This is a genomic window from Pseudomonas sp. PME37.24/006 (genome assembly GCF_055556635.1).
On sequence record NZ_JBVHNL010000007.1, the window covers coordinates 1 to 50,916 of the forward strand.

The window sequence follows — 50,916 nt, forward strand, 5'->3', positions numbered from 1 at the left end:
ACCGGCATGCCGCTGACCCGTGTAGTGCGCGCGGTATCGCCGTGGCTGCTGGTGATGCTGTGCTTCCTGCTCCTGGTGACCTACGTGCCGTTCATTTCGCTGGGCTTGCCGAACTTCCTGGGCATGTAGGCCACGCTGAGCCAGTCATTGCTTTCCTCAACCCGGCCTTTGCGCCGGGTTCTTTTTTTGCGCTGGATCAGGAACGCTCAGGTGGGATTGCCAGTCTGCTGAACAAGGCTTCGGCAGGCATTGGCTTGGCGAACAGGTAGCCCTGCAGGAACTGTACGCCACGCTGGCTGAGGTACTCACTCTGTTCAGCGGTTTCCACCCCCTCGGCGACCAGGCCGAGCTCCAGGCGCACCGCTAGGTCGAGGATGTTGTCGAGGATATGCCGTGACAGGGCGTCCGAGCCGATCATGGAGACGAAGCTGCGGTCGATCTTCAGGTAGTCGACGCGAAACTCGCGCAGGTAGGCGAGGCTGGAGTGGCCGGTGCCGAAATCATCGATGGCGATGCGCACGCCCAGCTTGCGCAGTTCAGCGAACAGTTGTTCAGTCACCGCGGTGGACGTGATCATCTGGCGCTCAGTGAGCTCCAGTACCAGGTTGATGCGTCCGGCAGGAAAGGCCGCCAGAAAGTCGCGACACTCTTCCACCAGGTGCAGGGTCTGACAGTGCGCCGCGGTGATGTTGATGCCGACATGAAAGCCCGACGGCAAGTCCTCTGCTCGGCTAGTGAAATCTTCGCGTACCTGGCTCATCAGGGCGCTGGTCATGGGCACGATCAGGCCCACACGCTCGGCCAGGGGAATGAACTGATCCGGAGGCACCAGGCCTTCTCTGGGGTGCTGCCAGCGCATCAGCACTTCCACGCCATCCCAGCAGCCGTTGCGAGCGTCCACCAGCGGCTGGTAGTAGGGAATGAATTCGCCTGCCTCCAGGGCGCGCTGCAGTTCGCCGCTGGGTGAGGCTGAACGCAGGCTGAAACGGTAGGTCGCAGTGCCGGCCAGCGCCCCCAGCACCAGGAACAGCAGGAACTGTGGCAGATAGTGCGTTCGCATGTACTGCAGCGAGGCGCCGGTCGGGTAGCTGGCGAGTACCTCGAATGGATAGCGCGACGATGCGGTGCTGAAGGGATAGTCGGTGTACTGCGTCACTGCAGTCTGACTGACGATGCCATCGGCGGTCATCCAGTTGGCGCCGACTGTTAGCTGCAGGGGGACTTCCTGGCCATTGACCTGCAGCAGGTTGTTCAGATGTTGACCGTCGATGCCGATGAGCACGCCACCGTTATCGTTGCTCTGGCGGTAGACCAGCAGGGCACGTTCCGGTGTGACCGTGTTGCCGGACATCAGGCGCAAGCGGCCTTCGATGTAGGCGGCAGGCTCTTCGGCAATATCGTAAGGCCCCATCAGCGAGGTGCAATAGATGATGCCCTCATGTACCAGATTGACCGAGCGGGCAAAGGGGCTAGCGGTTACCTGGCGACGGAGTTGGGATTCCACTTCTGCACAGGGGCGAGCCGAGAGTTCGATCACCGCACTGGCAGCCTGCTCCGCATTGTCGAGTACGACTTCCAGCTGCACCCGGGCATCCATCGCGCTCTTCTCTGCACGATCCACCAATAGCGTCTCGACCTGCCAGTACATCAGCGGAATGCCGAGCAGCAGCGGTAGCGCCGCCACGCCCAGTGAGGTACTCAGGCGCCGAACGCGTCCGCGGGAGCGAAGGGTGGAGAAGGGCATGACGATCCTTGATCCGGGGTGCTTTCGCAAGCTTAGCGAAAGTTGTACGACAAGAATGTCCGCTGCGTCTCGAATTGTTTGCAGAGGTCTGTCATCTGATGTCTTGGTGTTCATTCGCCAGCTTGGTGTGCGAGCTGCGACCAAGGTCTAGCGGCGGTAAGACCATGGTCGAATGGTTGTGAAGGGGGGGGATGGTTACAAATGTGCTTATAGAAGAACAACATCAATAACCGAGGTGAATCAATGAGCGCTGCGTCCCTGTATCCCGTGAGCCCCGAGGTGGCGGCCAATTCGTTGACCGACGAAGCCACCTACAAAGCCATGTACCAGCAGTCCGTGATCAACCCGGATGGCTTCTGGCGTGAGCAGGCTCAGCGTCTCGACTGGATCAAGCCCTTCACCAAGGTCAAGCAGACCTCGTTCGACGACCACCATGTCGATATCAAGTGGTTCGCCGACGGCACCCTGAACGTTTCCTACAACTGCCTGGATCGCCATCTGGAAGAGCGCGGCGATACGATCGCGATCATCTGGGAAGGTGACGATCCGTCCGAGCACAAGGAAATTACCTACCGGCAGCTGCACGAACAAGTGTGCAAGTTCGCCAACGCCCTGCGTGGCCAGGACGTCCACCGTGGCGACGTGGTGACCATCTACATGCCGATGATCCCGGAAGCCGTGGTGGCCATGCTGGCGTGCGCCCGTATCGGCGCGATCCACTCCGTGGTGTTCGGTGGTTTCTCTCCGGATGCCCTGGCCGGTCGCATCATCGACTGCGCCTCCAAGGTGGTAATAACCGCGGATGAGGGCCTGCGCGGCGGCAAGAAAGTCCCGCTGAAGGCCAACGTCGACGATGCCCTGACCAACCCTGAGACACGCAGCATCCAGAAGGTCATCGTGGTCAAGCGCACGGGTTCCGAGATCAAGTGGAACCAGCACCGCGACATCTGGTTCGAGGATCTGATGAAGGTCGCAGGCAGTGTCTGCGCGCCGAAGGAAATGGGCGCCGAGGAAGCGCTGTTCATCCTCTATACCTCCGGTTCTACTGGCAAGCCCAAGGGCGTTTTGCACACCACCGGTGGTTACCTGTTGTACGCAGCGCTGACCCATGAGCGCGTGTTCGACTACAAACCGGGCGAGATTTACTGGTGCACTGCCGACGTGGGTTGGGTTACCGGCCACAGCTACATCGTCTATGGCCCGTTGGCCAACGGCGCGACCACGCTGCTGTTCGAAGGCATCCCCAACTACCCGGATGTGACCCGCGTGTCGAAGATCATCGACAAGCACAAGGTCAACATCCTCTACACCGCGCCGACCGCGATTCGCGCCATGATGGCCCAAGGCACCGCTGCCGTCGAAGGTGCCGATGGCTCCAGTCTGCGCCTGCTCGGTTCGGTGGGCGAGCCGATCAACCCGGAAGCCTGGAACTGGTACTACGAGAAGGTCGGCCAGTCGCGCTGCCCGATCGTCGACACCTGGTGGCAGACCGAGACCGGCGGTTTCATGATCACCCCGTTGCCTGGCGCCACCGCACTCAAGCCGGGTTCTGCGACGCGTCCGTTCTTTGGTGTTGTGCCGGCACTGGTGGACAACCTGGGCAACATCATCGAGGGCGCTGCCGAAGGCAATCTGGTGATTCTCGATTCCTGGCCGGGTCAGTCGCGCAGCCTGTACGGCGACCATGATCGTTTCGTCGATACCTACTTCAAGACCTTCAAGGGCATGTACTTCACCGGCGACGGCGCACGCCGTGACGAAGACGGCTACTGGTGGATTACCGGTCGTGTCGATGATGTGCTCAACGTTTCCGGGCACCGCATGGGCACGGCGGAAGTGGAAAGCGCCATGGTCGCCCACCCGAAAGTCGCTGAGGCAGCGGTGGTTGGTGTACCGCACGACATCAAGGGGCAGGGCATCTACGTTTACGTGACACTAAATCAGGGGCAGGAACCGTCCGAGCAGTTGCGTCAGGAGCTCAAGACCTGGGTTCGCAAGGAAATCGGGCCGATCGCCACGCCGGACGTGATTCAGTGGGCGCCTGGCCTGCCGAAGACTCGCTCGGGCAAGATCATGCGCCGCATCCTGCGCAAGATCGCCACGGCCGAGTACGACTCTCTTGGCGACATTTCCACCCTGGCCGATCCGGGCGTGGTGCAGCACCTGATCGACACCCACAAGTCGATGCAGACTGCCTGTGCCTGATCTGATCCAGCCCTGAATGCAAAACGCCCTGCGCCGGTACTGCCGCGTGGGGCGTTTTGCATTGGGCTAACGTTCACTGTCCTTGGTGATGCAACGAGAGCCAGCAACAGGATCGCAGAGCTGCTCTCGGGTTGGATGTCGGGCGAAATCTGATCTCGCCTATTTTTATTCTGTCAAGATGGTCGCGTCGGCGCTCACTTTCATCTGTAATTAGTTGTCGCATCTAGGAAATATCACCCGCCGCGCTATCGCTAGAATGCCGCACTTCCGTGCGACGCCTGCAGCCCTGCGCTACGCTTGCGACGTCACTTCTCCATGGCCCCGGCGATCCGCTTCGGGCCAGCGAAACCCCATCCATGTCAGGAGTTTTTCCTCATGAAAAAGATCGCACTGCTCGGCGCGTTGGCACTATCCCTGCTCTCGCCGCTGACCATGGCCCAGGAGGCCAAGGCGCTGCGTATCGGTATCGAAGCGGCTTACCCGCCGTTCGCCTACAAGACTCCCGACGGCAACATCACCGGCTTCGATTACGACATCGGTGTCGCCCTGTGTGAAGAAATGAAGGTCGAGTGTAAGTGGATCGAGCAGGAGTTCGACGGCCTGATCCCGGCACTGAAAGTCCGCAAGTTCGACGCCGTGCTGTCGTCGATGTCCATCACCGAAGAGCGCAAGCGCGCCGTGGACTTCACCGGCAAGTACTACGCCACTCCCGCCAAGCTGGCGATGAAGAGCGGTGCGGTGATGAACGACGTGGCCAACGACCTCAAGGGCAAGAAGATCGGCGTACAGCGTTCCTCCGTGTATGACCGCTACGCCACCGACGTTTTCGTCCCTGCTGGTGCCGAGATCGTACGTTACAGCTCGCAGAACGAAGTGTTCCTGGACCTCAGCGCTGGTCGCCTGGACGGCACCATCGCTGACTCGGTGAACATCGAAGACGGCTTTCTAAAGACCGACGCCGGCAAGGGCTTCGCCTTCGTAGGCCCGGATTTCACCGAAGAGAAATACTTCGGCGAAGGCCAGGGCATCGCTGTACGTAAGGGTGACAAGGCGCTGGCCGAGAAGATCAGCGCCGCGATCCTGGCCATCCGCGAAAACGGCAAGTACAAGGCCGTTCAGGACAAATACTTCAGCTTCGACGTCTACGGCAAGTAAGGCCTCGATCTGCCGTGCGTCGGCCATGCGGCGTTAAAAACACGCTTGCACGGCCTTAGCTCGCCAGATCGTGGTTCCTTGTCGAAGGGTGGCACACGCTGACTGTTCTTGGCGTGTGCCACTTTTGCGTTGCATTTCCGGCGCCCGATGGCGCACCCATGAGGTAAGCGGATGCTCAACGGCTACGGCTCGTCCATTCTCGATGGCGCCTGGCTCACCCTGATCCTGGCTCTGACGTCGATGGCGGTGGCCATCGTGCTCGGGCTGATTGGCGCCGCCTTTCGGCTGTCGCCAGTGCGTTGGCTGGCGGTGCTCGGTGAGACCTATTCGACGGTGATCCGCGGCATTCCCGATCTGGTGCTGATCCTGCTGATCTTCTACGGCGGCCAGGATCTGGTGAACCGGGTGATGCCGATGCTCGGCTATGACGAGTACATCGATATCAATCCCTTCGTCGCCGGCGTGTTCACCATGGGCTTCATTTTCGGCGCCTACCTGTCGGAAACCTTCCGCGGTGCCTTCATGGCCATTCCCAAGGGACAGGCGGAGGCGGGGGCGGCCTATGGCATGAGCGGCCTGCAGGTGTTCCTGCGCATTCTGGTGCCGCAGATGATCCGTTTCGCCATTCCCGGTTTCACCAACAACTGGCTGGTGCTCACCAAGGCCACGGCGCTGATCTCGGTGGTCGGTCTGCAGGATATGATGTTCAAGGCCAAGAGCGCCGCCGATGCCACGCGTGAGCCCTTCACCTTCTACCTGGCGGTGGCTGGTCTGTATCTTCTGATCACCAGTGTTTCGTTGCTGGCCCTGCGTTATCTGGAAAAACGCTACTCGGTCGGCACCAAGGCCGCCGAACTGTGAGGGGCGAACGATGATCTTCGATTACAACGTCATCTGGGACAGCCTGCCGCTGTATCTCGGCGGCGTGCTGGTCACCCTCAAGCTGCTGGCCATCGCGCTGTTCTTCGGCCTGCTGCTCGCCGTGCCTCTGGCGCTGATGCGCACCTCGCGCTCGCCGTGGGTCAACGGCCCGGCCTGGCTGTACACCTACGTGATTCGCGGCACGCCGATGCTGGTGCAACTGTTCCTGATCTACTACGGCCTGGCCCAGTTCGAGGCCGTGCGCGAAAGCGTGCTGTGGCCGTACTTGTCCAATGCGACCTTCTGCGCTTGTCTGGCTTTTGCCATCAATACCAGTGCGTACAGCGCCGAGATTCTCGCCGGTAGCCTCAAGACCACGCCCCATGGTGAGATCGAAGCAGCCAAGGCCATGGGTATGTCGCGGGCTAAATTGTACCGCCGCATTCTATTGCCCTCGGCACTGCGCCGGGCACTGCCGCAGTACAGCAATGAAGTCATCATGATGCTGCACACCACCAGCCTGGCGTCCATCGTCACGCTGATCGACATCACCGGTGCGGCGCGTACGGTCAGCTCCCAGTATTACCTGCCGTTCGAGGCGTTCATCACCGCCGGCCTGTTCTATCTGTGCCTGACCTTCATTCTGGTGCGCCTGTTCAAGCTGGCCGAGCGCCGCTGGCTGGCCTACCTGGCACCGCGGCGCAGCTGATCGACCATTTTACGAAGTAGCGGCTCAAGAGAGTGGAAAGCATGTACAAGCTCGAAGTGAAGGATCTGCACAAGCGCTACGGCAGCCACGAGGTGCTCAAGGGCGTGTCGCTGGCTGCCAAGGCCGGCGACGTGATCAGCATCATCGGCTCCAGTGGCTCCGGCAAGAGCACCTTCCTGCGTTGCATCAACTTGCTCGAGCAGCCTCACGCCGGGCAGATCCTGCTCAATGGCGAAGCGCTCAAACTGGTGCCCGGCAAGGACGGCGCCCTGCGCGCCGCCGACGACAAGCAGTTGCAGCGCCTGCGCTCGCGTTTGGCCATGGTGTTTCAGCACTTCAACTTGTGGTCGCACATGAACGTGTTGGAAAACGTCATGGAGGCGCCGGTACACGTGCTGGGCATGAGCAAGGCCGAAGCCCGCGAGAAGGCCGAGCACTACCTGCACAAGGTTGGCGTGGCGCATCGCAAGGAAGCCTATCCGGCGCACATGTCCGGTGGCGAGCAGCAGCGCGTGGCGATTGCCCGTGCGCTGGCGATGGAGCCGGAAGTCATGTTGTTCGACGAGCCCACCTCGGCGCTTGACCCGGAGCTGGTCGGCGATGTGTTGAAGGTGATGCGTGATCTGGCCAGCGAGGGGCGTACCATGGTGGTGGTCACCCACGAGATGGGCTTTGCCCGCGAAGTCTCCAACGGGTTGCTGTTCCTGCATCAGGGCGTGGTGGAAGAGCAGGGCGACCCGCGTGAGGTGCTGGCCAATCCGCAATCTCAACGTCTGCAACAGTTCCTCAGCGGTAGTCTCAAGTAGTTGGGGTTATCATCCCTGCACGCCTCAACCTTTCACTGCCTTCAGAGTCCGACCTGCCCATCATGACTGCCCACCGAATCGGCTTCCTGCTTTGGCCTTCCACCAAGCCTTTGACTCTGGCGCTGGCGGAAGAGGCCCTGAGCGTCGCTCAGCGCGTCCATCCGGAAGTGGTTTACGAGGTGTCGTTCCTGCAGGCCGAAGAGCCTGTCGAGGGCGCCTGGCGCCTGCCGGGCAGCCCTTGGGTCGGCAATTTGGACGGTTATCGCAAGTTGTTCCTGCTTGCCGATGAGCCGCCGGCTGCCGTAGCACCGGCGTTAGCTGCAGCCCTCAAGCAAGTGGCGCGCAATGGCTGCTGTATCGGCGCAGTGTCTGCGGGGGTTTATCCGCTTGCGCAACTCGGCTTGCTCGACGGTTATCGCGCGTCGGTGCACTGGCGTTGGCAGGACGACTTTGCCGAGCGCTTTCCCAAGGTGATTGCCACCAGCCACCTGTTCGATTGGGATCGTGATCGCCTCACCGCCTGCGGCGGCATGGCGGTGATGGACATGCTGCTGGCCCTGCTGGCCCGTGATCACGGTGCCGAGCTGGCCGGTGCGGTGTCTGAAGAGCTGGTGGTCGAGCGCATCCGTGAGGGCGGGGAGCGTCAGCGCATTCCGTTGCAGAATCGCCTTGGCTCCAGCCACCCCAAGCTCACCCAGGCGGTGCTGCTGATGGAGGCCAATATCGAGGAGCCGCTGACCACCGACGAAATTGCCCAGCATGTGTGCGTGTCGCGTCGGCAGCTCGAGCGCATCTTCAAGCAGTACCTCAATCGCGTACCCAGCCAGTATTACCTGGAGCTGCGCCTGAACAAGGCGCGGCAACTGCTGATGCAGACCAGCAAATCGATCATTCAGATTGGCTTGTCTTGCGGTTTCTCCTCGGGGCCGCATTTCTCCAGCGCCTACCGCAACTTCTTTGGCGCCACGCCGCGCGAAGATCGCAACCAGCGGCGCAGCAACAGCCCCTTCGAGCTGACCTCGGCGCCTACTGAGCGCGGCTGAGGCTCTGCCCTGGCTGTCAGTGGCTCCAGATCAGCCCAATCAGCAGATAGCAAAGCGTGGTCACAATGACCACGCTGAACAGGTTGATAACGAAACCGGTCTTGATCATCGACTGGATGCGTATCATCCCTGTGCCAAATACCAAGGCGTTGGGTGGTGTCGCGACGGGCATCATGAATGCGCAACTGGCCGCAATGGTGGCCGGTATAGCCAGCAGTTCCGGTGGTAACCCCTGAGAGACTGCCAGCGCAGCGACCAGTGGCAGGAATGCGGCAGCTGTGGCGGTATTGGAGGCTATTTCAGTCAGCAGGTTGATGATCAGCGTGACCACACCGATGATCAGCAGTAGATGCAGCGTGCCAATATTTTTCAGGCCTTCACCGATCCAGGTCGCCAGACCTGTCGAAGTGATTGCTGCGGCCAGCGACAAGCCGCCGCCGAACAGCAGCAGAATGCCCCAAGGCACCTTATTGGCTGTTTCCCAGTCCATCAGGAAAATACGCTTCGATCCTTCGCGCTGAGCGGGAATCAAAAATAGCGATACGGCCCCAATCATACCGATAAGGGTGTCGTCGATGACCTCGACATACTGCGAGAGCAGCGGCTGGGTGACCCAGGCGGCAGCCGTGCACGCGAATACCAGAGCCACGCGCTTCTCTCCCGCAGACCAGGCACCCAGCTCGCTCAGCTCCTTGTCCAGCACCGAGCGGCTGTCGCCTTCCAGGTTGAAGCCACCGCGGGTCAGCCACCACCAGGTGAAGAGCAGTACGCAGGTCGCTACGGGTACGCCGATCAGCATCCACTGGCCGAAGCCAATCTGCACGTCATGGTTCTCGCTCAGGAACGCCGCCAGCAGCGCATTGGGTGGTGTGCCGATCAGCGTGGAGATGCCGCCGATGCTGGCTGCGTAGGCAATCCCCAGGAGTAGCGCCGTGGCGAACCGCTCATGCTCGCGTTCGTCACCCTGCTGCGTGAGCATGGCGATGACGGACATGCCGATGGGCAGCATCATGATTGCCGTGGCGGTATTGCTGACCCACATGGCCACCAGTGCCGTGGCCAACATGAACCCGCCAACTTGGCGTGCCGGCTGGTTGCCCACCGCTGCCAGCGTACGCAGCGCCAAGCGTTTGTGCAGGTTCCAGCGCTGCATGCCTAGGCCCAGTAGAAAGCCGCCGAGAAACAGGAATATGGTCGGGTTGGCATATGGTGATGTGGCTTCTTGCGTGCTGCCAATGCCCAGTAACGGAATCAGCGGAATCGGTAGCAGAGCGGTGGCCGGGATGGGAATCGCCTCGGTGGCCCACCAGGTACCCATCAAGCCAACAAGGCCGACGGTCATCCAGGCTTCCTGGTTCAGGCCGGACGGTGGTCCGCTGAATAGGCAGGCCAACAGCAAAACGGGGCCGAGGAATAGGCCGATACGTGCGGCGATAACCGCACCGTGGGTTTGTTTGCTTTCACTCATTGTTTTGATCTCGTTCCATCTGCACGGTGTCCAGCTTGGAGGGCCCTGAGCGCTCGAGGGTCAGGTGCAGCTGTTTCAGCAAATTTCCCGAGCTGCTTTAGTGCAGTTTGTTATGCCGCTGGATACGTGGATATATAGTTATCCGGCCCGTCAGTTCGTGACCCTGTGATCGGCGCGGTGGCCCGGTAGGCGTGGTAAACTAGGCACCTTCTTGCAGCCTTAGATTTGCTGCGCACTGCCATTCCCGTGGCAGCCATGAATAACTGGCCCAAGGGCCGGGAGATGGGACGCATGAACACGACGCAGTTGGTCGATCCCTTCGGCCGGCGCATTACCTACCTGCGACTCTCGGTGACCGATCGCTGCGATTTTCGCTGCACCTACTGCATGAGCGAAGACATGGTCTTCGCGCCGCGTGCGCAGATCCTCACCCTGGAAGAGCTGTACACCGTGGCCGATGCGTTCATCGGTCTGGGTGTCAAACGCATCCGCATCACGGGCGGCGAACCGCTGGTGCGCAAGAATCTGTTGAGCCTGTTGCGGCGTCTTGGCGAGCGCCCGGAGCTCGAAGATCTGTCGATCACCACCAATGGCTCGCAGCTCTCGCACATGGCGGATGACTTGCGCGCGGCCGGCGTCACCCGCCTGAACGTCAGCCTCGACTCGCTGCAGCGCGAGCGATTCGCCAGCTTCACTCGGCGTGACATGCTCGATCAGGTACTGGCCGGGATCGACGCCGCAGTGGCCGCAGGTTTCAAACGCATCAAACTGAACAGTGTGGTGCAGACCGGCCGCAATGACGACGAGGTGCTTGAGCTGGTCGAGTACGCCATGGCGCGCGGCCTGGATATCAGTTTCATTGAAGAAATGCCGCTAGGCAGTGTGGTCAGCCACCAGCGTGAGCAGACCTTCTGCTCCAGCGAGGTGGTGCGCGAGCACATCGAGGCGCGTTACCCGCTGGTGCGCAGCAGCCATGTCACCGGCGGCCCGTCGCGTTACTGGCAGGTCAACGGCAGTGATACCCGGGTCGGCTTCATCTCGCCGCACAGCAACAATTTCTGTGGCGACTGCAACCGTGTGCGGGTTACCGCCGAGGGCAAGTTGGTGCTCTGCCTGGGGCACGACAATGCCCTTGATCTGCGCACATTGATGCGCGCTCATCCCGGCAACAGCGAGCGGCTGCGCGACGCGTTGCTCAAGGCCCTGCAGCTCAAGCCTGAACGCCACCATTTCGAGACCGACGAGCAAGTGCAGGTGATACGTTTCATGAGCATGACCGGCGGCTGAGAGGCTGCCCAACGTCTGCTGCGCGTCGGCCCTGCTGCGTTAAAAACATGCTCGAGCGGCCCATTGACAACCCCGCAGACTCTCCGTGCTCGCCTGTTTTTGCCTTGCAGTACTTTAGCTCGCAAGACCTTGAACAGGTTCTGAGGCAAAGCTCTCCAGACGAGCGGTTCGCGCCCAGGCCACGCGGGGCTTTGCCTGCAGCCACACGATGCCGGTCAATGCATCCCGCCGGAAATTGCCCTGAACCTCCGCAACGAGCGCTCACTCCACTTAAGGGAGCGGCCCATACAGGGCTAATTTCTGAAGCGACGAGGAGATTCAAAGTGGATAACAAAGACGTTATTTCGGTACTGAACGACCTGATCGAAACCAGCAAAGATGGCGAGAAGGGCTTCAGCGAGTGTGCCGAGGACGTGAAAGAGCCGCGTCTCAAAAGCTTCTTCACCCAACGTTCGCAAGACTGTGCAAGTGCTGCTGCCGAACTGCAGCAACTGGTTCGTGGCCTGGGCGGTGATCCGGAAACCAGTTCGAGCGTAGCCGGTGCCCTGCACCGTGGCTGGGTCGACCTGAAATCACTGGTCACCGGCAAGAGCGAAGAGGCCATCCTCAACGAGTGCGAGCGTGGCGAAGACGTGGCGCTGAAGAACTACCGCGAAGCGCTGGAGAAAGACCTGCCGGCCAATGTGCGCAGCGTTCTGGAAAAGCAGCTGCAAGGTGTGCAGCGCAACCACGATCAGGTCAAGTCGCTGCGTGATGCCGCACGCGCCAGTTGATCATAGCCGTTGAAAGAAGGGTGCCTGCGGGCATCCTTTTTTTTGTGTGTAATTCCTGGCAAGGCAATGCAAACGTTGTCGTTGCTTATCGTGGGGTGGCGCTCTTCATGCTCAGCGAGAATAGTTCTTAATGACGTTAGCTTGAGGCTTTGTTACGCTATATTTCCGTTTTCCGCTGCTGGCGTTCACCGCTTGCTTCATCGCGCAGTAAAAGGTTTCTCCCTCCATGAAAATCCCCGCGCCTCTCGTCCGTCTCACGGCCGCTCTCTGCCTGCTGCTCAGCACCGCCGCGCATGCCACCGACTATCCGCTCACCGTGACCGACCTGGCTGGCCGTCAGGTGACCATCGAGCACGAGCCCCAGCGCATCGTGCTGCAGGACGGCCGCGACCTGTTCAGCCTGGCATTGCTCGACCGTGAAGATCCCTTCAAGCGCATCGCGGTGTGGAACAACATCATCAAGCGATCCGATCCCAACACCTGGCAGGTTTTCCAGAAGCAATGGCCAAAGAGTTCCGGGAAAGCCGTGGACATGCAGTTCGGTGACGACGGTGACATGAACCTGGAAGCCGTGGTCGCCGGCAAGCCCGATCTGTTGGTGTTCCAGTTGCGCGCACGCAAATCCCTTGAAGGTGCGGGTGTCGAACGCAAACTCTCCGCGCTGAAAATTCCAGTGATCTACATCGACAGCGATCTCGATCCGGTCACCAATAGCCAGCGCAGCGTGGCGCTGCTCGGCAAGGTGCTCGACCGCGAGGCCCGCGCCACCGAGTATCTGGATTTCTACAAGGCGCGGCTGGCGCTGGTTGATCGCCTGATCACCGAGCAGGGCAAGCGCCCGCTGGTGTTCGTCGAAGCCAAGGCCGGGCAGGGCGGCGCCACCAGTTGCTGCTTCACCCATGGAGACGTGTACTGGGGCAAGCTGATACAGGCCGCTGGCGGTGACAACCTGGGTAGCCAGTTGCTGCCCGGCGCCAGCGGTGACGTGACCCTGGAAACGGTGATCAGCAAGAAGCCCGACATCTACGTGATGAGCGGCACCCAGTTCCCGGGCAACACCTCGATCTCGCCACCGTTCGGCTTCGGCCCCACGGTCGATCAGGCCGCCATCGACAGTTCCATGAAGCGTCTGCTGCAGCGTCCGGGCATGGCTCAGTTACAGGCCACCCAGCAAAACCGCGTGTATGGCGTTTATCACCAGTTCTATGCCAGCAGCTGGAACATCCTGGCTGTCGAGTACCTGGCCCAGGGGTTCTATCCAAAGGCTGCCGAACGGCTTGACCCGGCGGCAAGCACCCGCACCTTGCTGGGCATGACTGGCCTTGGCGAAGTGCCGGCGATCCTCTTCGGTCAGGCGCCTGCCGGTGAGTGATTCTGCCGTGGGCGCGCTGCCCGCCGACGGTTACCAACAGCGTTACGCCAGGGCAGTCTGGCAGCGCAGCCTTTTGCTCGTGGGCCTGTTGCTGGTGGCGCTGGTCGCCTTCATCGCCGATCTGGTGGTGGGTTCGGGCACGCTGAGTTTCGCAGATGCGGTGCAAGGCCTGTTCACTCCGGATCGAGTGGACGCCTCCACGCGGGTCATTCTCTGGGAACTGCGCATGCCAATGACGCTGATGGCGGTGCTGGCCGGCACCTGCCTGGCGCTGGCTGGGCTGATCATGCAGACGGTGCTCGACAACCCGCTGGCCGAGCCTTTCACCCTGGGCATTTCTTCGGCTGCCGGGTTCGGCGCAGCGCTGGCGCTGACTTTCAACCTGTCCCTGGCGCAATGGCTGCCGGGTTTCGGTGCCGAGATGGTGGTGACGGCCAACGCCTTCCTGTTCTCGTTGCTCACCGTTGGCGTGATCCTGCTACTGACCCGCGGGCAGATCGGCCTGCAAGCCATCACTCTGCTGGGTATTGCGGTGCATTTCGTGTTCAGCTCGCTGCTTGGTCTGGTGCAGTACGTATCCAGCGTCGATCAGTTGCAAAGCATCGTGTTCTGGCTGATGGGCTCTTTGCTGCACGTGACCTGGAGCAAGGTCGCGTTGTGCGCTGCCATCGCGCTGGTGGCGTTACCGCTGGTGCTGATGCAGGCGTGGGCACTGACTGCCTTGCGTAGCTTCGGCGAGCAGGCGGTGGTGTTCGGGATTCGCGTCAAGCGCGTGCGCACCTTGATGCTGGTGCTGGCGGCGCTGCTGGCCGGCGCGGTGACCTCGGTGGTCGGCATCATCGGTTTCGTCGGCCTGGTCGCTCCCCATGTGGCGCGCTTGCTGGTCGGCGAGGATCAGCGCTTCACCATCGGCGTGACGCTGGCCTGCGGGATCATCTTCGTCACCCTGGCGTCTCTGGCGAGCAAGCTGATCGTGCCGGGTGCCGTGCTGCCCATCGGTATGGTCACCTCGCTGATCGGCCTGCCGTTTTTCATCATTCTGATCTTGCGTGACCGGAGGCTGACGTCCCGATGAGTTTTGTCAGTCAGGATTACCGTGTTTCCCTTGGCGGCCGGCCGATCATCCACGACTTCGCCGTGCGTGCCGAAGCGGGCCGTACCCTGGCCCTGCTCGGGGCCAACGGTGCGGGCAAGTCGACGTTCATGAAAGGCCTGTGCGGTCTGCTGCGTGCCGAAGGCTCGGCGACCATCGATGGTACGCAACTGATCGGTCTGGAGCCGGCGCTGCGGGCGCGGCTGATCGGTTACGTGGCCCAGGATCTGACCCACCTCGACGTGCGCCTGTCGACCTACGAGCTGCTGCTTCTGGCTCAACACGGCGGTGCACGCGGCTGGGCCACCCAGCGGGACAGCCAGCGACGGGCCAGTGAAGTGCTCGAACTGCTGGGCCTGCAACGTTTCGCCGAGCAGCAACCGGGGCAGCTGTCGGGTGGCGAGCGGCAGATGATTTCGCTGGCTCTGGCCTTGGTGCGTAGCCCGCGCCTGCTGCTGCTCGACGAACCGACCTCGGCGCTGGATCTGGCCAACCAGCTGCACATGCTCGACGCGGTGAGCGCCTACACCCGCCGCGAAGGCATCGTCACCCTGGCGATCTTCCACGACATGAACCTGGCCAGCCGCTATGCCGACGATGCACTGATGATCCGCGACGGCCGCGTGCATGGCTGCGGCACGACCGAAGAGATGCTCACCCCGGCGCATTTGGCGGCCGTGTATGGCGTCGATTGCCGAACCCTGAGCGTGGACGACGGCGCCTTCACCGCCATCTACCCGGTATCGGTGATCGGCGCGTAGTCCTTCCCAGGATTACGTCACTGCCCCGTAGGAGCCGGCTTGCCGGCGATGCGACCGCAGGTGTTCAGCCAGCTTGGCAGCATGGCCGCCAATCGCCGGCAAGCGGGCTCCTACAGTGCCGAGGTGTTCGCGAGATGGCGGTTCGACGCCAATCTGGTAGGAGCGTCGACCCGGCGCGAATGCGGTTGTGGCTATTCAGAATATCTGCGGTGTGACCAGCATTCGCCGCGGGGTCGCGGCTCCTACAATGCGGTTGTGGCCATTGCGACGATTTGTGTCGTGCCCCGATTCGCCCGCAAGCAGGCTCCTGCAGGTCCTCGAGATCGGCGGCTATGTATCGCGGCTGTGCACGCTCTGCCCGGCGGCGAAGGTTTCCTTGATTACCCGGTCGTCACCCAGGGTGATCAGGGCGAACAACCGCTCGGCCAAGGTGTTGCTCTGCTTGAGGCGATAGTCGATCAGCGGCGTGGCCTGGTAATCGAGCACCACGAAATCCGCTTCCTTGCCTGTTGCGAAGTTGCCGATGCGCTCGTCCAGATACAGCGCCCGGGCGCTGCCCAGCGTCGCCAGGTACAGCGACTTGAACGGGTCGAGCTTCTGCCCCTGCAACTGCATGATTTTGTACGCCTCGCTCAGCGAACGCAGCTGCGAGAAGCTGGTGCCGGCGCCGATGTCGGTGCCCAGGCCGACGCGTACCTTGTGCTGTTCCATGCGCCGCAAGTCGAACAGGCCGCTGCCGAGAAACAGGTTGGAAGTCGGGCAGAAGGCGACAGCCGAGCCGGTTTGCGCCAGGCGCTCGCATTCCGCGTCGCACAGATGCACCGAGTGAGCGAATACCGAGCGCGGGCCGGTCAACTGGTGCTTGTCGTAGACATCCAGGTAGCCGCTGTTTTCCGGAAACAGCTCCTTGACCCACTCGATCTCCTGGCGATTCTCCGAGAGGTGGGTGTGCAGATACAGATCCGGGTATTCGCGCAGCAGGCGCCCGGCCATGGCCAGTTGTTCCGGCGTGCTGGTCGGCGCGAAGCGCGGCGTTACCGCATAGTGCAGGCGGCCCTTGCCGTGCCAGCGTTCGATCAGCTCACGGCTGTCGGCATAGCCGGACTCGACGGTATCGGTCAGCGCCTCGGGGGCGTTGCGATCCATCAGCACCTTGCCGGCGATCATGCGCAGGTTCAGCGCTTGTGCCGCTTCGAAGAGGGCATCCACCGATTGCTTGTGCACGCTGCCGAATACCAGTGCGGTAGTGGTGCCGTTGCGCAGCAGCTCTTTTAGGAACACGCCCGCCACCTCATCGGCGTGGGCCTTGTCGGCGAAGCGCATTTCCGTGGGAAAGGTGTAGGTGTTCAGCCAGTCGAGCAGTTGCTCACCATAGGCGCCGATCATTCCGGTCTGCGGATAGTGGATATGGGTATCGATAAAGCCGGGAGTAATCAGCGCGTTTTCATAATGGGTCAGTGCAACGCCACGCAGGCGTGGCAGCAGATCGGCAGCGTGGCCAACCTCGCGGATCTTGCCGTCTTCCACCAGCAGAATGCCGTCCTCGAAATAGGCGTAGGACGCCTCGATCCCGACTTCGGCCGGATCGGCCAGGCTGTGCAGAATGGCGCCGCGGTAGGCGTGGGTGACGTTGGACATGGGGCCTCGATTGCAATTCGGTGGAGCAGGGCTTGGCATCGCGCGCAGGCGAAAGCCTGCAGGGCCGAGCGCACTGAGCGGGGGCGCTCGCCGGGGTGAAAGGGGATTTTGCGGGACAACGCCCCCGCCGACAAGAATGTCGGCCCAAGGGCGAGCGGGCTCAGGACGCCGCGCGCGGGGGTAGATCCACCGATTGCGTCGCCGACTCGGCCGTACGCAGTGTTTCCGGCAGGAACATCAGCAGCAGTGCTGCACAGCCGGCAACCGCCGCAAGCACCAGAAACGCGCTGTCGTACCCTCCGGCTTCTGCCACGTAGCCAGCCAGGCCATTGCTCAGCGCCGCGCCGATGCCGAACACCAGGCTCACCGCGGCCAGGCTGATGTTGAAGTGCCCGCTGCCCTGGGTCAGATCGCGCACCATCAGCGGGATGAGCGCGCCGAACAGCCCTGCGCCGATGCCGTCGAGCAGTTGTACCGAGACCAGCCAGACTGGGTCATCGCTGAGCGTGTACAGCACACCGCGGATCGGCAGGATCAGAAAACCGGCCATTAGCAGCGGCTTGCGTCCCCAGCGATCGGCGCGGGCACCGACCAGCATGGCCGCAGGGATCATCACCAACTGGGCGGCGACGATGCACGCCGAGATCAGCGTGGTCGCCAAGTCCGGGTTGGCCAGGGCCAGCTTCTGACCGACCAGTGGCAGCATGGCGGCGTTCGCCAGATGAAACAGTGCGCAGCTCAGCGCCAGCAGCAGCACCAGCGGTGGCTGGCTCAGCAAGTGGCGCAAGGGGGTCAGCGCTGCGCCGGCTTGCCGTCCGCGTGCCTGGTCGGCATCGATGGCGCTTGAGGGAATGCTGAGGGCCGAAATCATGCTCAGCAGCGCCATGCCGGTCATCAGGTAAAACACCGCCGCCGGGCCCCAAAGGTAGGCGAAGGCACCAGCGAGCAGGGCCGCAGTGGCATTGCCGGCATGGTTGAAGGATTCGTTGCGGGCTATGCGCCGGGTAAACGCTTTCGGGCCGACGATACCGAGGGTGATGCCGGCCAGCGCGGGGGCAAAAACCGAGGAGGCCATGCCGGCTGCCACCTGGCTGATGACGATCCAGGTAAAACCCGGTTGCCACAGCGCTACCAGGCAGGACAGCGTCACCAATGCCGCCGCCATGACGATCAGCACGCGCTTGTCTTTGGCCCAGTCGACCAGCGCGCCAGCTGGTATCTGCGAGGCCAGTCCGGCCAGCCCGCCGAGCGCCATTACCAGGCCGATGTCGCCTGCCTTCCAGTCATGCACCGACAACAGGTAGATCGCCAGGTAAGGCCCCAGCCCGTCGCGTACATCAGCCAGGAAGAAATTCAAACGATCCAGTTTGGCTGCGCATGCGTATGTCGGCATGATGAATCTCGCGAGGAGGGGATGGAAAGCCAAGGCAAGGCGCCCGGACAATGTCACTGGTTTGGCGATTGGATCGCTGCCGGTGATGGGGCGTTCCGTATATGTATCGGCAAGCACACAGCCAACCTGCGCTGCTGTGCTAAACTCCCCGGCCCTTCTGGCGATTGGCCAGTTTTACGCACTCGAAAGCATTGCGCCTCAAGGACTTACATGACGCTGTGCGCCGCTGACTTGATCCTCTGTTTGGTTGCCGTGACGGCGGGCTTGCCAGCATGCGCCTGAAGTCCATCAAACTGGCGGGCTTCAAGTCCTTCGTCGACCCCACCACGGTGAATTTCCCGAGCAACATGGCGGCGGTCGTCGGCCCCAATGGCTGCGGTAAATCCAACATCATCGATGCCGTGCGCTGGGTGATGGGCGAGAGTTCGGCGAAGAACCTGCGTGGTGAGTCGATGACCGACGTCATCTTCAACGGCTCCAACACTCGTAAGCCGGTGACCCAGGCCAGCATCGAGCTGATCTTCGACAATTCCGATGGCACGCTGACCGGCGAGTACGCGGCCTTCGCGGAAATCTCCATTCGCCGTCGGGTAACCCGCGACAGCCAGAACACCTATTTCCTCAATGGCGTGAAGTGCCGACGTCGAGATATTACCGATATCTTCCTCGGTACCGGCCTGGGGCCGCGCAGTTATTCGATCATCGAGCAGGGTATGATCAGCAAGCTGATCGAGGCCAAGCCGGAAGAGTTGCGCAATTTCATCGAGGAAGCCGCGGGCATCTCCAAGTACAAGGAGCGCCGCCGCGAGACCGAGAACCGCATCCGCCGTACCCACGAAAACCTGGCGCGTCTGAGCGACCTGCGCGATGAGCTGGAGCGTCAGCTCGAGCGCTTGCATCGCCAGGCCCAGGCGGCAGAAAAGTACCAAGAATATAAAGCCGAAGAGCGCCAGCTCAGGGCCCAGCTCACCGCCTTGCGTTGGCAGGCGCTGAACGAGCAGGTTGGTCAGCGCGAGGCGGTGATCGGCAACCAGGAAGTGAGTTTCGAAGCCCTGGTGGCTGAACAGCGTAATGCTGACGCCAGCATCGAACGCCTGCGCGATGGTCATCACGAGTTGTCCGAAGGTTTCAACCTGGTGCAGGGGCGCTTCTATTCGGTGGGTGGTGATATCGCCCGCGTCGAGCAGAGCATCCAGCATGGCCAGCAGCGCCTGCGTCAGTTACAGGACGACCTGCGCGAAGCCGAACGCACGCGCCTGGAAACCGAATCGCACTTGGGTCATGACCGCACCTTGCTGGCGACCCTGGGTGAAGAACTGGCCATGCTCGAGCCGGAGCAGGAAATCACGGCCGCTGCTGCCGAAGAGTCCGCCGTCGCTCTGGAGGAAGCCGAAACCGGCATGCACGGCTGGCAGGAACAGTGGGACGGTTTCAACCAGCGCAGCGCCGAGCCCCGTCGCCAGGCGGAAGTGCAGCAGTCGCGTATCCAGCAGTTGGAACACAGCCTGGAACGCCTCAGCGAGCGTCAGCGCCGCCTGGTCGACGAGCTGCAACAGTTGACGGCTGACCCGGAAGATGCGGCGCTCATCGAGCTGAACGAGCAGATCGCTGCTGGCGAGCTGGATCTGCAACAGCTACAGGAACTGGAAGCCGAGCAGGCCGATAGTCTGCAACAGCTGCGCGAAGACCTTCAGCAGGCTGGCCAGGCCCAGCAGCAGGCTCAGGGTGAGCTGCAGCGTCTGAATGGCCGTCTGGCTTCTCTGGAGGCGCTGCAACAGGCTGCGCTGGATCCCGGCACCGGCGCGGCAGAGTGGTTGCGCGAACATGGGCTGGACAAGCGGCCACGCTTGGCCGAGGGTCTGCGTGTGGAAGCCGGCTGGGAACTGGCGGTGGAAACCGTGCTCGGCGCCGATTTGCAGGCCGTTCTGCAGGATGATTTCAATGGCCTGGACTTCTCCTCTCTGGATAAGGGTGAGCTGCGCCTGGTGTCGACCGGCAGCGATGGCGAGCGAATGCCCGGCAGCCTGCTGGACAAGATCGAATCACCGGTCGATCTGACCCCCTGGCTGGGGCGCGTGCGCCCGGTTGAGAACCTCGATCAGGCCTTGGCGGAGCGCGCGGGCCTCGCGCCCGGCGAAAGCCTGGTCAGCCGTGATGGTTACTGGGTCGGCCGGCATTTTCTGCGCGTTCGCCGTGCCAGCGAGGCGCAGAGCGGCGTGCTCGCGCGTGGCCAGGAGCTGGAAAGCCTGAGCCTGGAGCGCGAAGAGCGCGAGGCCGCATTGGCGCTGCTCGAAGAACGCTTGCAGGCGTTGCGCGAGCGTCAGCGCGATGCAGAAGAATTACGTGAACAGCAGCGTCGTCAGTTGCAGGATCACGCGCGTCGCCTGGGCGAGCTGAAAGCTCAGCTTTCTGCTGGTCAGGCCAAGGCCGAACAACTGCTGTTGCGTCGCCAGCGCATCGAGGCCGAGCAAAACGAGCTTGCCGAGCAGCGTGCTCTGGAGCATGAGCAACTCGGCGAATCGCGCCTGCACCTGCAGGATGCGCTGGACAGCATGGCCCTCGACAACGAGCAGCGCGAAAGCCTATTGGCCAGCCGCGACGCCTTGCGCGAACGGCTCGATCGGGTGCGCCAGGACGCCCGCCAGCACAAGGATCACGCTCACCAGTTGGCCGTGCGGCTGGGTTCGCTGCGCGCCCAGCACGACTCTACTCGCCAGGCGCTCGAACGCCTCGAACTGCAATCCGAGCGCCTGCATGAAAAGCGCGAACAGCTTGATCTGAATCTGGAAGAGGGTGCAGCTCCGCTGGAAGAGCTGCGCATGAAACTCGAGGAACTGCTCGAGCGACGCATGAGTGTCGAGGAAGAGCTGCGTTTGGCGCGGCTGGCCCTTGAAGATGCCGACCGCGAACTGCGTGATGCTGAAAAACGCCGTACCCAGGCCGAACAGCAGTCGCAATTGTTGCGTGGCCAACTGGAGCAGCAGCGCCTTGAGTGGCAGTCGCTGAACGTACGCCGCAAGGCCCTGCAGGATCAGTTGCTGGAAGACAGCTACGACCTGCATGGGGTGCTCGCCACGCTGCCCGAGGGCGCCAGCGAAAATGCCTGGGAGCAGACGCTGGAACAGATGGCGGCACGTATCCAGCGCTTGGGCGCGATCAACTTAGCGGCCATCGAGGAGTACCAGCAGCAGTCCGAGCGCAAGCGCTACCTGGACGCCCAGAACGCCGACCTGGTCGAAGCACTGGAGACCCTGGAAAACGTCATCCGCAAGATCGACCGGGAAACTCGCAACCGTTTCAAGGAAACCTTCGACCAGATCAACGCCGGGCTGCAGGCGCTTTTCCCGAAAGTTTTCGGTGGCGGCAGCGCATATTTGGAACTCACCGGCGAAGATCTACTCGATACCGGGGTGACCATCATGGCGCGTCCGCCGGGCAAGAAGAACAGCACCATCCATTTGCTGTCCGGCGGCGAGAAGGCATTGACGGCGCTGGCGCTGGTGTTTTCGATTTTTCAGCTCAATCCGGCTCCGTTCTGCATGCTCGACGAGGTGGATGCACCGCTGGACGATGCCAACGTTGGGAGGTACGCGCGGCTGGTCAAGGAGATGTCGGCAACCGTGCAGTTCATCTACATCACCCACAACAAGATCGCCATGGAAATGGCCGATCAATTGATGGGCGTGACCATGCACGAGCCCGGTTGCTCGCGACTGGTGGCGGTGGATGTCGAGGAAGCGTTGGCGATGGTGGATAGCTGAGGCGTCGCCCCACAGATTCTGTTGCGTAAAAACTGCCGAGAGCGGCGGTTTTACAGTGTTTGCCGGTGTAAAGTTGTCTTTCGTCGTGCTAGCTTAACGCCCACTTTTGTTGCACGTGGGAAAACGCCATTCAGAACATGGAGTTGGCGCCACGTTTCAAGGTCATCAAGACGGGCCAGGACGCCTTTTTTCATCAATTTTTGCTTTAGGGGTCAGGACATTTCATGGAATTCGGTCTACGCGAGTGGCTGATCATCATCGGTATCATCGTCATCACAGGCATCCTCTTCGATGGGTGGCGGCGGATGCGCGGTGGCAAGGGCAAGCTGAAGTTTCGGCTGGATCGCAGCGTATCCAACTTGCCTGATGAGGACGGTGATCCCGACCTGCTCAGCCCACCCCGGGTGATCGAGCGCAATAACGAGCCATCGCTGGACGAGGACGATCTGCCCTCGCTGAGTGCGCGCGACGTTAACAGCCGTCGCCGTGGCGAGCCGCGCCAGGGCGATCTGGATCTGGCCGCTGACGAGCCAGTGCCGATGTTGCTGACGCCAGTCGGCGACGAAGACAGCGGTCGCGACAGCCTGTCCGCCAAAACCGTGAGCAAGGATCAGGCGCCGGTTGACGAAGTGCTGGTTATCAACGTTATTTCCCGCGATGAGCAGGGCTTCAAAGGTCCTGCACTGCTGCAGAACATTTTGGAAAGTGGCCTGCGTTTTGGCGAGATGGACATCTTCCACCGCCACGAAAGCATGGCTGGCAATGGCGAAGTGCTGTTCTCCATGGCCAATGCGCTCAAGCCGGGCACGTTCGATCTGGACGACATCGAAGGTTTCAGCACCCGTGCGGTGAGCTTCTTCCTCGGCCTGCCAGGCCCGCGTCATCCCAAGCAGGCCTTCGACGTGATGGTCGCCGCGGCGCGCAAACTGGCTCACGAGCTCAACGGCGAGCTGAAAGACGATCAGCGCAGTGTGCTCACCGCACAAACCATCGAACACTACCGTCAGCGCATCGTCGAATACGAGCGCCGACTGTTGACGCAAAAACGCTAAACGGCAGCTTTTAGCTGCAAGCCCCAAGCTACAAGCCACGCGCTTGGCTTGGGGTTTTTCATTTCTGCGCTGCCGCCGTACCTTGTCGAGAACTACTGCATGAAAGACTCCGCCCAACGCATCCTCGAACTGCGCACCGAACTGGATGTGCACAACTACCGCTATTACGTGCTCGACGAGCCAAGCGTGCCGGATGCCGAGTACGATCGACTGTTCCGTGAGCTGCAAGCGCTCGAAACCGAGCACCCGGAGCTGGTGACGCCGGATTCGCCGACCCAGCGTGTGGGTGGCGAGGCGCTCAGCGCCTTTGGTGAGGTGCGGCATGAAGTGCCGATGCTCAGCCTCGGTAACGCCTTCGAGGAAGACGATCTGCGGGCTTTCGATCGCAGCGTGCAGAGCGGTCTTGGTCTGCAGGGCGGTGATCTGTTCGGTGGTGGCGTGGACGTCGAATACAGCTGCGAGCCCAAGCTCGACGGCCTGGCGGTGAGTCTGCTGTATCGCGATGGCAAGCTGGTGCGCGGCGCTACCCGAGGGGATGGCACCACCGGTGAAGACATCAGCGTCAACGTGCGCACCATCCGCAACGTGCCACTCAAGTTGCAGGGCAGCGGCTGGCCGGATGTGCTGGAGGTGCGTGGTGAGGTGTTCATTTCCCGCGCAGGCTTTGAGCGACTGAATGCCAGCCAGGCCGAGATTGGCGGCAAGACTTTCGCCAACCCGCGCAATGCCGCGGCTGGCAGCCTGCGCCAGCTGGACTCGAAGATCACCGCCAGCCGCCCGCTGGAGTTCTGCTGCTATGGCCTTGGCCAGCACAGCGCCGAGCCGGCCACGACTCAGGTCGGCATGCTGCAGCGCCTGAAGACCTGGGGCATTCCCATCAGCCCCGAGTTGAAGCTGGCCAAGGGGGTCGAAGACTGCCTGGCCTATTACCGCGATATCGGTGAGCGGCGCATGGGCCTTGCCTATGACATCGACGGCGTGGTGTTCAAGGTCAACAACATCGAAGATCAGCAACAGCTAGGCTTCCGCGCGCGTACCCCGCACTGGGCCATCGCCCACAAGTTTCCCGCCATGGAGGAGCTGACCGAGCTGCTCGACGTGGAATTCCAGGTCGGCCGCACCGGTGCCGTGACGCCCGTCGCGCGTCTCAAGCCGGTCAAGGTGGCTGGGGTGACGGTTTCCAACGCAACGCTGCACAATATGGACGAGGTTGCGCGCCTCGGTGTGATGATCGGCGATACGGTGATCATCCGCCGCGCGGGGGACGTGATCCCGCAGGTGATGCAGGTCGTCACCGAGCGCCGTCCTGAAAATGCCCGCCCGATCGCCGTGCCTGAACAATGCCCGGTGTGCGGCTCGGCGGTGGAGCGTACCCAGTTGATTAAGCGCAGCAAGGGCCGTGAAACGATCAGCGAGGGTGCGGTGTATCGCTGCGTTGGGCGCCTGGCCTGCGCGGCTCAGCTCAAGCAGGCGATCATCCATTTCGTCTCGCGTCGCGCCATGGACATCGAAGGCCTGGGTGAGAAAAGCGTCGAGCAACTGGTGGACGAAGGCCTGGTAGGCTCGCCAGCCGATCTCTACACCCTGCAGTTCGAACAGATCGTTGGTCTCGAAGGCTTCGCCGAGGTGTCCAGCCGCAAGCTGCTCGATGCCATCGCCGACAGCAAGCGACCGAGCCTGGCACGCTTCATCTATGCGCTGGGCATTCCCGATGTCGGCGAGGAAACCGCCAAGGTGCTAGCCCGCTCTCTGGGCTCGCTGGAACGCGTCACCCAGGCGCTGCCCGAGGTGCTGACCTACCTGCCGGATGTTGGCCTGGAGGTCGCCCACGAGATTCACAGCTTCTTCGAGGACGCGCACAACCAGACCGTCATCAAGCACCTTCTCGAGCGTGGCCTGGAACTTCAGGATCAGGGCGAACTGTCCGCTGAGTTCGCGGCCAGCACGACGCTGGGCGGGCTGCTCGACAAGCTGAATATTCCCTTCGTTGCAGTGACCGGCGCGAAGAACCTGGCCGAGCGCTTCAAGAGCCTCGACGGTGTGATCGCTGCTGACTGGCTCGACCTGAGTGCCATGAAGGGGCTCAACGAGAAGGCCAAGCAATCGGTGCGGGAGTTCTTCGCCAAGGCGGAAAATGCCGAGCGCGCACGCGCCATCGAAGCGCAATTGCGTGATTTCGGCATGCACTGGGAAAGCGAGAAAAAGGTGGTCGAAGGCCTGCCGCTGGCTGGCCAGACCTGGGTGCTCACCGGCAGTCTGGAAGTGATGAGCCGCGATATCGCCAAGGACAAGCTGGAAGCCCTGGGCGCCAAGGTCGCTGGCTCGGTATCGGCAAAGACCACCTGCGTGGTCGCCGGCCCCGGTGCCGGCTCGAAACTGGCCAAGGCTACCGAGCTGAACGTTGCCGTGCTCGATGAGCAGACCTTTATCGCCAGGCTGGCGGATTTTGGCATCGGCACCGAGTGATTTCGTAGCGACAGCTAATCCCCATCACCCTTATCCGTTGCTTCTCGTAGCCTGGGTAGAGCGCAGCGACACCTGGGAAGGCCCCTGGGTATCGCTTCGCTCAACGCCAGGCTACGGGCCAACGTGCGCGTGGCGTAACGGACTGTAGGAGCCGCGACCTCGCGGCGAATGGCTCGGGTAACCTCGCTACCGAGATATGCCCACAATTCGCCCCGGGGGCGGGGCTCCTACAAATACGATGCAGGGTGCCGCGACCGTGTAGGAGCCGGCTTGCCGGCGAATGGCGGTCATGCCTAGGTTCTGCGTGATGGCCGCAATCGTTCTCGCCCGCAAGCGGGGTCCTACGGTGTATGGCTTGTTTACGAGCCGGCTAGCCGGCGATCCCGGCATCAACCCTCAACCACCCGCAAACATCATCCAGAACGACGCACCAACACCGACGATGCTTTCCCCAGCCACCAGGCCGGCCGCTGCGGCGATGGTGAAGCGTTCGCCCAGGCTCCTCCAACGTGACTGAATCACCCAGGCGAGCAGGGCGCCCAGCGCCATCATCAGCGAGATGGAGGCGGGTATGATGAAGGCCAGGCCGAATGCCGCCGAGCTCGGCAGCAGGCGGGCAAAGGTCGATTGCACGGGCAGGCTGGCTTCCAATATGCCGAACAGCACGCCGCAGAGTGCGCCGACCAGCATCGCCCAACGGACGCTGCTGTCGATCGAGTCGAGGCCGTAGCCCAGCACTTCGGCCACCGCTTTCCAGGTGGCCACAGCCGGAGCGGGCCATTGCTCGGTAATCAGCATGGCCTGCGGGTCGGGAATCAGAATCTGATAGACCAGCACGCCGACGATGCTGCCGACGAAGATGCCCAGGCACTGGGCGATCAGCTGGTTGTAGGGTTTGGCACCGATGGCATGGCCAACCCGGAAGTCATTGAGCAGATCGGTGCATTGCCCGGCAGCACCTCCAGCGGTATTGGCGGCCATCAGATTAACCCCGACCTGCCCGGGAGCGATGAGGCCAAAGGTCAGCTGGGACAATTGGCCCGTGGCGCCAATTGGTGGAATACCCGTGGCACCCACCACCCGCGCCGCCATGCAGGCGAGGGCGACCGCCAGCGGTACGCTGAGCAGCGCCATCAGCGGGTCGATATCGAACAGCAGTACCTGCAAAGTGACCACCAGCAGCGATGCCAGCCCGAGCATGGTCAACGGCAGCTTTTCCGGTGCCTGCCTGCTGTTGTTGTCGGGCGCCGCTTTGGCCAAGCGCCGGCTGATGCGGTAACGCACCGCCAGGGAGGTGAGCGTGGCGCACACCAGCAATGTCACGCCGGGCCACAACAGCCACTCCACCAAGGGGCCGAATTGCGGGCCGCTGGCGTCTTCTGCGATGGGCGCCAGGCCGCTGCCGAGCAACCAGGGCGCCAGGCCACCCCAGGCGATCAACGCACCGAGCAGCAGGGAAAGACCGACGCGAATACCGATGATGCCGCCAAAACCGATCAGCAGTGGTGAGGGATCGAGGCTGAAGGTAAGCCGTTCCAGGCTCGCCGAGGGCGACCAGCGCGGCAGCGCCAGTAGCGTATCGACCCACTTGACCAGGCCGCCGAGCAAGGCCGCCGCGCCCAGCACGTAGAGACGCTGCAGCGCGTCACGGCCATGGTTGTAGACCTGCTGCATGGTTTCCAGGGTGGCGACCGCTTCGGGAAAGCGCAGCCGCGTGTCCTCGACCATGCTGCGGCGCAGGTACCAGGCCACCCAGATACCCAGAAAACTCACCGAGAACACCCAGGCCACCAGTGGCAGCGTGGGTAGTTGCTGGCCGGTCAGCAGGGTATAGGCCGGTATCGGTGCGACCAGACCGCCGGAGATGATCGAGGCGGCAGCCGATGCCGTGGTCTGGTTGATGTTGCTCTCGCGCATGCTCCAGGCGGTGCCCAGGCGCCAGCGCACCAAGCTCTGCCAGATCCCGTAACTGACCAGCAGGGCGATGATCGACATGTTGAACGACCAGCCGATCTTCAGGCCGGAATAGATATTCGAAGGCGTCAGCAAGGCGCCAAGCAGAACACCTGAAAACAGTGCGCGGAAGGTGAGTTCGCGGTCGGCGGGCATGGCGAACCTGCGTCTGACGGATGTCGTCGTTTGAGGCGACAGGTCGGCGTGGGTTCAGTCTTATCGAGAGGGGCGTGTTGCGGGGATGCAGCGGGGCGCCTGGTGACGCCCCGCCGATAGATCAGTTGACCGCGTCGGTCAGGGCCTTAGCCGGTACAAACTTCACTACTTTCTTGGCAGCGATTTCGATGGCTTTGCCTGTCTGCGGGTTGCGGCCGGTGCGTGCAGGGCGCTCGCTGACCTTCAGTTTGCCGATACCAGGCAGGGTGATTTCACCACCATTTTCCAAGGCGTCGCTGACGATCTCGCTGAGTTGATCGAGCGCCGCACGGACGGTGGTCTTCGGCGTGTCGATGGCTTCTGCGATGTCACCGATCAATTGGTCTTTGGTAATGGCCATGTGGTTGCTCCTTGGGGATGAAAAAGTGTGGCATTGATTAATGCCCGCGCATCATAGGCGATCGACTGGGCGGTTTTCCCGGTCAATCAGGCTTCATTGTGACCTACCTGCTCACGGTAAATTCCCGTGGCAGTGCTCAATTACGGGCATCCGCCACAGTTTTTGGTTTTGATCGTCATTTTTTGTGTGGCCAAAGCGGATAGGGGCGTCTGCGCGGCGATAAGGATTGCGGCTATGCTGCTGAAAACGACGTACCAGAACCAGTCCATAGCTGTTCGGGGGTTGCCATGCTGCGCTTGCTCGCTGATCTCGGGTTTCGTTCGAAGATCGCTCTGCCGATCATCTTTCTAGCCCTGTTACTGCTGCTGATGGGCGCGCTGGGCATGTGGGGCATCGGCCAGGTCGTCGACTCCAGTAATCGCCTGACCCACCGTTATCTGCCGGGCGTCAGTCTGCTCCTCAATGCTGATCGTGACCTTTACCAGGCATTGGTCGCTGAGCGCAGCCTGTTGGGCGAGGTCGCTGAGAATCATGTAGCTGACCTTCGCAAGTCACAGGTGGACAACGTCAAGCAGGCCGCCGACCGGGTCAAGGCTTATGCGCAGATGCAGCCAGGCGACGAGGCGCTGCGATTGGTCGCGGACTTCGAACGTGCCTTTACCAGTTGGGAGCGCACGGCCGCGCAGGTCGTGCAGTTGGCTGCTACCGATCCCGCTGCCGCGTCGCGCCTCAGCTTTGGTGACAGCGAGGCGCAGTTCGATGCCATGCGTGATGTGATCGACAAGCTCGGTGAGCTGGAGGATCAGGCCGCCAATGGGCTGGGCGTTGCCGCCATTGCCCATGGCGAACGCCTGGCCTGGCAGCAGGGAGCGGTGGTGATCTGTGGATTGCTGGTTTGCTTGTTGCTGATCATCGGTTTCCCTGCGCTCATCACCCGGCCGCTGCACCGATTGCTCACCCGCATCGAGCAGTTGGCCGATGGCGATGGGGATCTGCGGGTGCGCCTGGAGGTGACCTCACGCGATGAGCTGGGGCGCCTGAGTCAGGCGTTCAACCGCTTTCTCGACAAGCTGCAGCCGCTGATCAGCGAAGTAGGTCGCGTGACTGGGGAAGTCGCAAGCTCTGCGCAGAGCCTGGCTGGCATGGCGAGTGCGAATGATCGCCTGATCAACAGTGAGCATGCGGCGGTGGATCAGGTCAGTACAGCGGCTACCGAGATGAGTGCCGCGGTGCATGAAGTGGCGCGCAGTGCTCAAGGCGCGGCGGATGCGGTACGCAACGCAGAAACCCAGTCCCGCGACGGCGCGCGGGTGGTCGGGGCGACCATCCAGTCGATTCGGCAACTGGCGCACGAGGTGGAAAGCGCCTCGGACAGCATCCAGGCCCTCGAGCAGGAAGCAGGCAAGATCGGTGAGGTGTTGGCGGTGATCCGTGGCATCGCCGAACAGACCAACCTGCTGGCCCTCAATGCCGCCATCGAAGCGGCCCGTGCCGGCGAACAGGGTCGCGGTTTTGCGGTGGTCGCTGATGAAGTTCGGGCGCTGGCCGCTCGTACCCAGGAGTCCACCAAAGACATTCAGGAGATGATTCAGCGTTTACAGGGCGGCGTGCAGAATGCCGTCAAAGCCACCCACGCGGGCAGCGTCAAGGCGCGCGAAAGCGTCGAACAGGCTGCCGGTGTCGATCAGGCATTGAGCGATACCGGCGACTCGCTGCAGCGCATCAACGACATGGCCGCGCAGATCGCCACCGCCTGTGAGGAGCAGAGCAGCGTTACCGAGGAGATCGCCCGTAATATCAGCGATATCCGTGAATTGTCCAATGAGGCCGCGCAAACATCGCAACAAAGTACTGCGGCCAGCCAGCGTTTGTCCGAGCTATCCAGTGATCTTGCGCGCTTGGTGGGGCGTTTCCGGGTTTAGTCTGTGAATGATGCTAAGTGCTTGAAGCAGTTGTAAGTTCGGCGCAAGCCGGTACAATGGCGCCGGCTCACTGCAAGGTGAGCAGCGTTATGGTGGCCCTGCCGGTCCCCCCGCAACGATTACCCGTGAACCTGGTCAGATCCGGAAGGAAGCAGCCACAGCGGGAACATTGTGTGCCGGGGTGTGGCTGGTAGGGTTGCCTCCATTTCAAGACCTGCTCAGGTCGTCTATCTTTTGAATATTCTCTTCGACGCTCGGTACATGCCGCAGTGGCGTTTTCGTGTGTCCGTCGCCTTTGTTTCCTTTGCAGGAACAGTCGAGCAGTGACTGCTGACGCCGTGCGCGCCTGCGCATAAAAAAGCCCGTCACGAGGACGGGCCAAATATGCCATGACACTGGAGTAAAGCGATGCGGTGTAAGCCTTACAGGATCGACAGCGGGTAGTTGAAGATCAGGCGGTTTTCGTGGAGATCCTGGCCAACGTCACGACGGACGTCGGAGTTACGCCAGCGCACGCTGAGGTTCTTCAGGGTGCCGTCCTGGACGGTGTAGGCCAGTTCGGATTCGCGGCCCCACTCTTCGCCATCCTTGCGGCCATCGGCTGCGTGGATGCTGTCGCCGCTGACATAGCGGTTCATCAGGGTCAGGCCCGGAACGCCGACACCGGCGAAGTTGAAGTCATGACGCACCTGCCAGGAGCGCTCGTTCGGAGCGTCGTAGCTGTTGGTGAAACCGTCGTTGACCAGGGTGCCGCCACTGGCGCCGTCGACACGCATGAACTTGGTCGAACCGTTGAGCTTCTGGTACGCCACGGTGAAGGTGTTGCTGCCGGTCTTGGCGGAGAAGCTGCCCTGATAGACCTTGTTGTCCAGCTTGCCTGCTTTGGCAGCGCCTTCGTCCTTGCCATCTACATAGCCGAGGTTGGCGCCCAGTACCCAGTCGCCCACCGGTTGGCTGTGGGTCAGTTGCAGGTAGCTTTGTTGGTAGATGTCTTCCAGTCGTGCGTGCCAGACGCCGACCATGGTGTTGTTGCCGTTGAATTTGAATTCACCACCACCGAAGTTGAAATCATCGCCGGCGATACCGTTGTAGGAGATGTCCTCACGGCTGGCGTCGTTACGCTGGCTGTTCTTCCAGAACTGACCGCCATACAGGGTCAGGCCGTCGATTTCACTGGAGGTGAGTTGCGCACCCTGGAAGGTCTGCGGCAGGGAACGACCATCGTCCGCACGCAGAATTGGCAGTACGGCGAACCACTCACCGACTTTCAGTTCGGTTTTGGAGAGCTTGGCCTTGGCAGCAACGGCGGTGCGGCCGAAGTTGTCAGCGGCCTGGCCATCACCGTGGATCGGCATCAGTTGGGTGTTGGCGGCGCCGCGGTTGCCGTCCAGCTTGATGCTGTACAGGCCCAGTACGTCGAGACCAACGCCGATGGTGCCGGCGGTGTAGCCGGAGCGGGCATCGAGAATGAAGCTCTGGGTCCAGCCTTCAGCCTGGCCTTGACGCTCGCCGCGGATCACCGGATCGGTGCCGTTCAGGTAGTTACGGTTGAAGTAGTAGTTGCGCAGGCCGAGGGTGACCTTGGCATCTTCAACGAAGCCTTCGGCCTGGGCGGCCATTGGCAGGGCGCTTGCTGCGATAGCCAGTGCGATTAGGCTAGGTGGTAGTACGGCGATGATTTTCATTGTTGTTTTCCTTTGGTGTTGTGAACGTTACCCACCGCTCCCACGGTGGGGTGGAGAGAAATAGTTTCGTCAAGTCAGCCAGCGAACCAGGCACAGGGTTATTGACGGAAACAGCACGAGAATGATGACGCGCAGGATGTCCGAAATCAGGAACGGCACGATGCCCATGAACGCATCACGCATGGGAATGTCGCGAGCCATGCTGGCGATCACGTAGACGTTCATGCCCAATGGCGGGGTGACCATGCCGATTTCCACCACCATCAGGGCGAGGATGCCGAACCAGATGGCCTTTTCCGTCGCGTCCAGACCATAGAAATCCAGCCCCATGATGACTGGGAAGAAGATCGGAATGGTCAGCAGGATCATCGACATGGTGTCCATCACGCAGCCGAGAATCAGGTACAGGATCAGGATCCCGGCCAGCACCAGGAACGGTGGCAGGCCTGCGCCAGAAATCAGTTCGGCGACCGCGTTGGGCAATTGTGAAAGCGCCAGGAAGGCATTCATCACGTCAGCACCGAGCAGGATCATGAAAATCATGGCGGTGGTGATAGCGGTGCCGAGTAACACCTCCTTGAACTCACCGAGCTTCATCTTGCCCAGGGTGAAAGCGAAGAAACCAGTGCCTACGGTGCCAATTGCCGCGGCTTCGGTGGGGGTGAACCAGCCACCATAGATACCACCGAGTACCACCAGGAAGATCAGCAGTACGGGCCACACGCCTTTCTGCGCGACCAGCCGTTGCTTCCACGTCGCACGTTCTTGCGCCGGGCCAGAATCGGGGTATAGGCGCACGTAGATAGCGATGGCGATCATGTAGCCGATGACGGCGAGAATGCCGGGGACAAAGGCGGCCATGAACAGCGTGGAGATATTCTGCTGGGCCAGGATGGCATAGATAACCAACACCACGGAGGGCGGAATCAGAATACCCAGGGTGCCACCAGCAGCCAGGCAACCCACAGCCAGCGAGTTGGAGTACTTGTAGCGGCGCAGTTCCGGCAGTGCCACTTGGCCCATGGTCGCCGCGGTGGCGACGGAGGAGCCACATACCGCGCCAAACGCGGCGCAGGAGCCGATAGCGGAAATCGCCAGGCCACCCCGCCAGTGACCAACCATGGCCGCCGCCGCACGAAACAGGCCAGTGGCCAGGCCACCGCGTGAGGCGAACTGCCCCATTAGCAAAAATAGCGGAATCACCGACAGGTCATAGACCGTGTAGCGCGCATAGGCGACGGTTTTCAGGTAGTTGAGTAGCGGATCCAGGCCGCTGATCGAGATGTAACCGGCGATGCCGGTAAGCATCATAGCGATGGCGATCGGTATGCGTATGGCCAGCAGGATCAGGAGAAAAATCAGGAAAATTCCGCCCAGTGCAACGCTGCTCATGACGGATCCCCTTCATCGTGGAAGTCCAGCCAGGCGGTATACAACGAGACAATCGCCAGCAAGGTAAAGGCCGGTGCGAATGGGGTCATCGACCACCACATAGGGATGCCCATGATGATCGACTCTTCGCCGTTGCTGTAGGTATCGAGCGTGCCGACCAGCGAGCGCCAGGCGAGCACGGTTGCGCAGGCAGCCATCAACAGGCAGCCCAGGGTGTCCAGGACGCGGCGTACGGCAGGGGATGATTTCAGGGTGAAGGCGTCGACAATGACATTGGCCCGACGTAACTGACAGAGCGGCAGGAAACTGACCACGGCAATGCCGCAGCCCATCTGTACCAGTTCCACGTCGCCGAGCAATGGCGTATCGAACAAGCTGCGCATGGTGATGCTGTAGGCCGATAGCAGGGTGATGGCCACCAGTACCAGACCACCTGCCAACGCCAGGAGTCGGGTCAATGTATCCAGCAGTTGGCCTAGCGGCCGAGTGCGATGAGCCTGCTCCGGGGACGCATGGTTTTCGATCATTAGGAAACTCCGCAAGGGCCGGTGCGCTTACACCGGCCAAGACAACGACGGGGACGGGCTCAATTGGCCAATTTGGCGTTGTAGCTTTCCACCCGTTCGCGGACTTCTTGCAGCAGCGCTGCACCGTTCTCGTTGCCCTTGCTTTCCACTTCCTTGATCCAGTCCTGATCCAGCTTGCTACCGATGGCGACCCACTTAGCCTGCTCCTCGGCGGGCAGTACGTAGATCTCGTTGCCGCGCGACTCGGCCAGTTTGTGGCCGGTTTCGATCACGTTGGTGTCCCAGATATGCCCAGCTTGGCGCGACAGTTCGCGACCGCTGTTGTTGTCGATGATCTGGCGCAGGTCATCGGGCAGGCTGGCGTACTTGGCGGGGTTCATCGCCAGTATCAGGGCGGTGTGCATCAGCGCCGGCTGGCCGGGCGCCATTTCGGTGTGGTACTTGACCAGCTCATGCAGCTTCAGTGCCGGCACCACATCCCAGGGCAGTACCGCACCATCGACCACACCTTTGGACAGGGCCTCCGGTACTTGTGGCACCGGCATGGCGACCGGTGTAGCGCCGAGCATGGAGATCAGTTTGGTCGACACGCGGTTGGCCGAGCGCAGTTTCAGGCCACGGAAGTCCGCCAAGGTGCGGATCGGCTTTTTCACGGTGTGCAGCAGGGCGCCATCGGTCAGGTGCGTTGCCAGCAGGTGGACACCGGTGAACTCCTTCTGCCCGTGAGCTTCGAGGAAGTCCCACATAGCTTGGCTGCTGGCTTCGGAGGAGCGGCTCATGAACGGCAGTTCGAAGGCCGACGCCAGGGGGAAGCGGCCGCTGGTGTAGCCTGGCAGGGTCCAGACGATATCGGCGACGCCATCGCGGGCCTGGTCGAACAGTTGCGGCGGGGTGCCGCCCAGTTGCATGGACGGGTAGAACTGGAACTGGATACGGCCGTTGGATTCCTGAGTGACTTTCTCGGCCCAGGGTTTGAGGAAGTCGGCCTGGGTCACCGAATGAGCAGGCAGGAAGTGATGAATCTTGAGCGTTACTTCGGCTTCGTCTGCGTGTACCTGGAAGCTGATCGCGCTGGCGGCCAATAGAGTCATGAGAGCTTTTGAAAGCTTGAGCATTGCGTATTCCTTTTCTTATTTTTGATGGGTGGCAACTGGGTAACGCTTGGGTGGCCTCTCAGCCCGCTCGATCCCGTCCTCCATGGCTCGCTGCCGCCATGTTGCGAGGTCGAACGTTTTGGTTCAATTCGCTAATCGTCTTAATGGGCGATTAACGAACGAATTGCATGCAAGGGCAAACGTCGCGGTGAAAAGCAGGCGGTGCCCGTCTAGCTCACGTCTTCATACGGCAGGCCGACGTAGTTCTCGGCAATGGTTCGGCGGCCCGCTTCCGAAGAAACAAAGTAGTCGAGCTCGGTTTCCTGCATTCGCCGGCTGAAATCATCGGTATCGGGGAAACGATGCAGCATCGAGGTCATCCACCAGGAGAAGCGTTCGGCCTTCCAGATGCGCCGTAGGCAAATTGCCGAGTATTGCTCGATGGCCTCCGGGCGATCCTCGCGATAGACCTTGAGCAGAATGCGATACAGCGTGTTGACGTCACTGGCGGCCAGGTTCAGGCCTTTGGCACCGGTGGGCGGCACGATGTGGGCGGCGTCGCCAAGCAGAAACAGGCGTCCGTATTGCATGGGCTCGACCACGAAGCTGCGCAGCGGCGCGATGCTTTTCTCGATCGACGGGCCGGTTACCAGGCGCTGTGCGACGGCCTCGGGCAGGCGGGTTTTCAGTTCGTCCCAGAAACGTTGGTCTGACCAGTCCTCGACTCGCTCGTCGGCCCCTACCTGGAGGTAATAACGGGTGCGGGTGGCAGAGCGCATGCTGCACAGGGCAAACCCGCGGGGGTGATTGGCGTAGATCAGTTCGTCATTGACCGGCGGTGTGTCAGCCAGAATGCCGAGCCAGCCGAAGGGATAGACCCGCTCGAACTCCTTTAGCTTATGCGCCGGAATGGATTGCCGGGATACACCGTGGAAGCCGTCGCAGCCGGCGATGTAATCGCAGTCCAGGCGCACAGGCTGACCCTGGTGTGTGAAGGTCAGGTAAGGCTGATCGGTGTCCATATCCTTGGGCTCGACGTCGCCGACCTCGTAAAGGGTAACGGCGCCGTTGGCTTGCCTGGCCTGCATCAGGTCGCGGGTCACTTCGGTCTGGCCGTAGACCGTGACGCTCTTGCCACCGGTCAGCCCCTTGAGGTCGATGTGTTCGCAGCGGCCGTTGAAGGCGAGCTCGAAGCCATCGTGTACCAGGCCCTCGCGATCCAGACGTTCGGCAACTCCGGCTTCGCGCAGCAGGTCGACCATGCCCTGTTCCAGCACTCCTGCTCGGATGCGCCCTAGTACGTAGTCGGGGCTTTGCCGTTCGACGATTAGATTGTCTATACCAGCATTGCTCAGCAGTTGGCCCAACAGCAGCCCTGAGGGACCGGCGCCGATAATGGCGACTTGTGTTTTCATTATTGTTCTCCTGTGGCTCGTCGCCTGCCGACCTGGTTTCGTCGATACGAGACCAGGCGTGGGCACGTTTGTATTTTTGGTAGATAGCAGCAGGCTTTGAAGGCACTATCGGAGTGAATTCATGGATTTTTCGTGGTTGAAGGAGGCCGTATGCTGAAGCGTTCCGAGGTACCGGTGCCGATCTTCAAGCTGTACGGGGAAACCACTGCCTGGCCGACCCCGGACTTGATTCACTGCGAGTCGATTCCCGAGCGCAGTCGTTTGCACGGCTGGGAAATCAAGCCCCACCGACATGGCGACCTGGTACAGCTGCTGTTCATTCAGGCGGGCTGCGCCGAGCTGGAAGTGGAGGGCAGCATTCACCAGGTGGCCACGCCAACGTTGCTGTTGGTGCCTGCCCTCAGCGTGCATGGCTTTCGTTTCTCCCAGGATACCCAGGGCTATGTGCTGAGCCTGGCGCAACCTTTGGTGGAACAGATAAGCCTGAGGCTGGACAGTCAGTTGATGAAGCGGCCCCTGTGCTATGAGCTGAACGACAGGGCAGATGAACTGCATGGCTTGGTCGAGTCGATCGCAGAGGAATATGCTCAGCACGCTTCAGGGCGCGATCTGCGACTGCAGGCTTTGATCACCTTGCTGCTGGTGGCGTTGCATCGCCGCTGGTTGGCCATGGCCAAGCCACAGAGCCCAGAGCGCGATCGGGGGCGAGAACATGTCGACGCGTTCACCACACTGCTCGAAGCTCAGCTGCGCCAGCATTGGTCGATCGAGCGTTACGCCCTGGCTTTGGGCATCAGCGCAGCGCATCTCAATGCGCTGTGTCGACGTTTGGCGGGGCAGTCCGCGTTGCAGATGATTAATCAGCGGCTGGTGCTGGAGGCCAAGCGCTGCCTGGTGTACACCAATATGAACGTCAATCAGGTGTCTGACAGCCTGGGCTTTTCCGAGCCGGCGTACTTTTCCAGGTTCTTCAAACGCGAAACGGGCGTTGCACCCAAGGTCTTTCGCGTACAGCGTTAGAGTGACCGGGCGGCGTGTAGACCGCCCGGTCGAACTGCTTAGGGTTTCGGGATGCCAACGCTATCTGGCGAGATCTCGATAGCCTTGGCCTTGTACATCGACCAGGCGGTAACCGACTGCCAGCGCTTGAGGAACTGCTCGGCTTCGGCGCCGTTGAGGTTCAGGCTTTGTGCGCCGTAGTTCTTCAGGAAGCCCTGGAACTCTTCATTGGCAACGGCTTTGCCGTAGGCTTCGACCAGTTTCTGCTTGATGTCATCCGGTGTGTCCTTGTGCACGAAGGCGCCCCAGAACGGGCCCCACGGCAGGTACTCACCAATCTCTGGCAGGGCTTTGGTGATCGGCTCGACGCCAGGCAGCTCAGGCACCTCTTCGGCAGCCAGTACAGCCAGTGCCTTGAGTTTGCCGGAACGTACCAGCTCCTGTGCCGCAGCCAGACTCAGCGGCATGAAGTCGATGTGTTTGCCCATCAATGCGGTAATGCCGGGGCCATCGCCACCGAAGGTCACTTCACGCACTTTCAGTTCGCCAACGGCATTGACCATGGCGTGAACGGTGCTTGGCAGGCCGCCGGCGCCGGTGGAGCCCATGCGCAGAGTGTCTGGCTTTTCCTTGGCCGCAGCCAGCAGGTCGGCCATGGAGTTGAACGGGCTGTCGGCGTTGGTAGCGATCACCACGACGTTCTGGCCAATGATGTTGACCGGGTAGAAGTCGCTGTAGTCGAACTTGGCCAGGCCAAGCACCGGATACAGCTGTGGGTTTTCGGCGCCCAGCAGCAGGGTGTAGCCGGTAGGTTTTTGCTGCAGCACATAGCTGCTGCCAATTACTGCGGTGCCGCCAGGGCGGTTGTTGAGAATCAGCTTGGTACCCAGCTCTTTCTCCACGTAGGGTGAGAGGCTACGCATCACGTTGTCCGTGGCGCCGCCAGCACCCCAGGGAATCACTGCCTGAATGCTGCGCTCCGGGTAATCGGCATAGGCGGGCAGGGCAAGCGTCAGGGCGCTAAGGGAAAATGCGACGCCAGTAAGTAGTTGCTTAAGCATGTTGGAGACTCTCCATTGGTTGTTTTTATATATCCGTTTCCGGGCATGCGTGACGCGGTGTATCAGGGTTGAACCGATGCGGCCTTGCGTTTGCGTTTGAGCCAGCCGAGCAATGGGGTGTTGCTGAGTAGCACCAGCAGCAGGGCAGCGCTGAGAATCAGTGAAACCGGGCTGCTGACCATCTCCATGAGCAGCTCTTGCGGATTGTCGCCTACCGAAGCCATAGCTTGGCGGTAAGAGGTATCCATCAGGGGGCCGAGAATGACGCCGAGGATGATTGGCCCCATCTGGAAACCAAACGCTTTGAGGAAGTAGCCGAGTACGCCGAAACCGAACATCCAATAGACCTCGGTCATGCTGCTGTTCAGCGAGTAGGAGCCGACGGTGCAGAGCACCAGAATCAATGGAATCAGCACGGCTTTGGGCAGTTCGACGACTTTGGCGAACAGCTTGATGCCCATCATGCCGAAAATCAGCAGGAAGATATTGGCCAGCGCCAGGTTGCCGACGGTGAACCAGAAAATGTGCGGGTTTTCCACCATCAGCATCGGGCCGGGGTTGAGGCCGTGGATAACCAGCGCACCGATGATCACCGCGGTTACCGCATCACCCGGCATACCCAGCGTCAGCATCGGTACGTAGGCGCTGCCTACTGCTGCGCTGTTTGCGGTTTCCGCAGCGACTAGACCTTCGTAGGCGCCTTCGCCAAAAGGGGTTTCTGGATTCTTCACGGTACGCTTGGCGTGGTCGTAAGCCATCAATGCGGCAATATCGCCACCTACACCAGGCAATGCCCCTACCATTACACCGATGGCCGAGGTGCGTAGCGACAGCGGCAGAAACTTGAGGATCATCGCGATCGGCGGAATGATCTTGCTGACGTTCTGCTTGACCACTGCGGTGTTAAGGTTGTGCAGTTGATAGAGCGCCTCGGCTACACCAAACAGGCCAATCATCACTACCACGTAGTGGATGCCGCCCATCAGATCTATCTGACCCATGGTGAAGCGTCCCTGAGCGGTGACCGGATCCATACCGACCATGCCGATGATCGCGCCCAGGGCAACCGCGAAGATGCCTTTGGCCAGACTGCCTTCGGCCAAGCTGCCAACCAGCATCAGGCCGATGGCCGCGATCAGGAAGTAGTCGCGTGGGGCGAATTTTAGTGCCAGTTCACCGAGAACCGGTGCCGCACAGGCCAGTACCACGGTGCCGGCAATCCCGCCGATCACCGACATCACGGTGCTCAGGCCAATGGCGCGCCCGGCTTCACCTCGCTTGGCCAATGGGTAGCCGTCGAAGGAGGTTGCCACGGATGAAGGTCCGCCAGGAATGTTCAATAGGATAGCGCTACGTGAGCCGCCATAAACGCCACCGATGAAAATGCCGACGATCAGCGCCAAAGCGTCATTCACATCCCATGAGAAGGTGAAGGACACCAGGATAGAGACCGCCATGGTTACCGACAGACCGGGAATGGCGCCGATGTAGATGCCGGCGAAGGTACCGAGGGCCGTCAGCATCAGGAGGTTGGGATCCATCCAGGCCATCAACAGGTAAGAAAAAGTATCGCTCATGGAAGTCTTATCTCAGGGCAGGTAGACGCTGAACGCCAGGGTGAACAGGAGGTAGATGGCCAACACCGAGATGCTACTGGCCAGTAGCGCCGAGAGCACCTTGCCACGCCGCAGATAAACGATGCAGAGCATCAGAAATACGAAGGTGCTGATGTAGAAGCTTGCCCACTGGATTGCGGCCAGATAAAGCACCGAAAGCAGGGTGAAGACGACGATGTGTCGCGGGAAATGTTCGTGGCTGAAGCGTTTCGCCGACGCCGCCCAGCCTTCTCCCTGAGTCGGTTTGCCACGTAGCTCGTAGAGCACGCGTAGTGCGGCGATCAGCAGCACTGCACCGGCCCCGAGGGGAAAGGCACCCGGCGAGCTGATCGAGGAAAAACCGGAAATCAGGTAGGCCTGATACAGCACGGCGATGCTGAAAATCACCAGCAGCACACAGAAGGTGCGTTCACCCACCGGTACTTTTTTCGATGTGGTCATAGGTCACTCCAGAAGCAGTTCATGCTGCCCACGTTGGGGGGGCGTATCTGAATCAGATACGAGCGTCGGTAGGCCTCGACTGCACGGTGTCGGGCCGGCAGGGTGCGATGGGCATGAGCAGATTGATAGCGGCGGGAGAAAGCGATGACCAATCTTCGCCAGGCGAGTTGGCAAGCGTGCGAATGGCCCGTAGGGTCATTTGTTGCGCACGGACAAACACAGTGAAGAGCTGTGGCATGGAGGGCGACCTTTTTATATTTATAGGTTCAGCGTTTGTGCTTTTTATAGGGTTGCCGACTTTAGCGCGGAAACTCCCTAAGACGTGGATCGCATACTGTGCGGTGATCCCGTCTATTTCAATTCACAAAAGGTGTTGTCGTTCGGTTACCGAACAAGAACGAACCAGTTAGTACAAATATTGCGTCGTGATTATGGCCTGTGTTGCACGGCGCAGCCAACCCTTGGGCCTGGCGATGGCTTGGCTGGCTCAGGTCTGCGAATCGCAGCGGTTCCGTATCCACGGGAATGTCTTTTAGAATCGCGCAAAATCATCAAAGGACTGCACCATGGCCGGTAGCCAGATTGAAAGGGCATTGAACCTGCTGGAGAGTCTGGCGGGCGCCGGCGACGTGCCGATGCAGACATTGGCCGAGCAACTGCAGATTCCCAAAAGCGCCACGCACCGCATGCTCACCGAGCTGGTGCGCCTCGGGTACGTACGACAAGACGCGCAGAGCAGCCGTTATAGGCTGTCGACCAAATTGGTCGCCTTGGGGTTTCGTTACCTGGCCAGCAGTGGTGCGGACATCGTGCAGCCGCTTCTTGATCGTCTGGCACGAGAAAGCGGCGAACTGGTACGCCTGGGCGTGATCGAGGGGGAGCGACAGACCTGGATCGCCAAATCCCAGGGCGCTCGCTCTGGTTTGCGTTATGACCCGGACATGGGGCGTGACGCACCGCTGCGCTATACCGCTTCTGGCCACGCCTGGCTGGCCAGCATGACGGACGTCGAGGCGCTGGCGCTGGTGGCGCGACAGCAGATCGCCGAAGACGCGGAGTTCGGGCCCAACGCGCCGCATAGCGATGAACAGTTGCTGGGCTATCTGCATCAAGCACGTGAACGGGGTTATGCCGCTGTGGTGGAAACATCCTCGCTCGGCACCTGTGCGCTGGCGGCGGTGATCACTCACCCGCAGCATGCCGGTGTGATCGGCGTGCTGAGCATTGCCGGGCCGAGCGCGCGCATGCCGGTCGAACGCATGGAAGAACTGGCGCCGAGCCTGATCGAGTTCGCTGCAGAGCTGTGCGCTGCCAGCCAGGCGTCGGGGCTGTTCGTCTGAGCATGCAACGATAGCGTTCGATTAACGCCCCGTGAGTGAGGCGGGTGTTGATTAATAGTGGAACCGGGTTCTAAATTATTTCGGTGAGCGATAGGCTTATCCAAAATAATCAGAAAAGGACTCGTGTCTTGAAATCGCCACTGCGCATCGCCCTGATCGGCGCCGGAATCATGGGCCGGCAACATCTCCATCATTTGCGTCAATTACCTGAGGCAACGCTCTGCGCCATCGTCGATCCGGGGCCTCAGGCTGCGCAGCTGGCGCAGGAGTTCGACGTACCCTGTTTCAGCGACCTGCAAACCCTGTTGGATCGGCGTCTGGCTCAGGCGGTGATCGTCGCCAATCCCAACGCGGCGCACGTACCGACTGCCCTGCGCTGCATCGAGGCCGGCTTGCCTGTGCTGCTGGAGAAACCGGTCGGCGTTAATCTGGATGAGGTGCGCGAACTGGTAGCGGCTGTCGAGCGCAGCGGTGTGCCGGTGCTGGTTGGCCACCATCGTCGCCACAATCCGTTGATCACCAAAGCCCGCCAACTGCTGCAGGACGGCGCTCTGGGGCGGCTGACCACGGTGACGGCGCTGTGGCAGCTACAGAAACCAGACAGTTATTACGACGTTGCCTGGCGCCGCGAGCCCGGCGCCGGCATGCTGCTGACCAATCTGATTCACGACCTCGACCTGTTGCGCCACCTCTGTGGTGAAGTGGAGCAGGTGCAGGCCATCACCAGCAGTGCGGTGCGCGGCTTCGCCAATGAGGACAGCGCGGCGGTGATCCTGCGCTTCGCCAATGGCGCGCTGGGCAGCCTGACCGGCTCCGATGCGGTAGCGGCGCCCTGGAGCTGGGAGCTCACCGCCGGCGAGAATCCGGTGTATCCCAGGCAGCCTGACCAGCCGTGTTACCTGCTTGCCGGTACCGGCGGCGCACTGAGCATCCCCCAGCTCAAATATTGGTCGTACGGCACGGTGGGCGCTGGCTGGCACGAGCCGCTGCAAACGCAGGAGCAGCCCTTCGGTGTCGATGAGGCGCTGCGCCGACAACTCGTGCATTTCATTGCCGTTGCCCGCGGCGAGGAGCAGCCACTGGTGAGTGCCGCCGATGCCGGTCGCACTCTGGCTCTTTACGAAGCCATCTGCCGGGCCGCTTGTGATGCCAGTGCCTGCACGCCCGAGCGCTTCTGAGCGCATTCCAGATCAATGCGGTTCGCCGCCGCCTAGAGAACGTCCATGAACAACCACGAGCGCATCTTTTCCCTGGCCAGTCTTACCGTTCTGGAGCTGTCTCCGCCAGAGATGGTCGAGGTGGCAGCCCGTACCGGATACAGTCATGTCGGGCTGCGGCTGATTCCGGCGACCGAGGAGGAGCACCATTTTCCGTTGATCGCCGACCTCGAGTTACGCAGGCAGACACTCAAGCGTCTGCGTGATACCGGTGTGCAGGTGCTGGATATCGAGATCCTGCGGTTAAAGCCGCAAACCCGCTGTAGCGATTTCGAGGCGGTGCTCGAAGCCGGTGGTGAATTTGGTGCGAGCGAAGTGCTGGTGGCCGGCAACGATCCCGACGAAGCGCGGTTGACCGACAACTTCGCCGAGCTGTGCGATCGCGCGGCATCCTACGGTCTGCACCCTCATCTGGAGTTCATGCCCTGGACGGACGTCGCCAACCTGCAACAGGCCGTGCGGATCATGCAGCGCGCCGGGCGTGACAATGGCTGTGTGCTGGTCGACGCCTTTCATTTCGACCGCTCGGCTTCGCGCCTGGAGGATTTGCTGTTGGTGGAACCATCGCGTCTTCGTTATGCCCAACTGTGCGACGTCGCCGGGCCGCGGCCCGGCGACATGGCGGAGATTCTGCGCCAGGCGCGCAACGAGCGACGTTTCCCCGGTGACGGAGATTGTGACTTGGCGGGACTGTTGCGTTGTCTACCGGCAACTGTTCCATTGAGTCTTGAAATCCCCACGCGGCATTTGCTGGAGCAGGGCGTCAGCGCTGAGTCGCGGGCGCAGGCGGCTATCGACAAAACACGGGCGTTACTGGCACGGTTGCCATCCCATCCATAGCCCATACTGAGATCGAACGCGTCAGAGGTAGGTCGGTGAGCGGGTGCAGGACTGACTAAATAGTTAGTCAGCTACCGAATATGATGATGTCTGCTGAATCACGAGAGTCCGCATGAGTACCCCGAGTTCGCTTTCAGGCGTCAACCATCCGCTCAAAGGCATCGGCCTGGTGGTGCTGGCGACTTTCCTGTTCGCCAGCCATGACGCGCTGTCGAAATACCTGTCTGGCATCTACCCGGTGGTCATGGTGGTGTGGGCGCGCTATGTCGTGCACACGCTGCTGATGGCCGGCATCTTCCTGCCACAATCCGGCCTGCGCGTGCTGCGTAGCAAGCGACCCGGCCTGCAGGCGCTGCGGGCTATCTGCCTGCTGGGCTGCAGTCTGTTCTTCACCACGGGGCTGCTGTATATCCCGCTGGCTGAGGCGACGGCGGTCAACTTTCTCGCTCCGCTGATGGTCACCGCGCTGTCGGTGCCGTTACTCAACGAGCGGGTCAGCCGTGGTCAGTGGGCTGCCGTGCTGGTCGGGTTCGGTGGGGTGCTGATCATCGTCCATCCAGGCGGCGAACTGTTCACGCCGGCGATCCTGCTGCCACTTTGTTCCGCGACCTGTTTCGCGGCCTATCAGTTGCTGACGCGCATGCTCAGCGAGTACGACACGCCGACGACCAGCAACTTCTTCACCGGATTGCTCAATACTTTGCTGATGAGCTGCCTGGTGCCATTCTTCTGGCAACTGCCCGAGTGGCGCCATTTGCCACTTATGTTGGCACTGGGTGCTTGCGGCATGTTTGCTCATCTGATGCTGACCAAGGCGTTTCGTCACGCCGCCCCGGCACTGCTGGCACCGTTCGGCTACTGCCAGATCGTCTTTGCTGGCCTGCTTGGCCTGGTGATTTTCGGTCATGATCCGGAAACCAGTGCCAAGGTTGGTATCGCCATCATCTGCCTGAGCGGCTTGGCCGCCGCGTACCAGCAGCGTAGAAAGCGTTGAGTGGGTAGGGCACGCAGACTATTTTGGCCTGCATGAAATGAAGAAGGCCCTTGCGGGCCTTCTTTTTTTGCGCGGGGCAATCGACTCAGTGGTCGGTGTTATTGAAGCTGTTCTTGCGTGCAGCTTCGTATTCTTCCTTGTCCATCGGCTTGGCGCCTGGCTTGCCCAGGTCGGCCATCGGAATCCGGTAGGTTTCCGGGGCGATGAATGCAGCGATGGCGCACAGGCAGGTGATGCCGAATGCCAGGCCACCGATCAGCATCGGAATGTTGTCCGAGCCGGGCGGTGCGAGCAGGGCGAACACTGCTGGCAGCATAGCCGTCAGCATGGTGCCGACGTTCTGCGCGATGGCCATAGCCGATACGCGGTAGCGGGTTTGGAACAGCTCCGGGTAGAAGCTTGGGAACACCGCGTTGTAGCCCTGGTACACAACGCCCCACATCAGCAGCGACATGATGAAGGCCAGCGGCACGTTACTGATGCTGATGGCGTACAGGTAACCGAAGGCCAGCAGGCCGGAACCCAGTGCACCGGTGATCATGGTCGGGCGGCGGCCGATCTTGTCGGACAGGTTGCCGACGAAGGGAATCACCAGCACCGCGACGATATTGCCCACCACCGGAATCCACAGATACACGCTCTTGTCGAAGCCGATTCCATACGCCGGTTGCACCGCATAAGCCGCACCAAAGATGGTTGCCACTACCGGGATCACGTTCATCAACGCCATCACCATGACCAGGAACATGGTTCTCCAGCTGGTGCTGAACGCTTCGGAGATCGGCGACTTGGCGATCTTCTGCTTGTTCTCTTCATTGACGAAGGCCGGGGTCTCATGGACTTCGCGGCGGATGATGAAACCCGCCAGCAGTACGAAGGCGCTGAGCAGGAACGGGATACGCCAGCCCCAGTCGTTGAACGCCTCGGACGGCATGAAGTACGCCAATGGCAGGAACACGGCAGCGGCAAGTACTTGTCCAGCCTGTACACCCTGCAGGGTGAAGCTGGCGTAGAAACCTCGTCGTCCGAATGGTGCATGTTCGAGAATCATCGAGCTCGCCCCGGAAATTTCACCCGCGACTGCGAAGCCCTGGATCAGGCGCAGCACCACCAGCAGGGCCGGAGCCAGGAAGCCGATGTCGTGATAGGTCGGCAGCAGGCCAACGGCCATGGTCGAGATGCCCATCAGGAACATGCACAGCAGCAGCACGTTCTTGCGGCCACGTGTGTCACCCCAGTGACCAAGGACGAAAGCACCGACCGGGCGCGCCAGATAACCCACGCCGTAGGTTGCCAGCGAGGCAACGATGGCCATCTTCGGGTCGGTGTTGGGGAAGAAAATCTGCGGGAAGATCAGAGCTGCCGCCTGGGCGTAGATGAAGAAGTCATAGTACTCCAGCGCGGAACCGACCCAGCCGCTGGCGGTAGCTTTCTTGGCTTGTGAACTCGAGGGCTTAGCCATCATTGTCTCCGTTGTTATTAGAGCGCTGAACGAACCGTCAGGATGAGTGCGGATCGAACACCGGCTTAGGCGACCGGCCTTGGATTGGCTTGGTCAGCCCGCTGTCAGGATTATCGAGCGGAGTGTCGCTGGTCAGGGTCGGACGTGCGCGGGAGCTGCTGTTGGCCGACTGCCAGCCAAAAAGCGTGCGAATGTTATGCGGGTACGCAAGGAGTGGGAAGTGAGCATGGTCGTACTCTTATTGAAATTGTTATGGGTGATGCACGGCCGCTTGAGTGATCTGCGCCTGGATGTGACAGCGCCGCGGTGAGAAATATGGTGTTGCAAATGAAGAAAGGCCGTCAATTCGATTAACGGCCTTATGTTCGATAAACGCACAGAATACTAACTGGTTCGTACACTTTGAATTGCCGCCTCCCGCGTGCGCGCGAATAATCGCTGCAGCCCCCGAGAAATCGAGTTACCGGCTGGTAGAACGACGTACACAACGTCTCGTCGACTACGCTTGCTGGAGCTTGGCCGAGGCCACCACGCGATCCGCAGAGATCGTTATTTACAAGGAGCTGAAGTATGCATCGCTCGATTGCCACTGTTTCCCTGAGCGGAACCCTGCCGGAAAAACTCGAGGCCGTTGCGGCTGCGGGCTTCGACGGTGTGGAGATTTTCGAGAACGACCTGCTGTACTACGCGGGTAGCCCGCGCGACGTGCGCAAGATGTGCGCCGACCTTGGCATCGCGATCACGTTGTTCCAGCCATTTCGCGATTTCGAAGGTTGCCGCCGTGATCGTCTGCAGCGCAATCTTGACCGCGCCGAGCGCAAGTTCGATCTGATGCAGGAGCTCGGCACCGACCTGGTGCTGGTGTGCAGTAACGTCGCTGCGGATTCGCTCGGTGACGAGGAAATCCTGGTCGACGACTTGCGCTTACTGGGTGAGCGCGCTGGCGCACGTGGCCTGCGTATTGGCTACGAAGCATTGGCCTGGGGCCGCCACGTTAATACCTACCAGCAGGTATGGAGCCTGGTACGCCAGGCTGACCATTCTGCGGTCGGCGTCATCCTCGACAGTTTTCATACCTTGTCGCTGAAAGGTGATCCAGCGGCGATCGCCGATATTCCGGGTGACAAGATATTTTTCGTGCAAATGGCCGATGCGCCGATCCTGGCGATGGACGTGCTGGAGTGGAGCCGCCATTTCCGCTGCTTCCCCGGTCAGGGTGAATTCGATCTGCCGGGCTTCCTCGCGCCGATCATTCGTACCGGCTACAACGGGCCGCTGTCTCTGGAAATCTTCAACGACGGTTTCCGCGCCGCGCCGCCGCGCGCTAACGCCGTGGACGGCTTGCGCTCGCTGCTCTATCTCGAAGAGAAAACCCGTCAACTGCTGGCCGCAGACGAGCAGGCACCGAACCTCGATATGCTGTTCTCCACGCCGCCAGCCAGCCGCTATCACGGCGTCGAATTCCTCGAGTTCGCGGTCGACGAAGCGGCCGGCGCCAAGCTGTCGGGCTGGCTCGAGCGACTGGGCTTCGCCAAGGCCGGCGAGCACCGCTCCAAGGACGTCAGCCTGTTGCGCCAGGGCGACATCAATATCGTCCTCAATGCCGAGCCGTACTCCTTCGCTCATGGATTCTTCGAAGCCCACGGCCCGTCTCTGTGTGCCACCGCATTGAAGGTCAAGGACGGTGCGTCGGCACTACAGCGCGCTCGCGATTATCGTGGTCATCCTTATCGTGGGCTGGTCGGGCCGAACGAGCGGGAAATTCCGGCGATGCGTGCCCCCGATGGCAGCCTCATCTATCTGGTCGACCAGGCCGAAGCCGGGCAGAGCATTTACGACAGCGACTTCAAGCTCGATCCAAGTGCCGTGCAAACCGGTAGCCTGGAGCGCATCGATCACATGGCGCTGGCGCTACCGGCTGACAACCTGGACAGCTGGGTGCTGTTCTATAAAAGCTTGTTGGACTTCGAGGCCGATGATGAAGTAGTCCTGCCCGACCCCTATGGCCTGGTGAAAAGCCGCGCGTTGCGTAGCCGCTGCAGCTCGGTGCGCCTGCCGCTGAACATTTCCGAAAACCGCAACACCGCGATTGCCCACGCGCTCTCCAGCTACCGCGGTTCGGGCGTGCACCACATCGCGTTCTCCTGCGAAGACATTTTCAAGGAAGTAGCGCGGGCCAAGGAGGCGGGTGTCCCGCTGTTGGACATCCCTCTCAACTACTACGACGATCTGGCTGCACGCTTCGACTTCGACGACGAGTTCCTCAGCGAACTGGCGTATTACAACGTGCTCTATGACCGTGACGCCCAGGGCGGCGAGCTGTTCCACGTTTATACCGAGGCATTCGAAGAGCGCTTCTTCTTTGAAATCATTCAGCGCAAGAATGGTTATGTCGGCTATGGTGCCGCCAACGTTGCTGTCCGCCTTGCGGCGATGGCCAAGTCGCGCAGTGGTAGCGTACGTCAGGCGAAGCTCTGACCTGTATGTTCAGCCGCGGGTATCGGCTGTAGCCTTTACCCGCCGTCCATGTGCAGGATGAACAATAAGAAAGGCCACGATGAGTACCTCTATGACCGTTACCCTTGAGCCTGCGGCCGAAGAACTGGCCACGGCGACCCGCAAACCACGTAAGAACAACCCGGAAAAGACCCGGGAGAACATCCTGCAGGCCGCTATTACCGAGTTCGTACAGCAGGGACTTTCAGGTGCTCGTGTCGACGCTATCGCAGAGCGCACGGCCACTTCCAAACGCATGATCTATTACTACTTCGGCAGCAAGGAACAGCTTTACGTCGAAGTACTCTCCAAGCTGTATGGCGATATACGCAGCACCGAACGACGTCTGCATCTCGATGAACTGCCGCCACCTGATGCAATCCGCCGGCTGGTCGAATTCACTTTCGACCACCATGATCGCAACTCGGATTTCGTGCGCATCGTCAGTATCGAGAACATCCACTACGGCGAGTACGTCAAGCAGTCACCGGAAATCCGCCGGATGAGCAATGTGGTGCTGTTGACGCTAGGCGAAACGCTTAAGCGGGGAGAGAAGGAAGGGCTGTTCCGCGAAGGGCTGGATACGCTGGACGTGCATATGCTGATCAGCTCGTTCTGCTTCTATCGCGTATCCAACCGGCATACGTTCGGGGAGATCTTCCAGATCGATCTACCGGATGAGCAGGTCAAGCTGCGTCACAAGAACATGATCTGCGAAGCGGTGTTGCGCTATATCACTCGCTGAACGGGGGCCGGCCATCATTTATGGCCGGCCCGTAGTGATCAACTGTTCATGCTGTGGAAGTGGTCGAGCATGCGTTGCGCGTCCGCTTCAACGCCGCTGAACAGTTCGAATGCTTTCACCGCCTGAAATACCGCCATGTTGCCGCCGTCCAGGGTTCTGCAGCCAATGGCTCTGGCTTCACGAAGCAGCTCGGTTTCTAGTGGGAAGTAAACGATTTCGGCTACCCACAGAGCTGGGCGAAGCAGCGCCTTGGGAATGGGCATGCCCGGAAGCTTGGCCATGCCCATCGGGGTGGTGTTGACCAGGCCATCGGCGCTTGCCACTGCAGAAGCCAGGTCGCTGCCGGCCTGAGCGCGTGGTGAGCCGAAGTGCTCGTTGAGATTGGCAGCCAGCGCCTGGGCGCGTTCGAGCTCGACGTCGAAAATGGTCAACTGCTCGACGCCTTCACTTAATAGTGCGTGAGCCACTGCGGCACCCGCGCCACCAGCCCCCATCTGTACCACCTGGCTGCGCTTCACGTCACCGAGGCCGCGTCGGAAACCTTCCGAAAAACCCAGGCAGTCGGTGTTGTGGCCGATCCGTTTGCCGTCCTTGAAGACCACGGTATTCACCGCGCCAATTCCTCGGGCCTCGTCGGACAGGTCGTCGAGCAGCGGAATGATCGCCTGCTTGCAGGGGAAGGTAATGTTGAGCCCGGTGAAGCTCATGCGTTCGGCCGCGCTCAACAGATCGGGGAGGGCGCTGCTGTCGAGCTGCAACTGATCCAAGTCGATCAGCCTATATAAGTAGCGAATGCCCTGGGCGTCGCCTTCATGCTCGTGCATGGCGGGTGTGCGGGAAGCCTGGATGCCTGCACCGATGAGGCCGGCGAGGATGCTCGATGTATGGGTGGTCATGTGTGCATCATCCTTTAATGAGTTGGCGGAAGTGTTGCAGTGCTGCGCGATAGCCCCCGCTGCCCAGGCCGCAGATCACGCCGAGGGCGATCGATGAGACGAAGGAGTGGTGGCGGAAGGCTTCACGTTTATGCACGTTGGATAGATGCACCTCTATTACCGGCAGTTCGCTGGCGACCAGTGCGTCGCGGATGGCCACTGACGTGTGTGTCCAGGCGGCAGGATTAATCACGATGCCTGCACAGCGGCCGCGGGCTTTGTGGATCCAGTCGATGAGTTCGGCTTCGTGGTTGGTCTGACGAAACTCGGTAGCCAGACCCAGCGGTTCGGCAGTGTCGGCGCAAAGGCGGGAGATGTCGGCCAGAGTCTCGTGGCCATAGGTCTCAGGTTCACGGGTGCCGAGCATGTTCAGGTTCGGGCCATTGAGGATAAGGATGATGGGAGCCATGGTGCTTCCTGGTTGTTATTGTGGGGTCACTAATAAATCTCCTTTAAAAATGTACTAACCGGTTAATTAGGTCAATCGCTCGCCTATAAAGGTCAGGACAAAGCGTTCGATTATCGAGCTTTAGCTTTTTACGTAAAAACCTGAAATAAACGGTTGACCTGAGATTCTGGCTGCCTATAATGCGCACCACTTCCGGCGCAGCCTGATCTGAAAACTCCTTGTTAATCAGG

40 protein-coding genes and 1 other RNA gene are annotated in these 50,916 nt (G+C 61.0%); 23 read left to right on the top strand and 18 right to left on the bottom strand.

Features of this window, described 5'->3' with window-relative positions; all coding sequences use genetic code 11:
- Window positions 1–196: 196 nt before the first annotated feature.
- The gene (locus ACZ3GY_RS23300) at window positions 197–1,744 is read right to left on the bottom strand and encodes an EAL domain-containing protein (RefSeq protein WP_465912135.1); all 1,548 of its coding nucleotides are present in this window, start codon (window positions 1,742–1,744) and stop codon (window positions 197–199) included.
- 243 nt (window positions 1,745–1,987) lie between these two features.
- Between ACZ3GY_RS23300 and acs the strand changes: the two genes are divergently transcribed.
- From acs to argR, 6 genes are all read left to right on the top strand, one after another.
- Window positions 1,988–3,949 carry an acetate--CoA ligase gene (gene acs, locus ACZ3GY_RS23305; RefSeq protein WP_465912136.1) on the top strand — a complete coding sequence of 654 codons (1,962 nt, stop codon included), beginning with the start codon at window positions 1,988–1,990 and terminating at the stop codon, window positions 3,947–3,949.
- Between the two features lie 375 nt (window positions 3,950–4,324).
- Complete coding sequence (locus ACZ3GY_RS23310; RefSeq protein ID WP_463565245.1) at window positions 4,325–5,104, top strand: ABC transporter substrate-binding protein; 780 nt, start codon at window positions 4,325–4,327, stop codon at window positions 5,102–5,104.
- Between the two features lie 171 nt (window positions 5,105–5,275).
- Window positions 5,276–5,965 carry an ABC transporter permease gene (locus ACZ3GY_RS23315; protein ID WP_463565244.1) on the top strand — a complete coding sequence of 230 codons (690 nt, stop codon included), beginning with the start codon at window positions 5,276–5,278 and terminating at the stop codon, window positions 5,963–5,965.
- Window positions 5,966–5,975: 10 nt separating this feature from the next.
- Window positions 5,976–6,674: an ABC transporter permease gene (locus ACZ3GY_RS23320; protein WP_465912137.1), complete on the top strand. Its 699-nt coding sequence runs from the start codon at window positions 5,976–5,978 to the stop codon at window positions 6,672–6,674.
- A 41-nt stretch (window positions 6,675–6,715) separates the two neighbouring features.
- Window positions 6,716–7,480: an ABC transporter ATP-binding protein gene (locus tag ACZ3GY_RS23325; RefSeq protein WP_463565242.1), complete on the top strand. Its 765-nt coding sequence runs from the start codon at window positions 6,716–6,718 to the stop codon at window positions 7,478–7,480.
- Between the two features lie 62 nt (window positions 7,481–7,542).
- Window positions 7,543–8,523: a transcriptional regulator ArgR gene (argR, locus tag ACZ3GY_RS23330; protein ID WP_463565241.1), complete on the top strand. Its 981-nt coding sequence runs from the start codon at window positions 7,543–7,545 to the stop codon at window positions 8,521–8,523.
- Between the two features lie 16 nt (window positions 8,524–8,539).
- Here argR and ACZ3GY_RS23335 read toward each other — a convergent pair whose 3' ends face one another.
- Window positions 8,540–9,991: an SLC13 family permease gene (locus tag ACZ3GY_RS23335; protein ID WP_463565240.1), complete on the bottom strand. Its 1,452-nt coding sequence runs from the start codon at window positions 9,989–9,991 to the stop codon at window positions 8,540–8,542.
- Between the two features lie 291 nt (window positions 9,992–10,282).
- Between ACZ3GY_RS23335 and moaA the strand changes: the two genes are divergently transcribed.
- From moaA to ACZ3GY_RS23360, 5 genes are all read left to right on the top strand, one after another.
- Window positions 10,283–11,278: a GTP 3',8-cyclase MoaA gene (gene moaA, locus ACZ3GY_RS23340; protein ID WP_465912138.1), complete on the top strand. Its 996-nt coding sequence runs from the start codon at window positions 10,283–10,285 to the stop codon at window positions 11,276–11,278.
- Window positions 11,279–11,601: 323 nt separating this feature from the next.
- On the top strand, window positions 11,602–12,051 hold the full coding sequence (locus ACZ3GY_RS23345) for a PA2169 family four-helix-bundle protein (RefSeq protein ID WP_465912139.1): 450 nt from the start codon (window positions 11,602–11,604) through the stop codon (window positions 12,049–12,051).
- 226 nt (window positions 12,052–12,277) lie between these two features.
- Window positions 12,278–13,423 (top strand): ABC transporter substrate-binding protein, encoded by a 1,146-nt coding sequence (locus tag ACZ3GY_RS23350; RefSeq protein WP_465912140.1) that lies wholly within the window; start codon window positions 12,278–12,280, stop codon window positions 13,421–13,423.
- Window positions 13,416–14,498, top strand: coding sequence for a FecCD family ABC transporter permease (locus ACZ3GY_RS23355; protein WP_465912141.1), 1,083 nt, complete (start codon window positions 13,416–13,418; stop codon window positions 14,496–14,498). Before ACZ3GY_RS23350 ends, ACZ3GY_RS23355 begins: the two co-directional genes overlap by 8 nt.
- Complete coding sequence (locus ACZ3GY_RS23360; protein WP_463565236.1) at window positions 14,495–15,277, top strand: ABC transporter ATP-binding protein; 783 nt, start codon at window positions 14,495–14,497, stop codon at window positions 15,275–15,277. The genes ACZ3GY_RS23355 and ACZ3GY_RS23360 overlap by 4 nt, the downstream gene beginning before the upstream one ends.
- Window positions 15,278–15,607: 330 nt before the next feature.
- Here ACZ3GY_RS23360 and guaD read toward each other — a convergent pair whose 3' ends face one another.
- Together guaD and ACZ3GY_RS23370 are read right to left on the bottom strand one after the other, a co-directional pair.
- Entirely contained in the window at window positions 15,608–16,915 is a 1,308-nt protein-coding gene (guaD, locus tag ACZ3GY_RS23365; protein ID WP_465912142.1) for a guanine deaminase, read from the bottom strand.
- 160 nt (window positions 16,916–17,075) lie between these two features.
- Window positions 17,076–18,308, bottom strand: coding sequence for an MFS transporter (locus tag ACZ3GY_RS23370; RefSeq protein ID WP_465912143.1), 1,233 nt, complete (start codon window positions 18,306–18,308; stop codon window positions 17,076–17,078).
- A 272-nt stretch (window positions 18,309–18,580) separates the two neighbouring features.
- Here ACZ3GY_RS23370 and smc point away from each other — a divergent pair, with 272 nt between their 5' ends.
- The 3 genes from smc to ligA all read left to right on the top strand — a co-directional run bounded on the left by smc (window position 18,581) and on the right by ligA (window position 25,587).
- The gene (gene smc, locus ACZ3GY_RS23375; protein ID WP_465912144.1) at window positions 18,581–22,069 is read left to right on the top strand and encodes a chromosome segregation protein SMC; all 3,489 of its coding nucleotides are present in this window, start codon (window positions 18,581–18,583) and stop codon (window positions 22,067–22,069) included.
- A 224-nt stretch (window positions 22,070–22,293) separates the two neighbouring features.
- Window positions 22,294–23,121 carry a cell division protein ZipA gene (gene zipA, locus ACZ3GY_RS23380; protein ID WP_463565232.1) on the top strand — a complete coding sequence of 276 codons (828 nt, stop codon included), beginning with the start codon at window positions 22,294–22,296 and terminating at the stop codon, window positions 23,119–23,121.
- 99 nt (window positions 23,122–23,220) lie between these two features.
- Window positions 23,221–25,587 (top strand): NAD-dependent DNA ligase LigA, encoded by a 2,367-nt coding sequence (ligA, locus tag ACZ3GY_RS23385; RefSeq protein WP_465912145.1) that lies wholly within the window; start codon window positions 23,221–23,223, stop codon window positions 25,585–25,587.
- Window positions 25,588–25,983: 396 nt separating this feature from the next.
- Here ligA and ACZ3GY_RS23390 read toward each other — a convergent pair whose 3' ends face one another.
- A complete protein-coding gene (locus tag ACZ3GY_RS23390; RefSeq protein ID WP_465912146.1) occupies window positions 25,984–27,696 on the bottom strand; it encodes an OPT family oligopeptide transporter in 1,713 nt (570 codons plus the stop codon).
- A gap of 121 nt (window positions 27,697–27,817) precedes the next feature.
- A complete protein-coding gene (locus ACZ3GY_RS23395) occupies window positions 27,818–28,096 on the bottom strand; it encodes an HU family DNA-binding protein (protein WP_013791713.1) in 279 nt (92 codons plus the stop codon).
- 287 nt (window positions 28,097–28,383) lie between these two features.
- Here ACZ3GY_RS23395 and ACZ3GY_RS23400 point away from each other — a divergent pair, with 287 nt between their 5' ends.
- Entirely contained in the window at window positions 28,384–30,018 is a 1,635-nt protein-coding gene (locus ACZ3GY_RS23400; protein ID WP_465912147.1) for a methyl-accepting chemotaxis protein, read from the top strand.
- Between the two features lie 99 nt (window positions 30,019–30,117).
- Window positions 30,118–30,214: signal recognition particle sRNA small type (gene ffs, locus ACZ3GY_RS23405), an RNA gene on the top strand.
- A gap of 226 nt (window positions 30,215–30,440) precedes the next feature.
- Here the strand turns inward: ffs and ACZ3GY_RS23410 are convergent.
- The 5 genes from ACZ3GY_RS23410 to pobA all read right to left on the bottom strand — a co-directional run bounded on the left by ACZ3GY_RS23410 (window position 30,441) and on the right by pobA (window position 36,131).
- Window positions 30,441–31,703 (bottom strand): OprD family porin, encoded by a 1,263-nt coding sequence (locus ACZ3GY_RS23410; RefSeq protein WP_465912148.1) that lies wholly within the window; start codon window positions 31,701–31,703, stop codon window positions 30,441–30,443.
- Window positions 31,704–31,772: 69 nt separating this feature from the next.
- Entirely contained in the window at window positions 31,773–33,095 is a 1,323-nt protein-coding gene (locus ACZ3GY_RS23415) for a TRAP transporter large permease (RefSeq protein WP_465912149.1), read from the bottom strand.
- Entirely contained in the window at window positions 33,092–33,622 is a 531-nt protein-coding gene (locus ACZ3GY_RS23420) for a TRAP transporter small permease (protein WP_465912150.1), read from the bottom strand. Before ACZ3GY_RS23420 ends, ACZ3GY_RS23415 begins: the two co-directional genes overlap by 4 nt.
- Before the next feature lie 59 nt (window positions 33,623–33,681).
- Entirely contained in the window at window positions 33,682–34,737 is a 1,056-nt protein-coding gene (locus tag ACZ3GY_RS23425) for a TRAP transporter substrate-binding protein (RefSeq protein ID WP_465912151.1), read from the bottom strand.
- A 209-nt stretch (window positions 34,738–34,946) separates the two neighbouring features.
- Window positions 34,947–36,131, bottom strand: coding sequence for a 4-hydroxybenzoate 3-monooxygenase (gene pobA, locus ACZ3GY_RS23430; protein ID WP_463565224.1), 1,185 nt, complete (start codon window positions 36,129–36,131; stop codon window positions 34,947–34,949).
- A gap of 150 nt (window positions 36,132–36,281) precedes the next feature.
- On the opposite strand from pobA, the gene ACZ3GY_RS23435 reads away from it, so the two are divergent.
- Window positions 36,282–37,151, top strand: a complete 870-nt coding sequence (locus ACZ3GY_RS23435) for a helix-turn-helix domain-containing protein (protein ID WP_465912152.1) — start codon at window positions 36,282–36,284, stop codon at window positions 37,149–37,151.
- A 38-nt stretch (window positions 37,152–37,189) separates the two neighbouring features.
- Here ACZ3GY_RS23435 and ACZ3GY_RS23440 read toward each other — a convergent pair whose 3' ends face one another.
- From ACZ3GY_RS23440 to ACZ3GY_RS23450, 3 genes are all read right to left on the bottom strand, one after another.
- Window positions 37,190–38,191 carry a tripartite tricarboxylate transporter substrate binding protein gene (locus tag ACZ3GY_RS23440; protein ID WP_463565222.1) on the bottom strand — a complete coding sequence of 334 codons (1,002 nt, stop codon included), beginning with the start codon at window positions 38,189–38,191 and terminating at the stop codon, window positions 37,190–37,192.
- A 62-nt stretch (window positions 38,192–38,253) separates the two neighbouring features.
- Entirely contained in the window at window positions 38,254–39,768 is a 1,515-nt protein-coding gene (locus ACZ3GY_RS23445; RefSeq protein WP_465912153.1) for a tripartite tricarboxylate transporter permease, read from the bottom strand.
- Between the two features lie 12 nt (window positions 39,769–39,780).
- Window positions 39,781–40,248: a tripartite tricarboxylate transporter TctB family protein gene (locus tag ACZ3GY_RS23450; protein WP_463565220.1), complete on the bottom strand. Its 468-nt coding sequence runs from the start codon at window positions 40,246–40,248 to the stop codon at window positions 39,781–39,783.
- Between the two features lie 566 nt (window positions 40,249–40,814).
- Here ACZ3GY_RS23450 and ACZ3GY_RS23455 point away from each other — a divergent pair.
- The 4 genes from ACZ3GY_RS23455 to ACZ3GY_RS23470 all read left to right on the top strand — a co-directional run bounded on the left by ACZ3GY_RS23455 (window position 40,815) and on the right by ACZ3GY_RS23470 (window position 44,639).
- The gene (locus ACZ3GY_RS23455) at window positions 40,815–41,588 is read left to right on the top strand and encodes an IclR family transcriptional regulator (RefSeq protein WP_465912154.1); all 774 of its coding nucleotides are present in this window, start codon (window positions 40,815–40,817) and stop codon (window positions 41,586–41,588) included.
- A 128-nt stretch (window positions 41,589–41,716) separates the two neighbouring features.
- Window positions 41,717–42,766, top strand: a complete 1,050-nt coding sequence (locus ACZ3GY_RS23460; RefSeq protein WP_465912155.1) for a Gfo/Idh/MocA family protein — start codon at window positions 41,717–41,719, stop codon at window positions 42,764–42,766.
- A gap of 45 nt (window positions 42,767–42,811) precedes the next feature.
- Window positions 42,812–43,645, top strand: coding sequence for a sugar phosphate isomerase/epimerase family protein (locus tag ACZ3GY_RS23465; protein ID WP_465912156.1), 834 nt, complete (start codon window positions 42,812–42,814; stop codon window positions 43,643–43,645).
- Window positions 43,646–43,757: 112 nt separating this feature from the next.
- Window positions 43,758–44,639, top strand: a complete 882-nt coding sequence (locus ACZ3GY_RS23470; protein WP_465912157.1) for a DMT family transporter — start codon at window positions 43,758–43,760, stop codon at window positions 44,637–44,639.
- Window positions 44,640–44,724: 85 nt separating this feature from the next.
- Here ACZ3GY_RS23470 and ACZ3GY_RS23475 read toward each other — a convergent pair whose 3' ends face one another.
- Entirely contained in the window at window positions 44,725–46,101 is a 1,377-nt protein-coding gene (locus ACZ3GY_RS23475) for an MFS transporter (RefSeq protein ID WP_463565215.1), read from the bottom strand.
- 570 nt (window positions 46,102–46,671) lie between these two features.
- Between ACZ3GY_RS23475 and quiC the strand changes: the two genes are divergently transcribed.
- On the top strand, window positions 46,672–48,579 hold the full coding sequence (gene quiC, locus ACZ3GY_RS23480; RefSeq protein WP_465912158.1) for a 3-dehydroshikimate dehydratase QuiC: 1,908 nt from the start codon (window positions 46,672–46,674) through the stop codon (window positions 48,577–48,579).
- Between the two features lie 91 nt (window positions 48,580–48,670).
- Complete coding sequence (locus tag ACZ3GY_RS23485) at window positions 48,671–49,342, top strand: TetR/AcrR family transcriptional regulator (protein WP_463565213.1); 672 nt, start codon at window positions 48,671–48,673, stop codon at window positions 49,340–49,342.
- A gap of 38 nt (window positions 49,343–49,380) precedes the next feature.
- Here the strand turns inward: ACZ3GY_RS23485 and ACZ3GY_RS23490 are convergent, their stop codons facing one another.
- The 3 genes from ACZ3GY_RS23490 to ACZ3GY_RS23500 all read right to left on the bottom strand — a co-directional run.
- Window positions 49,381–50,238 carry a shikimate dehydrogenase gene (locus tag ACZ3GY_RS23490; RefSeq protein WP_465912159.1) on the bottom strand — a complete coding sequence of 286 codons (858 nt, stop codon included), beginning with the start codon at window positions 50,236–50,238 and terminating at the stop codon, window positions 49,381–49,383.
- Window positions 50,239–50,245: 7 nt separating this feature from the next.
- The gene (gene aroQ / locus ACZ3GY_RS23495) at window positions 50,246–50,686 is read right to left on the bottom strand and encodes a type II 3-dehydroquinate dehydratase (protein WP_465912160.1); all 441 of its coding nucleotides are present in this window, start codon (window positions 50,684–50,686) and stop codon (window positions 50,246–50,248) included.
- A 43-nt stretch (window positions 50,687–50,729) separates the two neighbouring features.
- Window positions 50,730–50,916 (bottom strand): hypothetical protein (locus ACZ3GY_RS23500; RefSeq protein ID WP_465912161.1); only part of this gene is annotated, 187 nt, incomplete at its 5' end.

What these genes read in the sequence shown, in the direction of transcription:
- ACZ3GY_RS23395 (WP_013791713.1), bottom strand. Translation starts at nt 28,096, where the DNA reads ATGGCCATTACCAAAGACCAATTGATCGGTGACATCGCAGAAGCCATC.
- ACZ3GY_RS23325 (WP_463565242.1), top strand. Translation starts at nt 6,716, where the DNA reads ATGTACAAGCTCGAAGTGAAGGATCTGCACAAGCGCTACGGCAGCCAC.
- aroQ (WP_465912160.1), bottom strand. Translation starts at nt 50,686, where the DNA reads ATGGCTCCCATCATCCTTATCCTCAATGGCCCGAACCTGAACATGCTC.
- ACZ3GY_RS23320 (WP_465912137.1), top strand. Translation starts at nt 5,976, where the DNA reads ATGATCTTCGATTACAACGTCATCTGGGACAGCCTGCCGCTGTATCTC.
- ACZ3GY_RS23440 (WP_463565222.1), bottom strand. Translation starts at nt 38,191, where the DNA reads ATGCTTAAGCAACTACTTACTGGCGTCGCATTTTCCCTTAGCGCCCTG.
- zipA (WP_463565232.1), top strand. Translation starts at nt 22,294, where the DNA reads ATGGAATTCGGTCTACGCGAGTGGCTGATCATCATCGGTATCATCGTC.
- ACZ3GY_RS23490 (WP_465912159.1), bottom strand. Translation starts at nt 50,238, where the DNA reads ATGACCACCCATACATCGAGCATCCTCGCCGGCCTCATCGGTGCAGGC.
- ACZ3GY_RS23315 (WP_463565244.1), top strand. Translation starts at nt 5,276, where the DNA reads ATGCTCAACGGCTACGGCTCGTCCATTCTCGATGGCGCCTGGCTCACC.
- ACZ3GY_RS23435 (WP_465912152.1), top strand. Translation starts at nt 36,282, where the DNA reads ATGCTGAAGCGTTCCGAGGTACCGGTGCCGATCTTCAAGCTGTACGGG.
- ligA (WP_465912145.1), top strand. Translation starts at nt 23,221, where the DNA reads ATGAAAGACTCCGCCCAACGCATCCTCGAACTGCGCACCGAACTGGAT.
- moaA (WP_465912138.1), top strand. Translation starts at nt 10,283, where the DNA reads ATGAACACGACGCAGTTGGTCGATCCCTTCGGCCGGCGCATTACCTAC.
- ACZ3GY_RS23475 (WP_463565215.1), bottom strand. Translation starts at nt 46,101, where the DNA reads ATGGCTAAGCCCTCGAGTTCACAAGCCAAGAAAGCTACCGCCAGCGGC.
- quiC (WP_465912158.1), top strand. Translation starts at nt 46,672, where the DNA reads ATGCATCGCTCGATTGCCACTGTTTCCCTGAGCGGAACCCTGCCGGAA.
- ACZ3GY_RS23465 (WP_465912156.1), top strand. Translation starts at nt 42,812, where the DNA reads ATGAACAACCACGAGCGCATCTTTTCCCTGGCCAGTCTTACCGTTCTG.
- ACZ3GY_RS23420 (WP_465912150.1), bottom strand. Translation starts at nt 33,622, where the DNA reads ATGATCGAAAACCATGCGTCCCCGGAGCAGGCTCATCGCACTCGGCCG.
- ACZ3GY_RS23390 (WP_465912146.1), bottom strand. Translation starts at nt 27,696, where the DNA reads ATGCCCGCCGACCGCGAACTCACCTTCCGCGCACTGTTTTCAGGTGTT.
- pobA (WP_463565224.1), bottom strand. Translation starts at nt 36,131, where the DNA reads ATGAAAACACAAGTCGCCATTATCGGCGCCGGTCCCTCAGGGCTGCTG.
- ACZ3GY_RS23350 (WP_465912140.1), top strand. Translation starts at nt 12,278, where the DNA reads ATGAAAATCCCCGCGCCTCTCGTCCGTCTCACGGCCGCTCTCTGCCTG.
- ACZ3GY_RS23455 (WP_465912154.1), top strand. Translation starts at nt 40,815, where the DNA reads ATGGCCGGTAGCCAGATTGAAAGGGCATTGAACCTGCTGGAGAGTCTG.
- ACZ3GY_RS23410 (WP_465912148.1), bottom strand. Translation starts at nt 31,703, where the DNA reads ATGAAAATCATCGCCGTACTACCACCTAGCCTAATCGCACTGGCTATC.
- ACZ3GY_RS23425 (WP_465912151.1), bottom strand. Translation starts at nt 34,737, where the DNA reads ATGCTCAAGCTTTCAAAAGCTCTCATGACTCTATTGGCCGCCAGCGCG.
- ACZ3GY_RS23370 (WP_465912143.1), bottom strand. Translation starts at nt 18,308, where the DNA reads ATGCCGACATACGCATGCGCAGCCAAACTGGATCGTTTGAATTTCTTC.
- ACZ3GY_RS23300 (WP_465912135.1), bottom strand. Translation starts at nt 1,744, where the DNA reads ATGCCCTTCTCCACCCTTCGCTCCCGCGGACGCGTTCGGCGCCTGAGT.
- guaD (WP_465912142.1), bottom strand. Translation starts at nt 16,915, where the DNA reads ATGTCCAACGTCACCCACGCCTACCGCGGCGCCATTCTGCACAGCCTG.
- ACZ3GY_RS23360 (WP_463565236.1), top strand. Translation starts at nt 14,495, where the DNA reads ATGAGTTTTGTCAGTCAGGATTACCGTGTTTCCCTTGGCGGCCGGCCG.
- ACZ3GY_RS23470 (WP_465912157.1), top strand. Translation starts at nt 43,758, where the DNA reads ATGAGTACCCCGAGTTCGCTTTCAGGCGTCAACCATCCGCTCAAAGGC.
- ACZ3GY_RS23310 (WP_463565245.1), top strand. Translation starts at nt 4,325, where the DNA reads ATGAAAAAGATCGCACTGCTCGGCGCGTTGGCACTATCCCTGCTCTCG.
- smc (WP_465912144.1), top strand. Translation starts at nt 18,581, where the DNA reads ATGCGCCTGAAGTCCATCAAACTGGCGGGCTTCAAGTCCTTCGTCGAC.
- ACZ3GY_RS23335 (WP_463565240.1), bottom strand. Translation starts at nt 9,991, where the DNA reads ATGAGTGAAAGCAAACAAACCCACGGTGCGGTTATCGCCGCACGTATC.
- ACZ3GY_RS23400 (WP_465912147.1), top strand. Translation starts at nt 28,384, where the DNA reads ATGCTGCGCTTGCTCGCTGATCTCGGGTTTCGTTCGAAGATCGCTCTG.
- ACZ3GY_RS23445 (WP_465912153.1), bottom strand. Translation starts at nt 39,768, where the DNA reads ATGAGCGATACTTTTTCTTACCTGTTGATGGCCTGGATGGATCCCAAC.
- ACZ3GY_RS23485 (WP_463565213.1), top strand. Translation starts at nt 48,671, where the DNA reads ATGACCGTTACCCTTGAGCCTGCGGCCGAAGAACTGGCCACGGCGACC.
- argR (WP_463565241.1), top strand. Translation starts at nt 7,543, where the DNA reads ATGACTGCCCACCGAATCGGCTTCCTGCTTTGGCCTTCCACCAAGCCT.
- ACZ3GY_RS23415 (WP_465912149.1), bottom strand. Translation starts at nt 33,095, where the DNA reads ATGAGCAGCGTTGCACTGGGCGGAATTTTCCTGATTTTTCTCCTGATC.
- acs (WP_465912136.1), top strand. Translation starts at nt 1,988, where the DNA reads ATGAGCGCTGCGTCCCTGTATCCCGTGAGCCCCGAGGTGGCGGCCAAT.
- ACZ3GY_RS23450 (WP_463565220.1), bottom strand. Translation starts at nt 40,248, where the DNA reads ATGACCACATCGAAAAAAGTACCGGTGGGTGAACGCACCTTCTGTGTG.